General features: G+C 38.2%; 52 protein-coding genes, 1 tRNA gene, 1 rRNA gene and 2 pseudogenes (1 of these 56 running past the window's edge). 19 read left to right on the top strand and 37 right to left on the bottom strand.

What is annotated here, in order from left to right:
• Positions 1–95 (bottom strand): 16S ribosomal RNA (locus AR328_RS06290); the annotation flags it as partial.
• A 508-nt stretch (positions 96–603) separates the two neighbouring features.
• Between AR328_RS06290 and AR328_RS06285 the strand changes: the two genes are divergently transcribed.
• A complete protein-coding gene (locus tag AR328_RS06285) occupies positions 604–972 on the top strand; it encodes a DUF488 domain-containing protein (RefSeq protein WP_066291875.1) in 369 nt (122 codons plus the stop codon).
• Positions 973–1,446: 474 nt separating this feature from the next.
• Here AR328_RS06285 and AR328_RS06280 read toward each other — a convergent pair whose 3' ends face one another.
• Together AR328_RS06280 and AR328_RS06275 are read right to left on the bottom strand one after the other, a co-directional pair.
• Positions 1,447–2,004 (bottom strand): GNAT family N-acetyltransferase, encoded by a 558-nt coding sequence (locus tag AR328_RS06280; protein ID WP_066291872.1) that lies wholly within the window; start codon positions 2,002–2,004, stop codon positions 1,447–1,449.
• Positions 2,005–2,014: 10 nt separating this feature from the next.
• Positions 2,015–2,953 (bottom strand): DMT family transporter, encoded by a 939-nt coding sequence (locus tag AR328_RS06275; protein WP_066291869.1) that lies wholly within the window; start codon positions 2,951–2,953, stop codon positions 2,015–2,017.
• 239 nt (positions 2,954–3,192) lie between these two features.
• Between AR328_RS06275 and AR328_RS06270 the strand changes: the two genes are divergently transcribed.
• Both AR328_RS06270 and AR328_RS06265 read left to right on the top strand, forming a co-directional pair.
• Positions 3,193–3,879, top strand: coding sequence for an MgtC/SapB family protein (locus AR328_RS06270; protein WP_066291984.1), 687 nt, complete (start codon positions 3,193–3,195; stop codon positions 3,877–3,879).
• 62 nt (positions 3,880–3,941) lie between these two features.
• Positions 3,942–4,014, top strand: a tRNA-Ala gene (locus AR328_RS06265).
• Between the two features lie 139 nt (positions 4,015–4,153).
• On the opposite strand, the gene AR328_RS06260 is transcribed toward AR328_RS06265, so the two are convergent.
• From AR328_RS06260 to AR328_RS06235, 6 genes are all read right to left on the bottom strand, one after another.
• On the bottom strand, positions 4,154–4,864 hold the full coding sequence (locus AR328_RS06260) for an ABC transporter ATP-binding protein (protein WP_066291866.1): 711 nt from the start codon (positions 4,862–4,864) through the stop codon (positions 4,154–4,156).
• A complete protein-coding gene (locus AR328_RS06255) occupies positions 4,836–6,647 on the bottom strand; it encodes a branched-chain amino acid ABC transporter ATP-binding protein/permease (protein WP_066291863.1) in 1,812 nt (603 codons plus the stop codon). The genes AR328_RS06260 and AR328_RS06255 overlap by 29 nt, the downstream gene beginning before the upstream one ends.
• 1 nt (position 6,648) lies before the next feature.
• Positions 6,649–7,548, bottom strand: coding sequence for a branched-chain amino acid ABC transporter permease (locus tag AR328_RS06250; RefSeq protein WP_231734766.1), 900 nt, complete (start codon positions 7,546–7,548; stop codon positions 6,649–6,651).
• 106 nt (positions 7,549–7,654) lie between these two features.
• Positions 7,655–8,881: an ABC transporter substrate-binding protein gene (locus AR328_RS06245; RefSeq protein WP_066291854.1), complete on the bottom strand. Its 1,227-nt coding sequence runs from the start codon at positions 8,879–8,881 to the stop codon at positions 7,655–7,657.
• Positions 8,882–8,971: 90 nt separating this feature from the next.
• On the bottom strand, positions 8,972–9,769 hold the full coding sequence (locus tag AR328_RS06240) for a 3-hydroxybutyrate dehydrogenase (protein WP_066291850.1): 798 nt from the start codon (positions 9,767–9,769) through the stop codon (positions 8,972–8,974).
• A gap of 443 nt (positions 9,770–10,212) precedes the next feature.
• A complete protein-coding gene (locus AR328_RS06235) occupies positions 10,213–11,946 on the bottom strand; it encodes a sigma 54-interacting transcriptional regulator (protein ID WP_231734765.1) in 1,734 nt (577 codons plus the stop codon).
• Positions 11,947–12,337: 391 nt separating this feature from the next.
• On the opposite strand from AR328_RS06235, the gene AR328_RS06230 reads away from it, so the two are divergent.
• Positions 12,338–13,336, top strand: coding sequence for a zinc-dependent alcohol dehydrogenase family protein (locus AR328_RS06230; protein ID WP_066291845.1), 999 nt, complete (start codon positions 12,338–12,340; stop codon positions 13,334–13,336).
• Positions 13,337–13,460: 124 nt separating this feature from the next.
• Here AR328_RS06230 and AR328_RS06225 read toward each other — a convergent pair whose 3' ends face one another.
• From AR328_RS06225 to AR328_RS23465, 3 genes are all read right to left on the bottom strand, one after another.
• Positions 13,461–13,859: a VOC family protein gene (locus AR328_RS06225; RefSeq protein WP_066291842.1), complete on the bottom strand. Its 399-nt coding sequence runs from the start codon at positions 13,857–13,859 to the stop codon at positions 13,461–13,463.
• A gap of 281 nt (positions 13,860–14,140) precedes the next feature.
• Entirely contained in the window at positions 14,141–14,485 is a 345-nt protein-coding gene (locus tag AR328_RS23470) for a catalase-related domain-containing protein (protein WP_066291839.1), read from the bottom strand.
• A complete protein-coding gene (locus tag AR328_RS23465) occupies positions 14,482–14,781 on the bottom strand; it encodes a catalase (protein WP_066291833.1) in 300 nt (99 codons plus the stop codon). Before AR328_RS23465 ends, AR328_RS23470 begins: the two co-directional genes overlap by 4 nt.
• Before the next feature lie 11 nt (positions 14,782–14,792).
• On the opposite strand from AR328_RS23465, the pseudogene AR328_RS23460 reads away from it, so the two are divergent.
• From AR328_RS23460 to AR328_RS06200, 4 genes and pseudogenes are all read left to right on the top strand, one after another.
• Positions 14,793–14,889, top strand: a pseudogene (locus AR328_RS23460) (hypothetical protein); the annotation flags it as partial.
• 304 nt (positions 14,890–15,193) lie between these two features.
• Positions 15,194–15,559 carry a DUF2089 domain-containing protein gene (locus tag AR328_RS06210; protein WP_066291830.1) on the top strand — a complete coding sequence of 122 codons (366 nt, stop codon included), beginning with the start codon at positions 15,194–15,196 and terminating at the stop codon, positions 15,557–15,559.
• Between the two features lie 13 nt (positions 15,560–15,572).
• Positions 15,573–15,962, top strand: a complete 390-nt coding sequence (locus tag AR328_RS06205; protein ID WP_066291828.1) for an SHOCT-like domain-containing protein — start codon at positions 15,573–15,575, stop codon at positions 15,960–15,962.
• A gap of 10 nt (positions 15,963–15,972) precedes the next feature.
• The gene (locus AR328_RS06200; protein WP_066291820.1) at positions 15,973–16,254 is read left to right on the top strand and encodes a hypothetical protein; all 282 of its coding nucleotides are present in this window, start codon (positions 15,973–15,975) and stop codon (positions 16,252–16,254) included.
• A gap of 110 nt (positions 16,255–16,364) precedes the next feature.
• Here the strand turns inward: AR328_RS06200 and dpaL are convergent, their stop codons facing one another.
• Both dpaL and AR328_RS06190 read right to left on the bottom strand, forming a co-directional pair.
• A complete protein-coding gene (gene dpaL, locus AR328_RS06195; protein WP_066291819.1) occupies positions 16,365–17,591 on the bottom strand; it encodes a diaminopropionate ammonia-lyase in 1,227 nt (408 codons plus the stop codon).
• 43 nt (positions 17,592–17,634) lie between these two features.
• A complete protein-coding gene (locus AR328_RS06190) occupies positions 17,635–18,882 on the bottom strand; it encodes a Zn-dependent hydrolase (RefSeq protein WP_066291817.1) in 1,248 nt (415 codons plus the stop codon).
• A 136-nt stretch (positions 18,883–19,018) separates the two neighbouring features.
• On the opposite strand from AR328_RS06190, the gene AR328_RS06185 reads away from it, so the two are divergent.
• On the top strand, positions 19,019–19,921 hold the full coding sequence (locus AR328_RS06185; protein WP_066291814.1) for an AraC family transcriptional regulator: 903 nt from the start codon (positions 19,019–19,021) through the stop codon (positions 19,919–19,921).
• Between the two features lie 31 nt (positions 19,922–19,952).
• Here AR328_RS06185 and AR328_RS06180 read toward each other — a convergent pair whose 3' ends face one another.
• The 15 genes from AR328_RS06180 to AR328_RS06110 form a co-directional block, all read right to left on the bottom strand.
• Complete coding sequence (locus tag AR328_RS06180) at positions 19,953–20,876, bottom strand: cation diffusion facilitator family transporter (protein ID WP_066291812.1); 924 nt, start codon at positions 20,874–20,876, stop codon at positions 19,953–19,955.
• 173 nt (positions 20,877–21,049) lie between these two features.
• Positions 21,050–21,364 (bottom strand): thioredoxin family protein, encoded by a 315-nt coding sequence (locus tag AR328_RS06175; protein ID WP_066291809.1) that lies wholly within the window; start codon positions 21,362–21,364, stop codon positions 21,050–21,052.
• Positions 21,365–21,440: 76 nt separating this feature from the next.
• Positions 21,441–22,046 (bottom strand): NADPH-dependent FMN reductase, encoded by a 606-nt coding sequence (locus AR328_RS06170; RefSeq protein WP_066291807.1) that lies wholly within the window; start codon positions 22,044–22,046, stop codon positions 21,441–21,443.
• Between the two features lie 592 nt (positions 22,047–22,638).
• Positions 22,639–23,643, bottom strand: coding sequence for a proline racemase family protein (locus AR328_RS06165; RefSeq protein ID WP_066291804.1), 1,005 nt, complete (start codon positions 23,641–23,643; stop codon positions 22,639–22,641).
• Between the two features lie 119 nt (positions 23,644–23,762).
• Positions 23,763–25,454: a peptide ABC transporter substrate-binding protein gene (locus AR328_RS06160; protein WP_066291972.1), complete on the bottom strand. Its 1,692-nt coding sequence runs from the start codon at positions 25,452–25,454 to the stop codon at positions 23,763–23,765.
• Between the two features lie 40 nt (positions 25,455–25,494).
• A complete protein-coding gene (locus tag AR328_RS06155) occupies positions 25,495–26,562 on the bottom strand; it encodes a M24 family metallopeptidase (protein ID WP_066291801.1) in 1,068 nt (355 codons plus the stop codon).
• 29 nt (positions 26,563–26,591) lie between these two features.
• Positions 26,592–26,945 (bottom strand): DUF3899 domain-containing protein, encoded by a 354-nt coding sequence (locus AR328_RS06150; protein WP_066291799.1) that lies wholly within the window; start codon positions 26,943–26,945, stop codon positions 26,592–26,594.
• A 30-nt stretch (positions 26,946–26,975) separates the two neighbouring features.
• Positions 26,976–28,976 (bottom strand): ABC transporter ATP-binding protein, encoded by a 2,001-nt coding sequence (locus AR328_RS23275; RefSeq protein ID WP_082677138.1) that lies wholly within the window; start codon positions 28,974–28,976, stop codon positions 26,976–26,978.
• A 12-nt stretch (positions 28,977–28,988) separates the two neighbouring features.
• Positions 28,989–30,005 (bottom strand): oligopeptide ABC transporter permease, encoded by a 1,017-nt coding sequence (gene opp3C, locus AR328_RS06140; protein ID WP_442854435.1) that lies wholly within the window; start codon positions 30,003–30,005, stop codon positions 28,989–28,991.
• A gap of 2 nt (positions 30,006–30,007) precedes the next feature.
• Entirely contained in the window at positions 30,008–30,934 is a 927-nt protein-coding gene (gene opp3b / locus AR328_RS06135; protein ID WP_066291790.1) for an oligopeptide ABC transporter permease, read from the bottom strand.
• A 323-nt stretch (positions 30,935–31,257) separates the two neighbouring features.
• A complete protein-coding gene (locus tag AR328_RS06130; protein WP_066291788.1) occupies positions 31,258–32,748 on the bottom strand; it encodes an aldehyde dehydrogenase family protein in 1,491 nt (496 codons plus the stop codon).
• A gap of 21 nt (positions 32,749–32,769) precedes the next feature.
• On the bottom strand, positions 32,770–33,663 hold the full coding sequence (gene dapA, locus AR328_RS06125; protein WP_066291785.1) for a 4-hydroxy-tetrahydrodipicolinate synthase: 894 nt from the start codon (positions 33,661–33,663) through the stop codon (positions 32,770–32,772).
• A 24-nt stretch (positions 33,664–33,687) separates the two neighbouring features.
• Complete coding sequence (locus AR328_RS06120) at positions 33,688–34,641, bottom strand: proline racemase family protein (RefSeq protein ID WP_066291780.1); 954 nt, start codon at positions 34,639–34,641, stop codon at positions 33,688–33,690.
• Positions 34,638–35,678 (bottom strand): proline racemase family protein, encoded by a 1,041-nt coding sequence (locus AR328_RS06115; RefSeq protein ID WP_066291777.1) that lies wholly within the window; start codon positions 35,676–35,678, stop codon positions 34,638–34,640. Before AR328_RS06115 ends, AR328_RS06120 begins: the two co-directional genes overlap by 4 nt.
• Positions 35,675–36,850, bottom strand: a complete 1,176-nt coding sequence (locus AR328_RS06110; protein ID WP_066291774.1) for an NAD(P)/FAD-dependent oxidoreductase — start codon at positions 36,848–36,850, stop codon at positions 35,675–35,677. Before AR328_RS06110 ends, AR328_RS06115 begins: the two co-directional genes overlap by 4 nt.
• Before the next feature lie 202 nt (positions 36,851–37,052).
• Here AR328_RS06110 and AR328_RS06105 point away from each other — a divergent pair, with 202 nt between their 5' ends.
• The 4 genes from AR328_RS06105 (at position 37,053) to AR328_RS06090 (ending at position 40,619) form a co-directional block, all read left to right on the top strand.
• Positions 37,053–38,705: a sigma-54 interaction domain-containing protein gene (locus tag AR328_RS06105; RefSeq protein WP_231734773.1), complete on the top strand. Its 1,653-nt coding sequence runs from the start codon at positions 37,053–37,055 to the stop codon at positions 38,703–38,705.
• 72 nt (positions 38,706–38,777) lie between these two features.
• The gene (locus AR328_RS06100; protein WP_066291766.1) at positions 38,778–39,053 is read left to right on the top strand and encodes a (2Fe-2S)-binding protein; all 276 of its coding nucleotides are present in this window, start codon (positions 38,778–38,780) and stop codon (positions 39,051–39,053) included.
• Entirely contained in the window at positions 39,046–39,378 is a 333-nt protein-coding gene (locus tag AR328_RS06095) for a (2Fe-2S)-binding protein (RefSeq protein WP_066291760.1), read from the top strand. The genes AR328_RS06100 and AR328_RS06095 overlap by 8 nt, the downstream gene beginning before the upstream one ends.
• Positions 39,375–40,619, top strand: a complete 1,245-nt coding sequence (locus tag AR328_RS06090) for an NAD(P)/FAD-dependent oxidoreductase (RefSeq protein WP_066291757.1) — start codon at positions 39,375–39,377, stop codon at positions 40,617–40,619. The genes AR328_RS06095 and AR328_RS06090 overlap by 4 nt, the downstream gene beginning before the upstream one ends.
• A gap of 102 nt (positions 40,620–40,721) precedes the next feature.
• Here AR328_RS06090 and AR328_RS06085 read toward each other — a convergent pair whose 3' ends face one another.
• Positions 40,722–41,921: a metal-dependent hydrolase family protein gene (locus tag AR328_RS06085; RefSeq protein ID WP_066291749.1), complete on the bottom strand. Its 1,200-nt coding sequence runs from the start codon at positions 41,919–41,921 to the stop codon at positions 40,722–40,724.
• 43 nt (positions 41,922–41,964) lie between these two features.
• Positions 41,965–43,788, bottom strand: coding sequence for a M3 family metallopeptidase (locus AR328_RS06080; RefSeq protein ID WP_066291743.1), 1,824 nt, complete (start codon positions 43,786–43,788; stop codon positions 41,965–41,967).
• A 687-nt stretch (positions 43,789–44,475) separates the two neighbouring features.
• Here AR328_RS06080 and AR328_RS06075 point away from each other — a divergent pair.
• From AR328_RS06075 to AR328_RS06055, 5 genes are all read left to right on the top strand, one after another.
• The gene (locus AR328_RS06075) at positions 44,476–45,624 is read left to right on the top strand and encodes a branched-chain amino acid ABC transporter substrate-binding protein (protein ID WP_066291740.1); all 1,149 of its coding nucleotides are present in this window, start codon (positions 44,476–44,478) and stop codon (positions 45,622–45,624) included.
• Between the two features lie 204 nt (positions 45,625–45,828).
• A complete protein-coding gene (locus tag AR328_RS06070; RefSeq protein WP_066291970.1) occupies positions 45,829–46,734 on the top strand; it encodes a branched-chain amino acid ABC transporter permease in 906 nt (301 codons plus the stop codon).
• Positions 46,734–47,714: a branched-chain amino acid ABC transporter permease gene (locus AR328_RS06065; RefSeq protein WP_082677137.1), complete on the top strand. Its 981-nt coding sequence runs from the start codon at positions 46,734–46,736 to the stop codon at positions 47,712–47,714. The genes AR328_RS06070 and AR328_RS06065 overlap by 1 nt, the downstream gene beginning before the upstream one ends.
• 27 nt (positions 47,715–47,741) lie before the next feature.
• Positions 47,742–48,512, top strand: coding sequence for an ABC transporter ATP-binding protein (locus AR328_RS06060; RefSeq protein ID WP_066291734.1), 771 nt, complete (start codon positions 47,742–47,744; stop codon positions 48,510–48,512).
• The gene (locus tag AR328_RS06055; protein WP_066291728.1) at positions 48,509–49,225 is read left to right on the top strand and encodes an ABC transporter ATP-binding protein; all 717 of its coding nucleotides are present in this window, start codon (positions 48,509–48,511) and stop codon (positions 49,223–49,225) included. Before AR328_RS06060 ends, AR328_RS06055 begins: the two co-directional genes overlap by 4 nt.
• Positions 49,226–49,278: 53 nt before the next feature.
• On the opposite strand, the gene AR328_RS06050 is transcribed toward AR328_RS06055, so the two are convergent.
• The gene (locus AR328_RS06050; RefSeq protein ID WP_066291722.1) at positions 49,279–50,385 is read right to left on the bottom strand and encodes a M24 family metallopeptidase; all 1,107 of its coding nucleotides are present in this window, start codon (positions 50,383–50,385) and stop codon (positions 49,279–49,281) included.
• 45 nt (positions 50,386–50,430) lie between these two features.
• Positions 50,431–51,510: a M24 family metallopeptidase gene (locus tag AR328_RS06045; protein WP_066291720.1), complete on the bottom strand. Its 1,080-nt coding sequence runs from the start codon at positions 51,508–51,510 to the stop codon at positions 50,431–50,433.
• Positions 51,511–51,790: 280 nt separating this feature from the next.
• Here AR328_RS06045 and AR328_RS06040 point away from each other — a divergent pair, with 280 nt between their 5' ends.
• Positions 51,791–53,488 (top strand): peptide ABC transporter substrate-binding protein, encoded by a 1,698-nt coding sequence (locus AR328_RS06040; RefSeq protein ID WP_066291717.1) that lies wholly within the window; start codon positions 51,791–51,793, stop codon positions 53,486–53,488.
• Positions 53,489–53,642: 154 nt separating this feature from the next.
• On the opposite strand, the pseudogene AR328_RS22110 reads toward AR328_RS06040, so the two are convergent.
• The 4 genes and pseudogenes from AR328_RS22110 to AR328_RS06025 all read right to left on the bottom strand — a co-directional run.
• Positions 53,643–53,864: pseudogene (locus tag AR328_RS22110) on the bottom strand (ABC transporter permease subunit); the annotation flags it as partial.
• 64 nt (positions 53,865–53,928) lie between these two features.
• Positions 53,929–54,678 (bottom strand): aspartate/glutamate racemase family protein, encoded by a 750-nt coding sequence (locus AR328_RS06035; protein WP_066291716.1) that lies wholly within the window; start codon positions 54,676–54,678, stop codon positions 53,929–53,931.
• Positions 54,679–54,776: 98 nt separating this feature from the next.
• Entirely contained in the window at positions 54,777–56,126 is a 1,350-nt protein-coding gene (locus AR328_RS06030; RefSeq protein WP_066291707.1) for an MFS transporter, read from the bottom strand.
• A 108-nt stretch (positions 56,127–56,234) separates the two neighbouring features.
• Positions 56,235–56,486, bottom strand: partial view of an aspartate/glutamate racemase family protein gene (locus AR328_RS06025; RefSeq protein ID WP_066291702.1) — the 3' end only. Its footprint extends 525 nt past the window's final position; the window shows 252 of its 777 coding nt (coding positions 526–777); the start codon falls outside the window, past its right edge — the gene reads right to left on this strand; its stop codon occupies positions 56,235–56,237.

The following is a 56,486-nucleotide window of genomic DNA, read 5'->3' as shown; positions in this document are numbered from 1 at the left end:
ACCTTTGGGAGCAAGCTCCCTCAGATTCGCTCGACTTGCATGTATTAGGCACGCCGCCAGCGTTCGTCCTGAGCCAGGATCAAACTCTCCAATAAATTGTGAGTTGATTAGCTCATACATGTCTTTTTGATAAAAAGACTAAAACGTTGACGTTTTTGTTCGTTCAGTTTTCAAAGAACTATCTTATCGCTCAGAAGCGACTTTATTAATTTAACACATTCACTCGTTGAAAGTCAATAACTTTTTTTAAAAAACTTTTTTGCTGTTAAAAGTTATTTTCCTGAGGACGAGTTCTAATATAACATGATTAAAAAGTGTTTGCAATATAATTTTATATTTTTTTATTTGTTCACTCCCTTTACTATTTCAAATTTGAAATTAATTATTTGTTCTATTAAATCCATCGTTTAAAACATTATCATCAAATGCTCTTCTTATAGAAACAACAGTTTCATATCATTCATTTATTTTGGATCATCTATTCCTGGTTAAGTACAATAAATGTTTCTGTAATTGGCAATTCATATTTTCTCTTATACACTTTGAAGCAAACAATCCTTTCATTAAAACAAAATTAAAACAAAAAGAAATTAGGTGTTAATAATGTCTAATATTTTTATCAAAAGGATTTATGATCCTTATGAAGAAAACGACGGCTACCGAATCCTCGTCGATCGCCTGTGGCCGCGCGGAATCTCCAAAGAGAAGGCGAAATTATATTGTTGGGCCAAAGATTTGGCGCCAAGCCATGAGCTGAGGAAAAAATTTGCTCATAATAAAGAGCACTTTGACGAATTTCGAGAAAGGTATCTAGAAGAACTGCGAACTAGCGATTTACTAAAAAAGGAAATAAAACAAATAAGCAAACTAAGCCTCGATCATAATATTACACTTTTATATGCTGCCAAAAATACTGTTTATAATAATGCCATTGTATTGAGAGATGAAATTCTCCTAAATAAAGATGATTGAATGAATAAAGATTAACATAAAGAAGCTGATAATTTGTTTAATCCTTCACATATCCACAGGGTTATCAACAAACAATATGAGCATTCTGTTTATAAATATTATGATTAATCCACAGCTTGTGGATTAATTCATCCGCTTTATCCACAAATTTAGTCGTTTTGGATAAAGTTATACACAACCACATTATAAAGTCTCAACTATTCATATAAAATAAATCCCTTTCATATAATCTTTTATCTCTATTATATCGAAAGGTGTGAATCACACTGGAAGACATCGCACTATACTTATCCTTTTTCATGGCAATCTACCTTTTCTCTTATTCATATATAGAGGGCATAAAAATTGCCAATTCAGAGGGTAAAATTTATGGAGGAACTTTTATTTTTTCAGTAACAAGCGGTTTTCTCTTTTCTGCATTGACTTATTTATTTGTTTAGACAAAAAAATCCCCCAAAAGTTTTGGGGGGTAGTCTACTCATCTTCTTTTAATATTGCCGCAATCGCTCCGTTTACAAACTGCCCTTTTTTAAAAAATCTCTTCTTTAAAATTCCTTCAAATTCAAAGCCGTTCTTCTCTAATACTTTCGCTGATGCTATATTTCTTGGATCATAAATGGCCTCTATCCGATTTAATCCGATTTCTATCATTCCGAATTGAACGACAGCATTAATTACCTCTGTCATAATCCCTTTTCGCCAGTAATCAGGATGGAGTTCATAGCCAACTTCAGCTTTCCAATGTTCCTCCTCAATTTCGTGGAACCCACATGTGCCGATTAACTGTCCTGTTTCTTTCAAAACAATTGCCCAGCGAATTTGCTCTCTATTTTCATATTTGAACAATAAACGATCTATTAAATCTTCCGCTTGTTTTTTAGACGTAAAAGTAGCGAGATCATAAAACTCAGTGACTTCATCCCTTGAAAAATAGCTAAACATTGCTGGAGCATCATTCATTTGAAGCTTTCGTAATATAACTCTTTCCGTTTCCAATTTCGGAAAGTTTGTAAAAGCTTTATTAAAACCCATTTTTTTCTCCTTAATTTCGTACATTTTCTTTCAGTGTACTATTAAGAGACGTTTTTTTCTTTAATTCCTTTAGATTTAGTCCGCGTTCATCTAATAAAAATAAAGAAACCCCGATAATAATAATGCAGCCTCCAATAATTTGAGACCAGGTAACCGATTCTTGCAATAGATAATACGCTAAAAGAGCCGCGCCAACTGGTTCGAATAAAATGGCCATCGAAATAGTAGAAGTGCTCAGCCATTTTAAAGACCAGTTAAATATCGTATGACCCATTAGTGTTGGAAAAACCGCGAGTAGGATAAAATAAACCCAATCACTTGTCGGGTATGGGATTAATGGTTCCTGTTTGATGATAACATAGAAAAACAATGTTATCGTACTAATGCTATATACAATAAAAGTATAGGTTACAAGCGAAAGTCTTTTTCTAACATCTTGACCAAACAATAGATTTGCTGTAATTAATGCACAAGCAATCAAGGCTAAAATATCGCCATATAAAGCAGATCCGCTAATTTTAAAATCTCCCCAGCTGATTACTACACTTCCTAATACAGCAATAATACTGCTAATTATTGCCTTCAGAGAAAACTTTTCCTTAAAGAAAAAATATGTTCCTACAAAAGCAAATAATGGCTGAAGTGTTACTAAGACAGTTGAGCTGGCAACTGACGTGTAATTTAATGATTCAAACCAAAGAATAAAATGAAACGCCAGGAATACCCCAGCGATTATAGAAAATAACCAATCTCGTCTTGTAATAAGACGAAGTTCTGGAACATACTTTATTAGAAAAATAGGCAACATAAATAAAACCGTAAATAGTAAGCGATAAAAAGCGATAACCCCAGAAGGAGCCGATGAAACTTTTACAAGAATAGCAGATGTGGAGACCGACAATACGCCAATGGCAAGAGCCACATAAGGATTTATTTTAATGTCTGACATAGATGCAACTCCCTAATTCAATAATATTAAGCACACCTTATCATACATCTAATGTAATACTTTATCTATTATTTTAATATATTATTCACAAGAAAGTTTTAGGAAGTTTTTTTAAGGGTATATCATTTTTAACACAAACTGATGTTAAAAGAACTCAGTACAAATCAGAATTGGAGCAGCACCAGCTCTTATCCCTTTTCATCAAAAATTAACTAGGAAGCGGGGATATTATGAGTGAAATGGAATTAGAAATATTAATGAAACTAGGAATATCTGCCGTTCTTGGGCTAGTTATCGGAATTGAACGCGAATTAAAAAGAAAACCAGTCGGCCTTAAAACAAGTCTCGTTATTTCCATTGTAAGCTGCTTACTAACAATCGTATCCATTGAATCCGCCTACATATTTCCCGGAAAGGAAGGCGTTAATATTCAAATGGATCCACTGCGACTGGCCGCCCAAATCGTATCTGGCATTGGGTTTCTAGGTGCGGGAGTTATTTTAAGAAGGGGAAACGATAGCATATCCGGTTTAACAACCGCGGCATTAATATGGGGGGCGGCCGGGATTGGAATTGCGGTAGGGGCAGGATTCTACCTTGAAGCAATGGCAGGAGTTGCGCTGCTCATCATCAGTGTTGAAGTCATTCCTTTTTTTATGGCTCTTTTGGGACCTAGGCAATTAAGAGAAAAAGAAATCACCCTCCAGCTTAAGGTGATTGATAAAGAAAACATTGCCGATATCCTTTCAGCCGTCAGAGAATTAAAAATTTCAATCAAACGCGTCCGTATTAAAGACTTAGATGACGGGAAACACCTTATTCAGCTGATCGTAACAGTTAATAAAAAGAAGAGTATTACAGATGTTTATTACAGTGTCTCTCAACTAAGTGGAGTACGGAGTGTGGAGATTGAAAGTTTGCAGTAGACAAAATTACCTCTTGCCAAAAAACCCGATTGCAGATATAATTTTTCTTGTACCAATCAATCGGGGAATTAGCTCAGCTGGGAGAGCGCTACGCTGGCAGCGTAGAGGTCAGGGGTTCGAGCCCCCTATTCTCCATCCGGAAAAAACGTTGAAATAAAACAACCACTTCTGATCAATTCAGAAGTGGTTGTTTTATTATATTAAAAAGATGTTATTTAACTTCTCCTATTAATAGAAATACATAACAATGTATTTTACACTTCCGTTAGTTCGCTTAAGCTGAACCTAAATACGTTTTTACCAGACTATCATCCCTTAATAAATCTCGTGATTCTCCATGTATCTTCACCTCACCTGCTTGTAAAACATAAGCACGGTCAGATATAGCTAAAGCAGCCATGGCTAATTGCTCGACAACCACTACCGTCTTCCCAGATTTCTTTAACTCTAACAGAGTGTCGAATATCTGTTTTACAAAAATAGGTGATAAACCCATAGATGGCTCATCAAGAATAACAAAATCAGGATCAGACATAAGCGCTCTGGATACAGCTAGCATCTGTTGCTCTCCACCACTCAATGTACCAGCATGCTGCCTTCTTCTCTCCTTTAATCTTGGAAATCTTTTGTATTCTCTTTCTAGAAGCTCTTGAATTTTTTGTTTCTCTTTTTTAATCGTAAAGGCACCAAGAATTAGATTATCCTCTACCGACTGATCACCAAAGACCTGACGACCTTGAGGGACATGGGATATACCATACCCTAAAATTTTATGAGCAGGAGTACCTGTAATCACATTATCCTTATATAGGACAGTACCCTCCTTCACCTTCAGCAACCCCGTAATCGCTTTTAATAGTGTAGTTTTCCCAGCCCCATTGGGACCAATAACAGCAACGATTTCACCTTTATTTACTTCCATTGACACATTGTGTAAAGCGGATGCATGCCCATAACTAACCGACAGATTTTGTACCTGCAACAAGCTGGTTCACCTCTTCTTCCCCAAGATAGGCATCAATTACCCTTGGATCGTTTTGAATAGTTTCAGGATTTCCCTCACAAATTTTCTTACCGAAATCTAACACTGTAATATAATCACAAATATTCATGACAATATCCATATGATGCTCAACCAAAATAATAGACAATCCTGCCTTCTTCAAACGTTGGATTACATCCATGATTTTTTCAATTTCTTTTGGACTAGCCCCTGCCGCCGGTTCATCTAGAATAAGTAATTCAGGTTTTAAAGCTAGCCCCCTAGCTATTTCAACTAATCGCTGTTCTCCATATGGTAAGTCAGATGCTTTTTCATGGGCTCTTTTTTCTAAGCCAACAATTCGTAGGAGATCAAAGGCTTTTTGTGCATAGTATTTCTCTTCATCAGATACCTGACCTAGATATAATAGGTTTTTCAGAAATCCTGTTTTGAAGTGACGATGAAAACCAACCATGACATTTTGTAAAACACTCATGTCTTCAAACAACTGTAGGTTTTGGAATGTTCTCGTAATTCCTTCTTGTGCTATGCTATGAGGAGCATATTTTGTAATGTTCTGTCCTTTCCAAAGCATGTTTCCACTAGTCGGCATATAGACTCCACTTAGGACGTTAACTGTGGTGCTTTTACCTGAACCGTTTGGACCAATAATTCCGTGAACAGTTCCACCTAGAACCTCTATTTCAACATCGTCAATAGCTTTTAATCCACCAAAATACATAGAAATATTTTTAAGTTCTAAAACCTTACCATTAATCCCATCAGGTAAATCTAATGTTGCCTCCCTATCATGTAAGATTCCTAATTCAGTAATGACTTTTTTACTAGAAAACTTTTTAAAGTAAGAAAGATTGGTGAAGGCACCCACGATCCCATCGGGTAATAGGATAAGTGCGAGTAATAATATTCCACCAAAGATCATTAAGTGATAATCTACAAAGTTATGAAGGAATTGCGGTAACCCAACGATAACCGCTGTACCTATAATAGGACCTATCTTTGTTCCTGACCCTCCGATAATAACCGCAATAAGGAACATAATGGATAGATTCAACTCAAAAGTTGTACTGCTTATAAACTGATTTTGGAAAGCGAATAGTCCCCCGCCTACACCTGCTAAAAAAGCAGAAACAGCAAAGGCTAATATCTTCCAATTCCGAACATTAATCCCTAGTACCTCTGAAGCAACTTCACTATTTCCAAAAGCAGTAAAGGTTCTTCCAAAACGACCTCTAAAGATATTCGTTGCGAATGCTGTAAATATGATAGCTAAAAGACCAATAAACCACATATATTGAATTGGATCAAGCTCAAGACCGAATAAGGATGGTACCGAAGTTTTGGTTCCTGCAGGACCGCCCGTGACATCTACCCAGCGGTTGGCAATAATACTAATCAATTCCCCAAATGCAATTGTTACCATTGCCAGATAAGGACCTTTCGCTCGTAAGGACAAAAGAGCTACAATCGCACCAAATACAGCAGCAATTAAGCCAGCGATCACAATACTTACAAAGAAATTTAATCCTACTTTCATCGTAAGTATTGCAGATAAATATGCTCCTATCGCATAAAATCCTACATGCCCTAAGGAAAGCTGATTGGAGAGTCCCACAAGTAGATTTAACCCTACGATGACAATGTAAGTAATTAAAAATGTCTGGGCTACATGAATAGTATGGGCATTGTTAAAAAACCAGGGAAATGCATACAAGAGGACGAGCGGGATCACAATTTGATAAATCCACCATTTTGCTTTTATCATATTAGAATTTCTCCTTTACTCGTTTTCCAAATAACCCCTGAGGAAGGACTGCTAAAATGACAAGAATTAAGAAGAACGCAGCAGCTTCTTTCATGGATGTACTATATAAAGTAAAGAGGTTTTCTAATACACCTAGTAAAAGTCCTCCGATAAAAATGCCTCGTGGATTCTCGATCCCACCAATAATTGCAACTGCAAATGCTTTTAATCCCAGGAAAAGACCAATAAATGCACCTGGATGTACCATAGGCCCGACTAAAACTCCACCTACTCCAGCTAGAATCCCTGCAATGATAAAAGCAATGGAAGCCATTAATCGTGGATTAATTCCCATTAATGAAGCAGCGTCTCTATTAAAGGCAACCGCTTCAAGCGCCTTTCCAAATAATGATTTCTTTAAGAAGACGTATAATAGAAACATAATAACTGCAGCACTAACGAGTACAAATATGTCATGATAGCGGATTTTCAATATACCAAAATCTAAAATAGCACGCCCAAATGGGGATGGGGCCATCAGAACGTCCCTTCCCCAGATAAGCATAGCTATGTTTCTCACAATCATAGCAACGGCCACAGTACTTAAAATCCAACCAATGGAATGCCAACTTTTTAACGGACGGATAGCGACTTGTTGCAATGCCCAACCCGATATACCTAGTATGACGATAACCAATAGTAATGATGCTATAAAGGCAATCCAAACACCCCCACCCGAAGCAGTTATTGTCATAAAGGTAGATAATCCTATAAGTGAACCAAGCATGACGAAGTCACCTTGACCAAAGTTCATAGTTTTAGTCGTAATAAAGGTAATATAGTAGCCTTGGGCAATAATCGCATACACACTTCCATACACTAACCCATTAATAATGGCTTTTAATATATCTGTTAATTCCAATGCAAACGCCCCCTTGTGATACTATGAATAACAGCAATGGTGAAAAGGGAAATCCACATATGGACTTACCCTTTACACCAGTTAAAAGATTTATCTGATGACTCTATTAATCTGCTGCGACAATTTGTAAATCGTCGTTATATTTGGCAATGAATACTTCGTCAATACCAAATGCTTCATGGTTATCCTTAGTGAAAGGTGCTGATTTAATTGCTGTTACACCTTCAAAGTCCGTGAAGGATTCAATTTGATCACGAATTTTTTCACTATCTAAACCAACCTTTTTTATAGCATCTAAGATAAGCTTTGCACTGTCATATCCTTGTGCCGTAGCAATAGGGAATACGTCTTCACCATACGTATCCATTACTCTTGCATGGAATTTTTTTGCTGCTTCATTTTGATCAATCGTATATGACTGTACAAAGAATAGATCACCCTTCACAAGATCTCCAACTAGATTTAAAACTGTCGGGTCGCCTGTAGCCCAAGTCGCGTAAATAGGAGCATTCAACCCTTCATTGAAACGAGCTTCAAGTAACTTTGCTGACTGTGGTGCAAGCCCGTAGAAGATAACTGCTTCCACCCCTGCATTATTCATTTCACGAATAGAAGGCTCTAGATTCAATTCCTTTGGATCAAAGGCTGAAATAACAGTTGGCTCCAAATTGTAGGTTTCCTTCATTTGCTTAACAATATCTTCTCTTCCACCTTGCCCATACCCTTCCGTATCATGGATGACACCAAGTTTCGTAAGGCCTTGTTTATCGATAAGCTCTTTTAAAATAGCGGACACTTGAACCCCATCAAGAGGAGACACCCGGAAAATATAGTTTTTATCAGCATCTTTATACTCTTGTGTGATTTTTGTCCCTGTAGCTACTGGTACAACTTCAGGAATTTTTGCCTCTTGAGTAAATTGAATGTGAGCCATGGCATTCCCAGAGTTAGCAGGTCCAACTAAGGCTACAATTTTATCTTGACTAATTAATTTTTGAACAATCTCGACAGACTTTTCTGGTTTAGCTTCATCATCATATAGGACTACATTTGCTTTTTTTCCTTCAAAGCCGCCAGCATCGTTAAAATCTTTAACAGCTAGGTCCACACCCCTTTTTACTCCTTCACCAAATAAAGCTGTTCCACCCGACATAGAAATAGCTAAACCTATGTTAAAGGTTTCCTCACCTGAAGAAGAATCCCCTGAATTACTATTACTATTACTATTAGTTGCGGAATTAGTATTTGTTTCTTTTACCTTCGGACTACATCCTGTCAAAATTGTAAATAATAACATAAAAGCCACTAGTAAGATTACACCTGATTTTTTCAAAATAATTCCCTCCCCTTTTAATAAACCTAAAGTTTTCTACTAATAAAACCAGCATTATGAAAGAAAAGCCCTGTTTACTAATACTATTTCTTATTGGACTGTATAGCCGCCATCAATAACAATCGCCTGTCCTGTAATACCTTTGGCTTTTTCACTTGCTAAGAAAACGACGTAATCAGAGATTTCTTTGACTTGTAATAAGCGCTTCTGTGGTACAAGCGGATAAATTACTTCTTCAAGTACATTTTCTAACTCTACATTTCTTGTCCTTGCTAAGTCAGTTAATTGATTTCGCACAAGCGGAGTGTCTACATAACCAGGACAAATGGCGTTAACGGTGATTCCATATTCCGCCCCTTCTAATGCTGCAACCTTCGTCAAACCATTCACTCCATGCTTCGCACTATTGTAAGCAGCCTTCCCTGCAAAACCAACTAAACCATTAATAGAGGACATATTTATCACTCGGCCAAATCCTTGTTTTTTCATGACAGGAAAAACATGCTTTGTAGCAATAAATGGACCTGTTAGCATCACCTTAAGAAGTAATTCAAAGCGCTCAGCAGGAAAATCCTCAATGGCAGATATGTGCTGTAACCCTGCATTGTTTATTAGAATATCAATACCTCCATATGTATTAATGGTATGATTTAATGCAGATATGATTTCTTGCTCTTTGGTTACATCACATCCAATCCCCATGACTTCTAATCCATCATTCTTCATGGACCCGGCAGTTTCTTTTGCTGCTTCTTCATTCAGATCACTGATTACTACTCTTGCACCTTCTTCAGCAAACGCTTGGGCTAAATCTAGACCTATTCCACTAGCCGCACCTGTTATAAAAACAACTTTATTTTCAAGTGTTTTTTCCTTATTTTGATTCAAAACAACAATCCCCCCATTGGAATGCTAAACAATAAATTTAATTAACCCCCTTTCGAGATAACCCTGAGATTCAGTTTTCAGGTATACCTACCAGTCCAGATCCCCCAACGAGTAACGTATCTCCGTCATTAATCAATGGAAGAATAACCTTCATATCACTTTTCTCCTTCCTTTTATTACTTTTTCAACCTATTTATTTTCAAAGCAAAATTCGTGCCAACTTTTCTGGAGGATCTCTGAACACCTTGAAATGTCCCATTTCTTTATTTTTTTTTATCATTTTGTTCTATAATTTTAATTAGATTTGGTGTACAATTCAGAAAATATAGAATACCAATAAAAATAACGTTGCTAAACTGCAACGTTATTTTTATTAATATGGTCATTATAGCGAGCTCCAACACTTCGTCTCTATAATGCGACACGTCTCTTTATTGCGACATTTAATGATGCTTTAACAAACTATATTTCTCCATTTTTCGATATAGGCTAGCTCTATGTATGCCAAGCATTTCTGCAGCTTCAGTTCGATTCCCTTCACTGGCCTTTAATGCCCGGATGATTGCCGCTTTTTCAGCCCTTTCCACTTCCTCTTCAAGGGAGAAGGATGAAACTGAAACCTTTGTATGCCTTTCAACTTGGTCTAATAAATAAGGGGGAAGGTGCTCTAAACAGATTTCAGGACCATTATCTGCGATATGAAGAGCACGCTCAATGATATTTTGCATTTCTCTCACGTTACCACTCCACTGATAATGACGAAATAAATCTTCTACATTAGGGTGAAAGCCACTTATGCTTTTACCAAGCTCATTATTTAATTGACCCAAAATAAGATGCGCCGTAGTAATGATATCTTTGCCACGCTCCCTCAAAGGTGGAATCATAATATGAATCACATTTAGGCGGTAATAAAGGTCTTCTCGGAACTCTCCATTTTTAACCATTTCCTCTAACGGACGATTTGTTGCTGAAATTAACCTGATATCAATCTGATTAGTCTGACTGCCGCCAATTCTTTCAATTTCTTTTTCCTGTAAGACTCGTAATAACTTTACTTGCATATTGAGAGGCATATCGCCGACTTCATCTAGAAATAACGTTCCACCCTGGGCTTGTTCAATCTTTCCAGGTTTTCCGCCCTTTTTCGCTCCCGAAAATGCCCCCTCCTCATAACCAAAGAGCTCAGATTCCAATAAATTATCTGGTATAGCGGCACAATTAAGGCTTATAAACGGTCCATCAGAACGGTTACTGGCTTCATGAATTGCATGAGCAAACAATTCCTTTCCTGTTCCACTTTCTCCTCGAATCAATACCGTTGAGCGACTAGCAGCCACTTTCAATGCTAAATCCTTTACTTCTTTCATTCGCTCATGCTCGCCTATAATCTGGTCAAACGAATACTTGGATCCTCGCACTTTTTTCAATTCCGGTTTATAAAAGTCCTGCATGCTTTCAGTTACGTTTAGGCGCTGAACCAATGTTTTTAACTCGTTAATATCCGTATATAAAACCTTACCTATAGCCCCAACAACCTCCCCCTCTTTCCAAATAGGGGTACGCATGACAATAATACTTTTATCCTTTACTATCATAAAGGAGCCGATTTCTGATTGCCCCGTTTTCACAACAACATGCATCCGTGTATTTTCAATTACTTTTTTGACGTGCTTGCCAATCACATCTTCAACTTTAACACCGAGGAACTCACCGTAAGTTTGATTCATCATTGTTATTAGCCCCTGTTTATCAATCATGATAACCCCGTCATATAACAGTTCTATAATTTCCTTTAATTGTTCTACCTCTTTTTCCTTTTGCTCAAGTAGATACTGGGTATTTTTTAATTCTGGTATTTCTTGAAAAATAGAAATGGCTCCAATAAGCCGACCATCCCTATATATAGGAGATTGATTAGCAGCAACAAATCGATCTTGGATTGGTTGCTGTACATTGACATGTGAAACTTCGTCCAACACAACTTGATGAAGGGTTGAATCTTCTATAATGCTGGTGATATGCTTATTTAGCATCTCACTCTCAGACATACCAATAAGATTACATCCTGATGTATTACACATGATAACCTTACCGTCTCGATCCACTATGATGACACCGTTATAAATCCCCTCAACAATCTCAGTCCATCCTTGTGAAATGTGACGATTAATCACGCCTAACCTCTCCTTTTATATCCACAATCAAAAATTTGTATGGTCCATACTTATTCGACAAAAATCAGAATATTCCTTCAATTATAATCTAAGCTCTGTCAAATCTAAAATTTGAATAACTCAACAAAAATGTGCGGACTTTAAATTTTATATTATATGAAGTATTATTAGTTTAACAAACAAAAAACCGAATATTCATTATATTACTACCACTGAGCATAAAAGTTGTTACGTAAACAAATCACCAAATAATCTTATACAAATGATGTTATCATTTGTATCATCATTTGAAAGGGAAAAAGAGAGTTTTGGGTGATCTCATTTATTAGAATTAGAAACTAATTAGACATTTCCTGTTTTTAGGTAATAAAAATCAAAAGGAGTGGCTAGAGTGAAATCACAAGTTATTCAATCTTTTGGTGATCCATCCATATTTCAATATAAAGAAATTCTAAAACCTGAACTGAAACCTGGACATGTACTTATTCAAGTAAAAGCTACAAGTATAAATCCTATTGATACGAAAGTTCGTGCTGGTGCAGTTCCTGCCGTTGCCCCCGAATTTCCGGCTGTATTACATGGAGATGTAGCAGGGATCGTATCTGCAGTGGGTGAAGGAGTAACCGAGTTTAATATTGGCGATGAAGTGTTTGGATGCGCGGGTGGATTTAGAGGGACGTCGGGCGGTGCTCTTGCAGAGTTTATGCTAGCAGATGCCGATTTACTTGCACATAAGCCGAAAAATCTGACGATGGAAGAAGCGGCTGCTTTACCACTTGTTTCTATTACTGCTTGGGAAGCGTTATTTAATCGTGCAAGGCTTATACCCGGACAAGAGATATTAATCCATGGAGCCACTGGAGGTGTAGGTCACATTGCCATTCAACTAGCCAAATGGGGAGGAGCGACAGTCTATACATCTGCCTCTTCGCATGAAAAGCTTGAGATTGGCAAACGACTTGGTGCCGATGTAACGATTAATTATCGAGAAGAAACCGTTCAAGAATACGTGCAAAAATATACAAACGGAAAAGGATTTGACATCGTGTTTGACACAGTTGGCGGTGAAAACCTTGATCGCTCTTTTGAGGCGGCAGCAGTACATGGAACGGTAGCAGCTATTGCTGCTCGTTCAACTCATGACCTCACCCCTGTGCATTCGAAAGGACTTTCTCTTCATGTTACTTTTATGTTGTTGAAGATATTAAACAAAGTCATGCATAAACATTATGGAGAAATATTAAAAAAGGTTGCTAAGGTGGTTGAGGAAGGGAAACTGCGTCCGCTATTGGATTCAAACATTTTTACGTTTGATGAAGTCTCAGAAGCCCATGAGTACATGGAGTCAGGCAAAGCGGTAGGAAAAATTGTTTTGAAAAATAGTTGGTAATAGCCTAATTCATTGAGAAGGGCGCATTTCTGGAATAACGAATTGCGCCCAATTGATGAATTTCAAGATAATGATTACTGTTTTTTGCTTGTTCACTAATTTTTATGAAATCACTTATGACTTTTCACGAAGGAAGATTTAGTTGCCACGATACCCCAAACCGGTCATTTATCCAACCGAACCTTTGACTAAACCCATAATTGCCAATTGGCATAAGTGCTTGTCCGCCCTCGATAAGTTTCTCATATAGGCTGTTAATTTCTTCTTCCGTATCACAAGTAATAAATATTGAGAAAGAAGGAGTAAAGGTAAACTGATGCTTCACATTACTGTCAATACACATAAATTCTTGCCCTTTTAAATAAAAGGTAGCTTGCATGACAGTTCCTTCGTCTCCACTTTCATTCGCTCCATAGCGAACAATACTTGTAATTTCCGAATCCTCAATGATTGATATGTAATAATTCATCGCTTCTTCTGCTTTGCCTTCTTGAAACATTAAGAATGGTGTAATCTTTTTCATTAACAATCAACTCCTATAGTCCTAATTAAAGCATACATAAATTAATATAATAGTGTACATAAGATGACTTAATTTTAATAATGACATTGTGTAAAAAATAATTCAATCTGATCCATACTTTTTCTTCAGCAAACATTCTCAGATCGTTGAATATTTGATTTCAAGATAGTTAGGAAGAATTAATCGTCCATGTAAAGGCAGAATTGAGCAAAATAAAAAAGGTTGCCAGTAAGTTAATTTTCACTTATCTGCTGGACAACCCTTTACATTCTTACTCATCCTTAATAAGGATCAGCTTCGTGGCTTTTCTTTACAGCATCCTCTATTGCTTCGTTCGCAGCTAAGGAACCTTGGCCAAATTTCGATTTACCTGCTTCGCGGCCCGGAATTTTAGTTTCTGTTTTTAATTCTTTCATTACTTTTTCAATCTCTTCTTTCACACGACGGCCATAGTCTTCATCGGCTTTTGTGAAATGCTCAATCATCGCATCTTGAATTCGTTTGTCACAGACGGCAAGTGCTTCTGATAGATTTTTGATCAATTCATCGCGCTCCCACTCTTCAAAGCTTCGGTACGTGTGGCCCGCTTGCCCGTAATTGTTAGGACGATCAATTGGTGCACTCATTGCTTCTGCACTATACATTGGACGGTGTGGCGGAAGAAATTTTTTTTCAGGTTGTTCCCAACCAAATCCCAGTTACCGTCTTCTGTATACATTTTTACCGCAAAGCCTCGTGGGTCTCGTGCTGTTTCGGGTGAATCCTTCGCCCCTGCCACAGTGGAGAAGCGAACCATTAATGGGGTTTTCTTCCCCGCACCGGAAAATACTTTCGCACAAGTAAACTTTTCTACAGGTACATCTCCAACTTTTCCGTAAGTTTCAAAATAACCAAATGCTCCCGTTCCTCGTGCTTGCACCACACGGGCTGTTATCTCAAAACATCCGTACAATTGGCAATCGTGGTCCAGCTACACTTGAGAATTACCATTTCATTGAAGATTTCCCATTTTGACCGTGAAGGTTATCCATTACAGGATGGCCCTGACGCGTTGTCAACGTCTCCCGTTCCGCATTATTCACATCTTTGTTCGCTCCCAATATAAAACCTCCCTAAAAATGGTCAACCCTATTTTTCCTAAAATTTTTTATTCCATCCATAATAAGGATGTTTAGTATATTTTCAATTTGAAGGAATAACAAAAACGAATAATCAATAATATTAAATAACAAATTAAAATTATTGATTATTTTAATAAAAAATTTTAATTTTATTATTTATATTTTTCACTTCTTGTTATATAATCGAATCAATCAAAAGGAAGGAACTTCATTATGGCTTATAAAGTAATCACAAATTGTCCTGTCTGCAGCAAAACATTGAAAATTACAAAGTTGCAGTGCACACATTGTCACACCACGATTGAAAATGAGTTTGAATTATCTAAGCTGGCATCCTTATCAAAGGATCAGCTAAATTTTGTGGAAGTATTTTTAACATGCAGAGGGAATATCAAGGAAGTTGAAAAGGAACTGGGGATTTCGTATCCAACGGTTCGAGGCAAGCTAACAGACATCATTTCATCCCTTGGATATGAGCAGAAGAAGAAACATGAAGTAGACGAGAAAAAAATTGTCACTATGCTGGAAAATGGCGAAATTACACCAGAAGAAGCCATTAAGCTCTTAAAAGGAGAATAAGGAGGAGTTTATCGTGAAAGAGGAAATTACAAGAGTGTTAACAATGGTTCAAGAAGGGAAGATTGACGCTGATAAAGGATCAGAACTGATTCAAATATTAAAAGAGAAAGAAGAAACAGGTAATAAGCTTTTTGAAAAACCGACTAAATATTTGGATAAAACATTAAAAATTCGGGTTGTATCATCTGAGAATGATAACGTTACGGTCAATTTGCCTATAAAACTTGTCAAGGCAGTATTAATGGCTGGACACAGCATCGCAGCGAGTATTCCTCAATCAGAAAAGTACGTTAAAGATATAGACATAAGCCTTATAATTGAAGCAATCGAAAACGAATTAGATGGCCAAATTGTTGATATTAAATCGGCAAACGGGGATACCGTTTCAGTCATCATTGATTAGTGATTTGTTTATGATGCATGTAAAAGTGAAAGCAAAAGACGTCCGGTTCACAATCCCAATTCCATATGCTATTTTAAACATCGCTATTTCAATTTTGACTTCAAAATTTCTCCAGCAAAATGTAAACAAATGGACAAAAGAGCAATTCGAAAGAAAAAACCTGGACTTTTCCTTTCCACTAATAGATAAGCAAACGCTGAAGCCTATCGTCAAGGAACTGAAAAATTATAAGGGGATCGTGCTAGTAGATGTTAAAGCTAAGGACGGCACAGAGTTAAAGGTAAGACTTTAATTTATTATAGAAAACACTGATCACTGATTGGCATTTTGAGGAAAAAGCCTAATTTCCGATTACAAGAAAATTAGGCTTTGATTATTTTATTTTATCTTGACTTTGTCAACTTAATTCGGACAAAGACCTTCCCATACAACCTGTTGATATTTTGCTAGATCTGTATCTCCTTCTGTGCTTATGAGCAATACCCGGGAGTTAGAGTCTAGTGAAATCTCTTCGCAAGCTTTAGGGTCTTCCGATAGTTTTCGTAGATAGTAAAGGACACCCAATGTTACTGCACCTGACTCTCCCGAGATCACACGAGGATCGCCCTTCATTGGATTCCCGTAAACCCGCATTCCTAGGGCAGCGATACTATCATGACAAGAATAGGCACCAACAGCATAATGACGCAATAACTCAAAAGCTCTTGTATTCGGTTCTCCACAAGCTAATCCCGCCATGATGGTATTCATTTCTCCAGTGACGATTTCTCTGCTTCCTTCTTCGGTAGAGTACGAGCGATAATAACAATCAGCTTGGTCTGGTTCAACCACGACAATGATTGGAGGATTATCTCGATAATAGCGAACCATGTATCCAGCAATGGCGGCAGCAAATGAACCCACTCCGGCTTGTAGGAATATATGCGTTGGTCGTTCTGCATCGTCTTTTTTCAATTGTTCTATAATTTCCGTTGCCATCGAGGCATAGCCCTGCATAATCCAAAGCGGGATTTCCTCATACCCATCCCAAGCAGTATCTTGCACCATAATCCAGCCATTTGTATCAGCTAAATTTGCACATAATCTAACCGTGTCGTCATAATTGATTTCTGTAATATCTGCAGTAGCTCCTTCATCGCGGATAGCTGTCAAGCGCTGTATGGACGAACCTTTTGGTAAATAAATGATACATTTATGTCCAAGCTCCCTTGCTGCCCAAGCGACACCCCGCCCATGATTTCCATCTGTAGCTGAAATAAAAGTTAATTCACCTAGCTTCTCTTTGATTTTAGGAGATTGTAATTTTTCGAAAGAAAGATCCTCAATACTCTCACCTAGTTGTTCAGCTAGATATCTCGCGATCGCGTATATTCCGCCCATTACTTTGAACGCATTCAGACCAAATCGTTGGGATTCATCCTTTACTCTTATATCAGCAATGTTTAAGTGCTTAGCCAATTGCTTTAATTGATACAAAGGAGTTTCATTGTAGGATTTATGTGTTTTTTGAAATTCAAGAACTCCATTTATATCTTTTTCCGCATATACCGATAGTTCCTCTTCGTTATATTCAGGTGAATAAAAGTTGTTTTTCGCAAACCTCATGACGGAATTGACTGTTTTCTGCATTTTTAGAACCTCCCATTATAGTATTGCAAACAAAGCCTCTATCTCAATTTCGTGCAAGATTGCTAATGACGTCAAGTAATACATTCGCTCCAGCTACTAAATCAGTATCTTTTGTATACTCTTTAGGATTATGACTAATTCCATCGATACTTGGAACGAAAATCATCGCAGTTGGGCAAACGCGAGCCATCATTTGAGCATCATGTCCCGCGCCAGATTTCATTCTTTTTGATTGGAGGCCGCGCTCGCTAGCAGCTTGCTCTACCAGTTTAACGATTGTTTCGTCAAAAGAAACTGGCTGAAAACGAACTAGTTGTTCAGAAGTAATGGTTACTTCTTCGAATGCCGCTAGTTGTTTAAGGTAGTTCGCAAGTGCTTGCTCCTCATCTTGCAATCTTTGTTCGTTCGGATCGCGCAAATCAACTGTGAATGTTGCCAATGATGGAATGACATTAACAGCATTTGGCTTAAATTCAATCGCTCCAACTGTTGCAACAGTTTGTCCATTAGAATTGTCCGCACGATCACGTAAATATGTAATCACCCGTGCTGCCGCAAGTCCCGCATCGCGTCGCATATCAGTTGGAGTAGTCCCGGCGTGATTGGCAACACCTTCTATCGTAATCCGCTGCCATGAAATGCCTTGAAGATTTTCAACAGCACCAATTGGAATTCTTGTTTTCTCAAGAATTGGACCTTGTTCGATATGAAGCTCGATATAAGCGTGTGGCTTAATAAATCCAGGGTCCTTCGTGCCAGCATATCCAATACGTTCAAGTTCCTCACCCAAAATTGTTCCATCCGTTCCCACCGTTGCAAGTGCCTCTTCAACTGACAGTCCGCCAGCATACACAAGGGAACCCATCATATCAGGGGTAAATCGTACCCCCTCTTCGTTCGTAAATGCAGCAACTGCAATTGGACGAGTAGGTTTAATACCTGTCTCCTGCAAAGTGTTTATGATCTCAAGCCCAGAAAGGACTCCATAGCATCCATCAAAAATACCAGCATTAATGACTGTATCAATGTGAGAACCAATCATAATTGGTTCTTCATTTCTATTTTCAGGACTATACCAAATGCCGAAGATATTACCGATTCTGTCAATCATAACCTCCAGTCCAGATTCCTTCATCCAAGTAACAAATAGGTCCCGTCCTGCTTTGTCTGCATCTGAAGCGGCTAATCTCGTTAGTTTGTTGTCATTTTCCCGGCCAATTTGGCCAAGTTCTTGAAGACGGTTGAGAAGGCGGTCCGATTTAATTGATAGATTTAAACTAGTAAATGCCATGTTCAGTTCCCCCTTTTAGAAATGTAAAAAATTAATTAGCATCTTAAATGTAACAATTGTGTTAATATTAAGTTAATATTGGTTAGAATAATACTATTATTGAATAGAAAAATATAAATATATTGAGGTTTTAGTGATGCAAATGAAAAACTTTGTGATAGATGAAAGCTTAAAAGAGCTCACCAAACATCATACAGTCGTCATGCCGATAGCATGTTATGAGACAAATATTAAACAAAATATACATGGCTATATTCCACTTCATTGGCATGACGAAATTCAATTTGTGTTAATTGTAAAAGGGGAAGCTATTTTTCAAGTTAATGAAGACCAGATAGTAGTTCGAGAGGGCAATGGACTGTTTATCAATAGTGGATGCTTACACAAGGCACTGGAAAAAGAGCAGTCGGGTTGTGTTTATATTTGCTTAAATATTTCACCTCACTTTGTTTTATCGCAAGAACTCTATACTCCCTATGTAAAACCCTATATTCAAGCTACTAATTTACCTTATCTATATGTAGATGCAAATCAGCTTTGGGGGAAAAAGATTATAAATGCAATTTTGGAAATCCACAAATATATTGAGCAAAAGCCACCGTACTATGAAATTGATATCTCGATGCAGCTAACATCCATTTGGAAAAATTTAATCGTGAATGGGATTCAACTAGAATATGTTCAGACTGAAATAGTAAAGGGCCATAGAATGAAGCAAATGTTAAGCTATATACATCAGCATTATCCAGAAAAAATGATGCTGGAGGATATTGCAAGGGCTGGCCAGCTAAGCCGTTCAGAATGCTGCCGATATTTCAAGCGGTATTTAAATAGTACGCCTTTAAATTATGTTAAGGATTATCGAATCCAAAAAAGCTTATATTTACTGCAGCAAGGTGATCTCAATGTTACTGAAGTTGCTTATCAAGTTGGTTTTAATAGTACAAGCTATTATATTGATTTATTCAGAAATGCCATGAACATGACTCCATATGCGTATAAAAAAATTAAGATAAATAATCAGGGCATTCTTTACTAAAAAAAGTCTAACGGGTTCAGCTTTCTAATTGCTAATCCGTTAGACTATTTTTATCATTTAATGTTTTTTGAGTTGGTCCTGTAACAGAGTTGGGTTCAACATGGACATGTACTGCATAGACACCATGTTCCTGTATGAGTACGTTCTCTACAATGGTTGAAATATCGTGCGCTTCCTGTAAGTGTAATTTTGAATTAACGAGGATCACGATGTCGACAACTGTATTATTTCCGTAATTTCTTGCTCGTATTTCTTTTATTCCCTTTACTCCAAAGGTATTTAGAATCGTTGATTTATAGTCCTCTAATAATTTTTCATCAAAGCCATCTGTTAAATGATGTGAGGCTTCCCGAAAAATCTCCCATGCTGTTTTACAAATAAGAATGCCCACTATCATGGCTGCAAGCGGATCCAGCCATGGAAGATGAAATTGAGACCCGATTATCCCAACTGCCGCTCCGATACTCACCCACGCATCGGATAAATTGTCCTTAGCAGCAGCCGTAACGGATTGGCTATTAATTCGATTAGCAAGCTTAAGATTATATCGATAAACACCAAACATGACGACAGCGCAAAAAATCCCTGTCCACGCTGCAATTAAATCTGGAGCTTTCTTTTCCATGTCAAAAAAAGAGTGAGCAGCCCCATATAACACTTGAATTCCAACTGACATCATAATAAAAGAAGCTACTAATGTTGCCACACTTTCTGCCTTCCAATGCCCATATGGATGATCATCGTCAGGAGGTTTTCGGGAAAGCTTCAATCCAATAAGGACTGCCGTTGAAGCAATAATATCTGTCACATTATTCAATCCATCTGCCTTGAGAGCTTCAGAGTTAGTCGCAGCTGCAATAACCAGCTTCAGCAAAGATAAAATAATATAAGCAGTGATGCTAACGATAACCCCGCGTTCACCCATTTTCAGTTGTTCATATCTTTGTTGATCCATGGCAACTCCCCCCTCCAACCCCTCCCATATCTTATCAGCAGTTCTGTATGTGGGTCTAGAGCAACGATTTTTCATTATTATATAAAAATAACGAATGGGCAAAAAAGTTGAACAAGGGAAAGATTTCACACAAAAAAAAGCTAATCACTTGGTCTGATTAGCTGTTTCATCTTTTATAAATTGTTTAAGAATTCTTTTACTTGCTCCGGTGTTTTTGCATTGGCACTATGTAAATGAGCAAGCTTTTCGCCATTTTTAAAAACTAATAAAGATGGAATTCCCATTACTTGTTGTTCCTCAGAAATTTCCGGGAACTCATCTCGATCAATGGTAAACCATTGCTTTTCGGAATTTTCCTCGATGATATCGTTAATAAACATATCTAATCTTTTGCAATCAGGGCACCAAGTAGTGGTAAAAACACCCACAGAAAGCTCATCCTTTTTAATTTGATCACGATATTCTTGCTCTGATTTTAATTGTTTCATTTTATTCCCTCCTAGATTTCTCATAAAACCAAAAAGGGAAGGGATTGATGAAAATCCCCTCCCATTTATATGATTCTTATCGAATCGTTTTTAATGCACCGCTCCAAGCGTTTACTTGGTCAAGCATGTCATTAACATTATTGAGGTGTAACTCAGCTGGTTTGAATTCTGACATATTTTCGAAATCAGTAAATAATGACAATGTTGGATGTGTGCGAACATCCGCAATCAATAATTCTCCCATGATGCCTCGTAAATGTTCTGCAGCACGAGCTCCACCAGTTGAACCATAGCTTACAATACCTGCAGCTTTATTGTTCCATGCTTCACGTGCAAAATCAAGTGCATTTTTTAATGCTCCAGTAATACTGTGATTGTATTCTTGAACGATGAAAACGAATCCATCTAAGTTAGCAAGCTTTTCATTCCATGCTGCAATTCCAGGTTCTGTACCATCTGTTGTTCCCAAAAACGGCAGATTAAAGTCTGCAATATCAACGATTTCATAATTTGCATCCCCACGTTTGTCAGCAATTCCTTTTACCCATTCTCCAACTTGCGGGCTTACACGTCCTTGACGTGTGCTTCCTAGAATAATTCCAATATTTAATTTAGTCACTGTATTTTCCTCCTTTTGATCCTTTTCGTCTGTTCCGCCAAATAGTCTGTTTAGAAAACCCATTTTCCTGCACCACCTATAATATTATGTCTTTTTCTTATGAAGATTATTAAAGCATCAACCCCTTTAAATAGGCATTGTGCTCTGCCTTTTTGTTCCTTATTTCCAATCACGGTTTACTGTGAAGTTCTCGCCGTAGTTCAAAAAAAGATTATTGCTATTGCCGCACTTTTATTAGTTTTTCAAATATAATTACACCTTATTCCTCTGCCTTTCAAGAATCTCAAACCTGAGATATTCAGGCGAAAAAATAGTTACTTCGTGTGAAATTATAATTTAATCAATTTCGAATAGTTGCGGCATAATAAATTTCATTTCTTTATTATCAATCGATAAATCCTTAAATCATTTATCTTGAATACGAGACAATAATAATATATTTATTTTTGATTGTCAACAGCTTTAAATTATTTTTTACTTCACCCTCCACTTATAATAAATTAGTTACTTTATGTAAGTAATTATATTTTTATATGTTAATTATGTCAAGTAATTAGATTAACTGCTTTTATGATAAATTATGCAGATAAACACACAAAAGCCGAATGTATCAAAATACAATCGGCTTCTGTCCATTCAAATTTAAGAACACCTATTAGGCTAATAAAAATCCTTGCTTCAACGGATCCCTTGGATCTACGACAAATTGATGGAATCCGGTAATATAAGCCTGCCCGGATACTTTTGAAATAACTGCGTCATAATCTGCAACTTTAGTGAGTGATAAAATTTCGCCAATAAATTGGCCATCAGTAATGCACTCATGGACAAAGCTTTCTCCCTCTTTTAGACGGCCTTGCTCAACGAGCGTTGCAGCTCTGGCAGTGGTTCCACTTCCACATGGGGAACGGTCAACTTGTTCATCAGCGAAAATCGTCACATTCCGTAGATCTGCACCATCTTTATTCGGCTCGTCTGAAAAAATAACTCCATAGATTCCTTTTAATCCAGGCTCAAGCGGATGTTTGACTTCCATTTGGCTTTCGATGTAATGTTTGATTTTCCCGCCCCATGTTTGAAGAGCCGCTACATCTTTAAAGTTTACTTTCAAATCCATTTCCTTACTATCAACAACAGCGTAAAAAGCGCCTCCATAAGCAATATCAACAGTAAATTCATAGCCGTCAATTTTTACTGGAACTTCCTTTTTATAAACAAAAGAAGGGACATTTTCAAATGAAACGGATTCTACTTGATTTCCATTATATTTTGCATAAGCAACTACTTCGCCAGCTGGGCTATCGATAATAAATTTTTCTTTTCCGCCTGATAGATCAAACATTCCTGTTTCAATGCCGAGCGTCATCACAGCGATAATCCCATGACCGCACATCGTACTCCATCCTTCATTATGCATAAACAGCACCCCGAAATCAGCATGCGGACTTGCCGGAGGAGTAATGATGCAGCCATACATTCCATGATGGCCACGCGGTTCGTACATTAAAGTTTCACGCAAATGATCTAAATGCTCCATACAATAGGCGCGTCTTTCCAGCTGTGTCTCCCCTTTTATTTCTGGAAATCCGCCTGTAATCACACGCAGCGGTTCTCCTGCAACATGCAAATCAACCGTTGTAAACATTTTGCTGAAGTTCATGAGACTCCCTCCAATTTAAATAATTTTATTCGATCCAGTTGGAACTTCATTTATATAAAATCCTTTTCATGTTCTTAGTCCGCGCCATTAGAATAGACACAGACTAAGAACATACAACATTATTTCCCTTCAATATAAGTCCACTTATACGAAGCAAATACTCCGAATGGATGAGCTACATATCCTTTAACATATGGCTTTTTCAACTGGGCAAGACCAGATTGGTACATCGGAGAAATAGCTGCGTCCTCTTCGATAAGGATTCTTTCAGCTTCCTGCATATTTTCCCATCTTTTTTGAACATCAGTTGGATTTGTTTTTGCCTCTGTTATAAGAGCATCGAATTTCTCGTTCCCGTAATTTGACCAGTTATATGGGCCATCAGACAGATAAAGATCCATAAATGTAATTGGGTCCTGGAAATCCGGGCCCCATCCAGAATAAGTTAGATCATATTGCAGGCTTGATTCTAGGGCTAGTTTTTGCTTATTAGGCTGCTGATTGATTTTAATCGTTAGACCTGGCAAATTGGTCTCTAACTGATTTTTGAAATATTCACTGACGCGTTTTCTTTCCTCGCTGTCGTAGCTTAGGAATTCTAACTCAACGCTATCAATACCCAGCTCTTCTAACCCTTTTTCCCAATATTCCTTTGCTTTCTCGATTCCTTCATTATTAAAGCCTGCGTATTTTGCACGGAAGTCGTTCCCGCTTTCATCAAACGCAAATTCTTTAGGTACTAAATAATAAGCAGGCACAGATCCGTTATTTAACAGGCTTTCTGCAGCAGCCTTCTTATCCCATCCCATATCGATTGCCTTACGGATATTCACATTAGCCAGGTATTTATTCTGTTGATTCATGCGGATAAAGAATACTTCTGGCTTCAGCAATGTATGGAATTCTGGTGTATTTGCATATTGGCCAATAAATTCAGAAGCGATCTCAGTTAAATCAAGTTTTCCTGTGTCATACAGGTTAACCCTTGTTGCTGCTTCTTTAACAACTTTGACATTGATGGTATCTAACTTAACTGTTGCAGCATCCCAATAGCTTGGATTTTTCTTATATGTCCAGCCAACCTCATGCTCCCAAGAATCTAATACGAAAGGACCGTTATATATTAGAGTTGCTGCTTCTAGGGCATATTGATCCCCTTGAGATTCCACAAATTCCTTATTTTGCGGAAAAAATACTGGATAAGTAACAAGACTTAAAAAGTAAGGTACTGGATGATCTAGTTCAATTTGCAATGTTTGCTCATCTATTACTTTAACGCCTAATTCATCTACCTTTCCAAATAAGCTATTTTCGGAATCTTGGATTGCTGCAGCATTTTTAATGTCATTGAAAAGGTAAGAATAGGTTGAAAGAGTGTCAGGATTGATTGCCTTCTTCCATGCAAATTCGAAATCCTTTGCCGTTACAGCTGTTCCATTGCTCCATTTTGCATCTGAACGGATTTTGAATGTATAAACTTTTCCATCCTCACTTAGCTCATAGCTTTCTGCCATACCTGGTACAGGTGCATGAGATTCGTCAAGTCTGTAAAGTCCCTCAAAAATATTATTCATCGTTCTGCTTGATAGTGCATCGAATAGTCCTAGCGTATCAAGGGTTGGCAGTTCCCCGCCTTCAACGAGGTTAAGGACTTGCTCACTTGCTGTTTCAACTTCTTCTTTGCCGCTATCTCCTTCAGAAGTTGTAGTTGTAGTTGTAGTTGTTTGCTTACTTTCTCCTCCATAACAGCCTGTTAAAAAGGAACTTAATAAAAGCATGAAAGCAAGAATGATAGTGCATTTGATTTTCATTGGAATTGCCCCTTTTTTATATGTTTTTTTTGCATTGCTGCTATAAAACAATTAATTCCTTTGGAGATTTCGTGATAATTTCAATTCCGGACTGGGTGATAAGAATATCATCTTCAATACGGACTCCTCCAAGTTCTGGAATATAGATGCCTGGTTCAACAGTGAGGACCATATTAGGCTCAATCACAATCTCACACTTTGTATTTTTGAACGGCTCTTCATGAATATCCAATCCAATACCATGACCTGAGCCGTGGCCATATTGCTTGCCATAGCCTTTTTCTGTAATAAAATCTCTTGATAAAGCATCTGCTGCTTTTCCAGTCATTCCGGGTTTTATACCGGCTAAGGCTGTTGAAAGCGACTCTAGAACGATATGATAAATGTCTATTAATTCTTCCTTCGGTTCCCCAACTGCAATCGTTCTCGTTATATCGGAACGGTAGCCCTTATAGTAAGCACCAAAATCCAGCGTTACCATATCGCCTTTTTCAATTTCCTTTGAGCTCGCCACACCATGAGGAAAAGCACCGCGGTGTCCTGACGCAACGATTGTATCAAAAGCGGAGGAAGTGGCCCCAAGCTTTCTCATATATGCCTCTAATTCATTGGAAACTTCTATTTCCTTGATTCCGGGTTTAATAAACTCAAGAATATGTGTAAATGCGGCATCCGCTATTTCTGCCGCTTCTCTAATAATGCTTATCTCCTCTTCATCCTTAATCATTCGAAGCATTTCAATTGCTCCTGTAAGAGGGACCATTTCTGCTTTTAATTGGACTTGATACTCGGAATAAGAATAAAAACTCATGTGAGTTTGTTCGAAGCCAAGCTTTGAAATATTTAGCTGCGCTGTTTGTCGAACAACTTCAGCGAGCAATTCCGCTTTTGTGCTTACTTGAACGATGGAAAAATCTTTTGCCTGATCATTTGCTTGTTTTACATAGCGAAAATCTACTAATAACAATGCTTCTTCCTTCGTTATCAATACTAATCCGGCCGTTCCCGTAAAACCTGTTAGATATCTGCGGTTTTGATCATTCGTAATCAGCAATGCATCAATTCCAAACCCATCAAACATTTCTCTCAATTTTTCTAGTCTTTTCATTTGTAATTCCTCCCGTTGAAATTTTCTCATCATAAATACGCAGCAAAAAGTGAAAATAAAAATAAGGCAGTACCAGAAATAAGAATGGGATGAACTGATAAACCACTTAAACTATTCTTAGGGGTGTTTTGTAATTCTCCAGTTTGCTCTGTGATATAATTCTCAAGCTTAGATGTTCGTCTATAAAAACGCCGAAAGCTATAAATGATTCCATCAAACATCCCGCCCTTAAGTACGACTAGAATCCCACCTAACATTAGCAGTATGATAGAGATAAAAAACAGAGAGTTGATAAAGTCAATCCATTTATCCCCATTAGTAAAGGAGGTTGCAATGAATGAAATACCTAATGATATCAAAATGATGTAGATTGATTTTTTCATTGCTTTCCCCCCGATACTTCCAATTTCCGCTTAGATGACATCAGTGTTTTGATTCTTGTATTCCTCATATTCCTGTTCCGTACATGCCAGCCAATGACCAGCCTTTACTTCTCTGAGTATTGGCTCCTCTCCTTCACCATTCCAAACAAAGCTAGAATCAAATTTCATTCTTGTACGTGTTTTCTCTGTTGCCGGATCAGGTAAAGGGATAGCTGATAGAAGTGATTTCGTATATGGATGTAAAGGATTATCGTATAGCTCATCACTTTCCGCTAATTCTACTAGTCTTCCTTTATACATAACTCCAATTCGGTCGCTAATATATTTCACCATGGAAAGATCATGGGCAATAAATAGATAAGTCAGCCCTTTTTCTTTTTGAAGCTTTTTCAATAAATTCACGACTTGAGCCTGAATGGAAACATCAAGGGCAGATATAGGCTCATCGGCAATAATAAATTCTGGCTCTACTGCCAGCGCCCTTGCTATCCCAATTCTTTGACGCTGTCCTCCGCTGAATTCATGCGGATACCGGTTCGCATGCTCCCGGTTTAGACCCACCGTTTCAAGTAATTCATAAACTTTTTCCATCCTTGTTTTTTTACTAGAAGAAAGGCCATGAATATCTAGACCTTCAGCAATAATATCTGCAACTGTCTGTCTTGGATTCAATGATGAATATGGGTCTTGAAAGATCATTTGAATTTTTTGATTTAGTTTCTGCGCCTCACTAAAGGACTTTTTCTTATTAATATTTTCATTGTTGTAGAGAATCTTTCCGTCTGATGCTTCATATAGTCCAATAATCGTGCGGCCTGTTGTAGATTTTCCACAGCCAGATTCTCCTACAAGTCCGAATGTTTCTCCTTTAAAAATATCAAAACTAATCCCATCCACTGCCTTCACTACATTGGAGCCTGATGAAAAATATTGCTTTAAGTTCTGGATTTCAAGAAGTTTTTCCTTTTTTTCTTTCTGCTTCGCTAATCGTTCCTTTTGTTTTTCTTTCGGACCTTCTTCTCTATGCTTTTTAAGAACATCAGGCGGCATGATCTTTGGCGATTTTTCATGAAGAAGCCATGTGGCTGCATAATGAGTATCTGATACCTTAAACATTGGAGGCTCGAACTGAAAATCAATATTCATCGCATATTTATTCCGATTGGCAAATGCATCGCCTACAGGCAGATGAATAAGATTCGGCGGTGTACCAGGAATGGTCGTAAGCTCCTCTGCTCTTTCATTCAAATTCGGCATTGCTCCTAAGAGACCCCAAGTATAAGGATGCTGGGGACTATAAAAAATCTCCTCCACTGTTCCGATTTCAATGATTTTTCCAGCATACATAACTGCCACACGGTCGGCAATATTGGCAACAACCCCTAAATCATGGGTAATAAAAATAATGGACATATCTAATTTTTTCTGTAAATCCTTTAATAGCTCAAGAATCTGCGCCTGAATGGTTACATCAAGAGCTGTTGTTGGTTCATCCGCAATTAATACTTTTGGATTGCAGGAAATAGCCATTGCAATGACAACCCTTTGTCTCATCCCGCCAGAGAATTGATGCGGGTATGATGTCAATCGTTTTTCCGGCTTTGGGATTCCGACCATACTTAACAGCTCAATCGCTTTTTCCTTCGCATCTTTCTTAGAAAGCTTTTGATGCTTCACAATACTCTCCATGATTTGTTTGCCAACTGTCATTGTCGGGTTAAGTGATGTCATCGGATCTTGGAAAATCATCGCTATTTCTGAACCGCGAATATTCTGCATTTGCTTTTCTGAGTATTTAACCAAGTCATTTCCTTCAAAAATAATTTCTCCTCCTGAAATTCTTCCCGGAGGATTCGGAATTAACTTCATTAGGCTTTTAGAGGTTACTGATTTTCCAGAGCCTGACTCCCCAACAATAGCAAGCGTCTCTCCCTTATTCAGATGAAAGGAGACTCCACGCACAGCCTTTACTTCCCCAGCATACGTATCAAAGGATACTTGCAAGTTTTTAACATCGAGTATTTTTTCCACATTCATATCCTCCTATTTGCGCATTTTAGGGTCTAAGGCATCTCGAAGTCCATCCCCGATCAAATTGAAGCTAATCATGATCATGCTGATAATAATCGAAGAAAAAGCGAGCATATGCGGATAAATTCGCATCAATTTATATCCATCATTTATCAGTGTTCCAAGTGAAGCCGTTGGGGGCTGCAGCCCTAATCCGATAAAGCTTAAAAAAGCCTCAGTAAAAATAGCCGTTGGAATCGTGAACATTGTTGTAATAATAATCGGACCCATCGAATTTGGAATTAAATGCTTCCAAATTAAGCGTCTATCTCGTGCACCAAGCGTCCTAGAAGCTAAAACATACTCTTGCTCCTTTAGCTTTAAAATTTGCCCGCGTACAATTCTCGCCATGCCAACCCATCCTGTAATAACCATCGCTAACGTAATGGAAACGATTCCTGGCTGTAAAACGAGAATCAGTAATATAACTACGATTAAGCTCGGAATCCCAACTAAAATTTCCACAATTCTTTGCATAATATTATCAATTCGTCCGCCGTAATAAGCGGAAATTCCTCCATAGGCAACACCGAAAATTAAATCAATAGTAGCTGCTAAAAAGGCAATGTATAAGGAGATCCGTGTTCCTTCCCAAACTCTTGTCCATAAATCTCTTCCTAAATTATCTGTGCCAAACCAGAAATATTCCGTTATACCGCCTGCTTCATAGCGGTCCACTCCTTGAATATCGACCCCATTAAAACCTAACCATGAGACATGCTCTAACCCAGGAACTTTTGGAGGCAAGTTGGCCCTAGTCAGATCTTGTTCATCATAACCATGCCCATTCGCATACGGACCAAAAATAGCTAAACCAAGAATAATAGTAATGAGAATTAATCCTGTAAAAGCCGCTTTATTTTTTCGAAAGCGCCTCCAAACCTCATTCCAATATGTCATGGCTGGACGTGTAATGGCCTCTGGACTTTGCTCGGAAACAGCCGGCTGGAACATCTCGTCTGTGATTATGACTTCCTTATTATTAAGCATCATCATTTCGTCCCCCCAGATAACCGGATCCTCGGGTCAATCAACCCGTATAAAATATCAACGATTAGCACGACAGCAATAAACAGGACACTATAGAACAAAGTCACACCCATTATGACCGAAAAGTCATTCGTCATAATAGATTTAACAAACTGTTCACCAAGGCCAGGGACACTAAATATTTTTTCAATAACTAATGTTCCTGTCATGAGATTGACAGTCAGTGGTCCTAGTATGGTAACAATGGGAATTGCAGCATTTCTAAGTCCATGCTTTAGGATAATGGAAAAATGATTTAGCCCTTTTGCTTTAGCGGTCATGATAAAGTCTTGTCCTAATACTTCAAGCATTTCTGTTCTCATGAACCTTGCAATGGTGGCAATAACAAAGACGGATAATGAAATGGTTGGCAGGATGGAATACTCAAAGCCTTCCCAAAAAGCAACTGGGAGCCATTGTAAACGAACTCCTACCCAATATTGCAATAGACCTGCAAAAACAAAGTTAGGAACAGATAATCCGATTACGGCGATCACCATTGCCATATAATCAATTGCGGTATTATGTTTAACCGCAGCAATGATCCCAAGGAGTAGGCCAATGATACATCCAACGAGTATTGATTGTGCTCCTAAAACGGCAGAAGCCCCAATTCTCTCCCCGATAATATCAGTAACTGCACGACCGTCATATTGGAATGAAACACCAAAATCCCCTTTAACAATATTTGACATGTACTTTACATATTGAATAGGGACTGGTTCATCCAATCCATACCGCTCATAAAGTTTTTCCTTTTGTGACTCGGATAGTCTTTCATCATTAAATGGCGAGCCAGGTAAAGTCTGCATGAGAAAAAAGGTAAAGGTTGAAATAACAAAAAAGGTAATGATCATATAGCCGATTCTTCCGAGAACGTATTTCCCCATTTTAAACACCTCCATTTTTAGTGTAGAGTCTTTAGCAAGTGATTTGGATTTATCTTTATTAATGCAATTTTTATACCAACTTCGACAAAAATAGTTAAAATTCAAAATATAATTACTGTACTCACTCTTTCGAATTATACTTTTATTTTGTTGTATATTTTTTTTTACACAAGATTGTATAATTTTTTTTAATGGTGTAAAAATTTATTTTAATGAGGTTGTAATTCAAAATTATGGGGACAGTTCTCGAAAACATTATGTAAATAAAAAAACGGGCAGCTTTTTCAAAAAAGCTGCCCGTTCTTTTTAACATTATTTATAAGTTACTGCTTGATATTAACAAAGACACTTTTCACTTCAGTATAGTTTTGCAAGCCGTACTCTCCACCCATTTCACGGCCGATTCCTGATTGTTTGTACCCGCCGAAAGGCATTGTTTCCCATTCAAGGCCAAAATCATTAATCCAGACTGTGCCTGATTGCAGCTTGCCTGCAATGTAGTGAGCTTTCTTAATATTTTCTGTCCAAACACTTGCAGCTAAGCCGTAATCACTATCGTTCGCACGTTTAATGACTTCGTCAATCGTGTCGAAAACGAAGATGGACATAACAGGACCGAAAATTTCTTCACGGGCAATGACCATATGATCTTCTACATCAGCAAAAATAGTTGGCTGTACAAAATAGCCTTTATCAAAGGCTTTTTCTCCGCCTGCTACAAGGCGTGCTCCTTCTTTCCTTCCTTGTTCGATATAATTAAGAACGGTTTGTTGCTGTTTTGCTGAAACTAGTGGTCCCATATCTGTTTCAGGATCCATGCCAGGACCAACTTTTAGTGCGTTCGCTCGCTCTGCTAAAGCTTCTACGACATGATCATATTGACTTCGATGTACAAATACACGTGTGCAAGCACTACAGTTTTGTCCATGATTGTACATCGTTCCATTAAATGCGCCTTCTATTGCTTCATCGAAATTAGCATCCTCTAAAATAATGGCTGGTGATTTACCGCCAAGTTCTAGTGTAACGCCCTTTATTTGCTCAGCAGCTTTTTTCATCACTTCTTTTCCAACAGCTGTTGAACCAGTGAATGCGACTTTATCGACATCCTTATGCGTGATAATCGCTTCGCCAGCAATTCTACCCGACCCTGGCACGATATTCACAACACCATCTGGAAAACCAGCATCTTTAAATAGTTTTCCAATATAAAGAAGGGATAGCGGTGTTTCGCTTGCTGGCTTAATGACGACCGTACAGCCAACAGCAAGTGCCGACCCAAGCTTCCACGCAGCCATGGCAAGAGGGAAGTTCCATGGAATAATTTGGCCCACAACGCCAACTGGCTCATGAAGTGTGTAGGTGACATAATCTTTCGAAATATTAGTTGTCTTCCCAAAAACCTTCGTAGCCCAGCCAGCGTAATATCGGAAGTGCTGAACAGTTCCGTCTACATCATCCGAAAGCGCGACTTTGTATGGTTTTCCATTATCTAATGATTCTAGCTGTGCAAGCTCTTCACGGTTCTCTGCTAATAGATCCGCAAATTTATAGATTAGATGTGAACGCTCGGCCGCATCCATTTTTCTCCATTCGCCTTCATCAAATGCCTTTCTTGCAGCCGCTACCGCAACAGCAATATCATCTTCTTGTGCTTCACTTACTTCCGCGATGACCTCTTCGTTAGCTGGATTGACGACAGTAAATGTTTTACCACTGGCAGCTTGCACATATTCACCGTTGATATAAAGACCTTTTACACCATCTAAAAATTCCTGTACTTTCGGTTTCAACGTAAAATTTGTCGCTTGCATGTTCTCTCTCCTCCATTAAACTTAGTTTTTGATAGTTTCTAAACTAGCAAGAAGTTCTTTTAGCTTTTGCTCTTCCTCTTGTGATAAGCCTAAACGCGGATAACGTGCAGGCCCGCCAGCCAATCCTTGGAGGTCCATAGCTCTCTTAACGATTTGTACATATTTACCTGAGCCTTCTAAGAATGAGCAAAGCGGAAGAATACGATCATTAATTTCCCATGCTTTTTCAATTTCTCCATTTTGGAAATGGCTGAACATATCTGTTACAAGCTTAGGAACGATATTACCAGCAACTGAAATCCAGCCTGTTGCGCCAACGAAATAAGATTCCATAACAAGTTCCTCTGCTCCGCAGAACACTTCGAAATCGCCTTTTCCTTGTCTTGCAAGATCTCTTACTTTACCAATCTCTCCACTTGATTCTTTAATATGTGTAACGTTTTCGCATTCTCTTCCGATTTGCAGCATTAATTCTGTGCTCATATTCACACCAGAAGTGAATGGATTGTTATAAAGCATGATAGGAATATTAACAGCATCTGAGACTTCTTTGAAATGGTAGTAGATTTCATTTTCCTTAGGCTTCATATAATAAGGATTAATAATTAAGGCACTTGCAGCACCATGTGCTTCTGCCTGCTTCGTATATTCGATCGTTTCTTTTGTTGTTTCTGCTGCAGTTCCTACGATAACCGGGATACGCCCGTTAACCTCTTTTAATACTGTTTCTACCATTTGAAACTTCTCTTCTTTTGACAAGCTTACAAATTCTCCAGTACTTCCGTTAATAACAAGACCTGAAACACCTTGGTCAACGAAGTAATTAACATTATTTTTTACTCCGCCCCAGTCAATTTCCTGTGCCTCTGTCATTGGTGTAATTAATACTGGATAAGCTCCTCTAATTGTTGTCATGTTCAATTTCCTCCTATTAATTAGTTATTTTAATAAAAACCCTGCAGCTAAAGGATCTGTTGGATCTAATACATATGTCTGCATGCCAGTAATAAAACCGCGGCTTGTAAATGTAAACGCAAATCCGCTGTCATTTTGATCTGCTAATTGGGCAGTTAGTAAGCTATTAAAAATACTTTCATTTTCAATTGGCTGTTCCTTTGAAACTCCGCCACTAGAAAGCAGACTTGCATAGCAGGCTGAAGTCGTCCCAAAGCCTGGTGAACGGACGATAAAGTTATCTCTGCGGAAGGTAACCGTCTTGATTCTTCCTGTTTCTATTTCAGAATCATCCACTAATACGATCCTCTGAATCGATTCGTTAGATGCAATTGCTTCATTTACTGCCTGTCCCCAGCTTTGTACATCAGCAAGATCATCCAAATGAAGCTGGAACTTGACATCCTTATTATTAAAAATGGCATATAATTGATCTGCCTGTACAAGGGCGTACTCTGTTTGTAATTCGTTATGGTTCAATGAAACATTCGTTTGAACAACTTGACTAGGGTTCGTTTCTAACTTAACGGAAACCACCTCGTCATCCTTCATTATTGCGTTAACCTTTATAGCACCACTAACAGTTTCTAAAGTGTACTCATTCGATTCTTTTGGTGATAAATGACCACATTCTAATAATGCAGTGATCACTGCCACTGCCCCAGCATGATTCAATGGCACTGTTTGTTCGTGGTTAAAAAAGACAACTGCTGCATCCGCTTCCCTGTTAAATGGCGGAAGCACAAGACAGCCATTTAAGCCAGCAAATCCGCGGGGCTCGTTTAATAAAAGCTTGATTTCATCGGCATATGCATGAAAAAACTGTTCATCTAATTGCTCCAAGCTTTCATAATGAATAAATGGCACATCTTTGATCATGCGAAAAGCTTCACCGGCTACGTGAACATCTGTTGCTGTATAAGCCTTTTGAATTTTCATTTCACGTCCTCCATTTCATGTTCCTCCATTGGGGGAATGAGGAGAAATCCTTCTTTAAGCGGATCATCTTCGTTATAAAAGAATTTATGCATGCCCATGAGCCAAGCTGATCCAGCAATTCTCGTCACTACTGCTTGCACTCCATTGACGTTTGTTTCCTCAAGAACATGGCCCCGGAATAATGAGCCAACAATGCTTTCGTGAACAAATTCTTCACCAATGCCAATTTCTTGTTTTGAATAGAGCGTTGCCAGTTTGGCAGATGTACCGGTTCCACATGGTGAGCGGTCGATTCCTCCCGGGGGAACAATGACTGTATTTTTCACATCTGCCTCTTCATGGGTAGGCTCTGTAAAAAACTCAACATGCGTTAATCCCCTAATAAATGAATGTTCTGGATGAACAATTTCAGTTTCTTCGTTAATCGTATTTCTAATTTTGATTGCCTTTTCAATGATTTTTGATGCATGTTCCGGTACTAGCTCTAATCCAACTGATTTTGCATCAATAATGGCATAGAAGTTGCCCCCGTAAGCGATATCGGCATCCACTTGCCCGATGCCCTCAACATCAACGGAAACACTTTTTAATAGAAAAGCGGGGATATTGCAAAAAGAAACCTCTTTTGCTTTTCCGTTTTCAACTGTAATCTCCACTTCTACTAGCCCAGCAGGAGTATCTAAATTAATTGAAGTAACAGGCTCTTGAACAGGAATTAATCCCGACTCAATTAATGCTGTACAAACACCGATTGTGTCATGTCCGCACATTGGCAAATAACCGCCTGTTTCTATATAAATCACACCAATATCTGCATCAGGATGACATGGATCCGTTAATAATGCTCCAGACATGACATCATGGCCCCTTGGCTCATTCATTAGTAATTTACGAATCCAATCATACTCTCTTTTCATGTGGAGCATTTTTTCAGACATTGTTTCTCCCTTTAGTTCTGGAAGACCGCTAATCAATGTCCTCGTTGGATTCCCGCCTGTATGTGTATCGATCGTTGTAAAGACTCTATTTGCCTTCAAATGGTCAACACCCTTTCTTTAAACCGGTTATAACTTAGCGGCTCAACAGGAATACAAGTTTCCTTATTATTAATGAGCTCTTCAATGACTTTTCCTGTAACAGCTGAAAGGCTAATTCCATCTCCCTCATGACCAGCCGCTATGTAATAGTTTGGAATATGGTCCACTTTAGAAACGATTGGCAAATGGTCCTCTGTCCATGGCCGCAAGCCTGCATAGGAACGGATAACCATCATATCCGCCATTTTCGGATAAAAGCGGATCGCACGATTGGCAATGCATTTAAGGATTTCATTATTTACTTTTAAATTGAATCCGACGAACTCCCTGCTGCTGCCAATAAGGAAGTTTTGGCTCTCAGTTGGTTCAAAGACAAGTGCCACCCCATATTTCTCTGTTAAAGGGTCAACCCGGCGCTGTCCGCCAAATTTAGAAATTAAGTAGCCGAACTCCATGACCTTCCGCGAACCTACGTGCTCCTGCCTTGATGCAACAATAATATGACCTTTTCTCGGCTCAATTGGAATTCGCAGATCCAGCATTTCTCCCAACTTTGGAGCCCAAATCCCTGCTGCGTTGACAACATGATTAGCAGTAAAAGTGCCATTTGTTGTTTCCACAGTGAAAGTTCCGTTTTCTTCTTTTTTCATTGATTTCACTTCTGTTTGCTTATACGCTTTTGCCCCAAGTTTCTTTGCTGCGTCTAGCAGAGAAAAAGCAAGCATATAAGGGTTAACGGTGGAATCAGTCGCACATTCTAAACCGCCTAATAAATCATCTGCAAAAAACTTGGAGTCCTGGCGAATATCCTGACGGTCAAGCATCCGGAATGGCAGACCAGCCTCTTTTTGACGGTTAACCCATTTCTGTGCTGCCTCCATTTCCTCCTCTGACTCGCATACAAGAATGCTTCCTGGTGCACGGTATTCAAATTTATGCTCTAATTCTCTGCTTAACTCATCTACTAATTTCTGGCTGACTAACGACATTTGACTGTCAAAACCCGGATCTTTATCAATGGCAAGGATGTTCCCGTCACATCTTGATGATGTTCCACTGACAAATTCTCCTTTTTCAAGGATCGTTACGTCTTTTCCAGATTTAGAAGTATAATAGGCGATGGAGCAGCCCATAATTCCGCCGCCAATGACTAACACATCACAATGTTTCACATACTCAATCTCCCTTCGCTTAGTTGCCTTTACTTTTCTATTGCAAGTAACGTGCCAAAAAGCTTATATTAACAAAATCGACAATCTCTACCTGTTTTTTAAAAATTCCGGATCAACCTATTTTGAATTTCAAAAAAATTTGATAAACTTATGTATAATATTTTTTACAGTGTGTATATTTTTTTACACGTTTGGAGGGGAAATTATGTTTTCATTACCACCGATAAAAAAAATGATCGAAAATAATTTAATTCAATTAATAGCTTGCGAAAATATTTTTGAAAGAGCTGGTGAGTATTCCGTTGATGAAGCCCGCAGTACGGCAGTCAGTATCAATGATTCATTTGAAGCTTTAGTACCAGCGGATTCTCAAGTATCAACAGTCGTTGTTTTAGATTGTGATAAACAGCCAATTGGCTATATAACCGCGGCCGAAATTATTTATTTCCTCAATAATTCTTACAATCAACTAAAAGCTTTCTATGAAACTGTTACGAGAACAATGGATGCCTCTGTCACGGTAGTCGATGCACAAGAGCGTGTATGTACATGGACTGAAGGGGCCGAAAAAATCTTTTCAGTGAAAGAAAGGGAGATTTTAGGACAGCCCATTACTAATTTCTTCGAGCATAAGGACCTTGAAATTCTGCAGTCATTACATATGGGAAAAAGAATTTCCCGTCAGCATCATCAGCCCCGATCGGATTTATTCGTTCTAATTAATTCAAATCCGGTATATTTTAATGACCAAATCATTGGCGCAGTTGTGTCGGAGACAGATGTAACAAATCAGGTCGTCCTTAACGAAAAATTATTCAATATGTCAACAGAAGTTCATCGTTTGGAACAGGAGGTTGCAAAATATAAACATTCCGTTGACCCGTTTAGTTTAATTAAAGGAAGCAGTACTGCGCTTAAGCGAACAGTCCAAATGGCAAAAAAGGTGTGCTCCGTTAAATCAACTGTTTTGATACTGGGAGAAAGCGGTGTCGGCAAGGAAGTGTTCGCCAAAGCCATTCATGAATCGAGCGAAGGAGCTGATTCACCATTTATTTCGATAAACTGTGGTGCTATTCCTGCATCATTATTTGAAAGTGAATTTTTTGGATATGAACGCGGAGCTTTCTCTGGCGCTGATCAAAAAGGTAAGAAAGGCAAAATTGAATTAGCAAAAGGCGGCACACTGTTCCTGGATGAAATTGGCGAATTGCCGCTTGAAATGCAGGTTAAACTGCTTCGAGTCCTGCAGGAGAGGAAATTTTATCGAGTTGGCGGGGAAAAAGAAATTGAAACAGATTTTCGTGTAATTGCCGCTACAAATAGAAATTTAATAGATTTAATGAACGAAGGGCAATTTCGCGAAGATCTGTATTACCGGTTAAATGTCGTTAGTTTGCAGATCCCCCCTTTAAGAGAAAGACGGGAAGATATTATTGAACTCACTCATTATTTTTTAAACGATTTTTCGATTCTATATCAGAGACCGATTCATCAGTTCTCACAAGAGGTTTTGCAGGAAATGCTGCGTTATGATTGGCCGGGAAATATTCGTGAGCTTCGGAATGTTGTTGAACGCCTCGTTGTCTTTGCGACAGATGGATCAATTAAAAAGGAATATTTGCCTTTTCATTCTCATCCAATAGATAACCATATAGATACAATGACTGAACAAAGTGATTCCTTTGAAATGGACAATACCATCCTTCCTCTGCAAGAAGAAATGGATCAGCATGAGAAAAGAGTGCTAGAAAAAGCACTTCAAATTGCTAATGGAAATAAACTTGAATGTGCCAAAAGACTCGGTATTACGAGAGCTACCTTATATAATAGACTAAAGCGTCTCGGTCTTAGTTAATGCCCTCCCTCTAAATTTGGTACGATTTTTGCATAGTATTTTTTATAGTTAGAAAATAGAGGAGGTTTCCAAATGAACAACAAAGAGGCCATTGTAATCTGCCGCTGTGAAGAAGTTACCTATGGCGATCTGCGTTCCACGGCAGAGGAACATCAATGCACAGCTAGGGAATTAAAATTGCGAACAAGAGCAGGTATGGGTTTTTGCGGCGGTCGCACATGCAGAATTCCTTTAGATAGAATTATTGAAGATGTCATTCCTAATATTTCTCAAGGTGATATCCCATTAAAATACCAGCCGCCGATTCGTCCGGTAACATTTGGAACAGTAGGTGAAAATAATGACTAGAATCATAAATCACCCTATTTTAGGGAAATTAGAAGATAGAAAAGCCATCCCCTTTACATTTGATGGGAAAACGATTGAAGCATTTGAAAATGAAACGATTGCTGCTGCGCTTTTAGCAAATGGAATTCGAAAACTGCGGGTTCATGAGGACTGCGGGACACCTCGGGGATTTTACTGCAATATTGGCCACTGTATGGAATGCCGAGTCACAGTTAATCATCAGGCAAACGTAAGAGCTTGTCTAACTGTTGTTGAAAAAGACATGGTCGTTGAAAGCGGAAAGCATCTTCCTAATATTGTTAGAAAGATGGTGGAGCAGCAATGATGGACGTTATTATTATTGGAGCGGGGCCTGCTGGATTAGCTGGAGCCATTGCAAGTGCTTCTTCAGGTCTGAAGGTAACCGTCATTGATGAATTTGTGAAACCCGGGGGCAGATTACTAGGCCAGCTTCACCAAGAACCGTCTGGCGAATGGTGGAACGGCATAAAGGAATCAGAGAGACTTCATCAAGAAGCGAAAAAATTAGCAGTCGACATTCGATGCGGAGTATCAGTCTACAACTTGGAAAAGAACGATGAATTATGGAATGTACATACGAGCATTGGTACTTTGACAGCTCCTCATGTACTAGTAGCGACTGGGGCTGCAGAGTACCCAATTCCTCTTCCAGGCTGGACTCTTCCTGGCGTTATGTCCATTGGCGCAGCTCAAGTCATGACAAACGTTCACCGTGTCCAAGTAGGTAAGAAAGGGATCATTATAGGAGCTAATATTTTGGCCTTTGCCATTTTAAATGAATTACAATTAGCCGGTATTCATGTAGATCGAATTATACTTCCAGAAAAAGGCCCATTGAGCGGGAAAGCAGGAGAACCAGAAGAAGTTATGAAATCACTGCTAAATGCAGCACATCTTGCTCCATCCCCTCTACTGCGAATGGGAAGTCGTTTCATGAAAAATGATTGGTTCCGTAAAATGGGGATGAAATTTTTCCCTAAAAATGGGGTAAAAGTAAATGGGACACCTCTGCTACTTAAAAAAGCTGCTTTAGAAATTATCGGAACCGAACAAGTAGAAGGGGTTCGAGCAGCTGATACTGATGAGTATGGAAACATCATTCCTGGCACGGAAACTATATATGATGCCGATTTCGTCTGTATTGCAGGCGGTTTATATCCACTTGCAGAGCTTACTGCTGTTGCCGGCTGCCCATTCCAATACATTCCTGAGCTTGGAGGCCATGTTCCCCATCATTCAGAAACGATGGAAACCCCGCTTGAAGGTCTTTATGTTGCTGGGAATATTACTGGAATTGAAAGCGGAAAAATCGCCATGGCCCAAGGCACAATCGCTGGTTTTTCTATTGCTAAACATGCTGGTAAAGGCGGTACAGCCATTGAAGAAAAACTGGAGCAAGCCGTGCAAAATGTCCATATTGTCCGCGAACAGGCGGCTATTCAATTTAACCCAGAAATTGATAAAGGCAGAAAAGAAATGTATGAAATTTGGGAAAGACTTTATGCAAACAATGTTATTCAAAGTTCAAATATAAAAATAAGCTAATCAAAAAAAGGGGATAGTGAGCATACTATCCCCAAAATTATTTCACCTTTTTTATACGTATGAATCATTCCAAAGATGTTAACTATTTTATATATGAAATTATTAAAGAGCAGCAACGAACTGTTCACTTTCTATATGGAGTATATTTCCTTTGTAAACTACACTTATTATGTCTTCAAGGTATTTTAAATCTATTAATGGGTTATTTTTAAGAATGATTAAATCGGCTTTATAACCCTCTTGTATCTGCCCAACCTTTCGATCTAATATTTTTCCAGCATTTATTGTGGCTGTTTTAAGTATTTGCTTTGTGTCTGGTACAAGCTCATACATCGTATATAATTCATTTAATAGTGCTTTATGGGATGTACAAGGTGAACCTGCATCTGAACCCGCCCCAATTAAAATATTTCTATTAAAATATGACCGAAAGGCATTAGCATGAATATTGACAATTTCAATAGCCTTTGCCCTGGCATACTCGGGTATACCCTCTGCTGTAGCTATCTGTTTATAAACAAAAAGTGTTGGGATCCAAGCAACATTACGTTCTTCCATAAGATGAATTAATTCGTCATCTAAATAATGGCCATGTTCAATAGTATCAACTCCAGCTAGGATTGAGTTGTAAATACCTTCCCTGCCAATTGCATGAGAAGCAACTTTCAAACCAAACTTGTGTGCTTCATGACAAATAACCTGTTGTTCCTCCATACTAAGTTCCGCATTTCCTACTTCTTCACCATCAGTTCTGCCATATACTCCGCCCGTTGCACTTACTTTAATAACCTCAGCACCTTTAAATATTTGTTCACGAACACCTTTTAGTGCTTCTTCTTTTCCGTCAACAAATCTTGCCCAAAATGGATCGTGGCCTCCAGTCATCGTTAAAGTCTTGCCGCTGGCTATTAAATTCGGCCCCTGAATAAGCCCTCGTTTAATTGCTTTTGCTACATGAATAGCGATGTCATCAATTGAACCAATGTCTCTTACAGTCGTAATTCCATTTTGAATATATTGTTGGCAATTCGAAACCGCCCTGATTAACATTTGTTCATATCCTTCAGTTTCTGTTGTACGAACTGGGTTGATAGATCCGTCCCACATTATATGGACGTGCAAGTCAATCAATCCTGGAATTAGGTAGTTTCCCTTCCCATCTATTTTGGGTATATCAGTTGGAATTTCGGAATTTGGCATTATTTGTCCAATGGTTCCATCCTTAATTAAAAGCGCATGATCTTCTAACATTTTTAATTCTTCTCCATACAGCATTTTTACATTTGTTATAATGAATTCCATATTGTCCTCCTATTGTATGATATTGAAAGATTGCTAGGATCCCTTAAAAGCTTTGTTCCAACTCATCAACTATCCTTCCTATATTTGCAATGGCAAGCTTCAGGTTCTCGGTAGTTGACATATCTAGTCCCGCCATTCTATATAGATCAAGTCCATTCATACTTCCGCCTTTTTTGACAACCTCTGTCCATTGTTCACCAACACTTTGCCCTTCTGCCTTTATTCGCTGAGCAACAAGCGTTGACGCCGATATTCCAACAGAATATGTGAATGGATAAAGTCCCATATAATAATGAGGCTGCCTCATCCAAGTCAATTTTGCTCCCTCATCAATTTCCACCGTATCTCCCCAAAATTCAGACAGTATCTTTCCTTTCGTTTCACTAATGATTGAAGTTGTTAACGGCACACTGCTTTCCGCAATTTTATAAAGTCTGCGCAGCAGCTCAGCTTCAAGAACATGTGTGACACAATTATGATGGTAGCTCATCATTAAATACATATTTAACCACCGATGTAATCTCGGATCGTCTCTATTTTCCCGCAAATAGTCAACAACAAGATGTTCATGCATGGTTGAAGGTGCTTCAGCAAATAATAATGATTGGGCATTGTTAATAAAGTGTTGATTTTCTGCAGATAGCGAATAATGCATCGTATGCCCTAGCTCATGGCTTAGAAGCATCAGATCGAATAGATTTCCTCCCCAAGGATAGAAGGAATACCCATGAACACCATGGACTCCGCCTCCAAACGCAATCATTCTTCGGCCAACATTGTCACCCCTGTATACCCATCTTTCTGTGAATACACGCTGCATATGCTCCTGATATTCTGGTCCTAGTACACCAACTGCTGCAGTAATGATCTCTCCGGCCTCCTGATAACTAATTGGCGGGTCAAAATCAGGATCTAACGGTGCCTTCACATCGGAAAACATTAATTGATCTAATCCGAGTTGACGTTTTCTCAATTTAGCATATCTTTGCATATGCGGTGAAAGTTCAGTGCGAAAAGTATCTAATATACTTTCAAAAAATTCGGATGAAATTCCATCGGCTGAGTAAATTTGTGTTCCAGGCGATGAATATTGAAGCAGCATATCTATCGCCGACCGGAACCCTCTTAACTTAGCCAGTGCTACATTTTTATTTATTTCGGCGGCTAATGTTTTTGCCAGACCATGCTGGTATTTCTTTAATCCATCTGATAACGATTGATAGGCATTTCTTCGTAAAATAGTGTCTGGAGATGTTTCTATTTGAGTAAAGTACATATGAATGGAAACAGGAACCTCTTTCCCATTTCTGTCAGTGGCTGGGGCAAATTTTATATCTGAAGATGTTACAGTAAGAAATAGGGATTCTGGTGTTTTAAATGTTTGAGATAGGGAAGCTAATGCTTCTTCCATTTCTGGTGTCAAAGAATGTTTCCGCTTTTCCTCGATCCTTTCTAAAAATCTCTTAAATGAAAGCAGTTCTACTTCTTCAATAATATATTGATCAAGCTTCTCTTTCGGAATATGTAATAAAGCATTCACAACTTTCATTGTGACATTATTGCCTTTCCCAACAAGGATTTGCGAACGCCCCATCATATTTTGATTTAAAGAATCTGATTCATCTTCAGAGTATTTATACATTGCATAACATGAGGTACGATCTAATGCACCTAGTAATTGCTCATACCTTTTTATTAATTCAACTGTTTCTTTTGCATCATTTAAAGAAATCGATTCTTTTAGTATTTCATCAAAGTCTTTGTCAAGTACTGAGTAGGAACGCTCCCATTCCTCATCAGAACTGAAAATATCAGCAAGATTCCAAGACTTTTCTTCTGGAACATCCTTACGAGTTATTTGACTCATGTTAATACTCTCCTTTTAAATTATTAGGATATGTTTTTCACATCTATTATTTTTAATATGCCTCCCTTTCTTTTTGAATTTTAGAGCTTTGTACTTCGACTAATACTAATGCAAAATGTATGCCAATATCTAATTTCAATTGTTTATTAATAAGGATCGGCAGCATACGTGGCAAATTAAAAACTTCAGAATATTAAACAATCAATATCACTTTTTAAAATAAAATTTTTGTAAAATTTGATTGTAAATTTTTTTTTACACATTCCGCCAATGAATGTCTGAATTATTTGACAACAGAGTATAAAAAGTAAAATTTTATCACTAATTACCTATAAAGTGTCCATAATCTTTGACAAACCCAATGGCATAAAACGATTCAGAAGTAATAAGAAAGTCACACTTCAACAAAATTTATACTAGTAATTATTTTCCGAATATTATACACTTTCAGACATACACTATTTTTCTATCATTCACAATTCCTCACACACATCATCGCGATAGTGAAAAAAGGGCTAAATCATTTAACATCTTAGCACTCCTCACACAAACGAGCAGTAAGCTTTCCCTTTTCTTTGAAGTAAAGAAACTATTTTTAAGGAGGTGAAAGTACGATCCTATCCTTTTTTATAAAATCATTAGCCAAAAATTAGTAGGAAAAGCAAAAAAATAAAAGGGGTGTTTCATTTGAAAAAGTATTCCATTATAACAATCGGTCTATTGCTCATCTTCTCTATTTTCCTAAGTGCCTGTTCAAGTGAGGGCAGTTCTGGCGGTGGAAAAAGCGATTCCGAAGAAATTTTGGTTGGGGTTCTCCTGCCGGTAACAGGAAATAATGCCACTGACGGGAAAGACATGTTAAACGCTATGCAAATGGCTGCCGAGAAAATAAATAATGACGGCGGAGTGAATGGAAAAAAATTAAAGCTTGAAGTGGCTGACGATGCTTGTGATCCTCAAATGGCTACAACAGCTGCTAATAAGCTTGTTTCCATGAAAGTAACTGCAGTTGTTGGAGGCTATTGTTCTGGATCTACATTGCCAGCATCAGGTGTTTTCCATAACGCTAAAATCCCTATGATTGTTGCTGCAGCTAATTCATCAGAATTACCAGCACAAGGCTATGAGGGACTATTTCTAATTAATGGTTTAGTTCCTGACCAAGCTCAAACAGGAGCTGACTATTTCAAGGACAAAGGCGCTAATAACGTTGTCATCATTCATGATAACTCAGCTTACGCAAAAAACTTAGCTGATTTTGCTCAGAAATCTGTTGAAGGAAATGGCGGTAAAGTCGTTGGCTTCGAAGCAATTAATCCTGAAGAAAAAGACTTCGGCTCATTAATGACTAAACTAAAATCACTAAACCCTGATGGTACTTTTTTTACCGGCTATTATGCAGCTGGCGGCCTAATGCTCAAGCAATTTAAGGAAAAAGGCGTTTCCGGATTTTTCATGGTTGGAGATGGCAGTTATTCACCAGATATTATCGATATCGCCGGAGCTGATAATGCAGACGGTTTATTAGTAACAGCTACTCCTACGGCGAACTTTATTCCTGGTGCCGATGAGTTTGTTAAAGAATATAAGAGTAAGTACAACGACTTATCACCTGGTCCATTCTCTGCTTTATCTTATAACGGGATGAATCTATTAGCTGATGCATTAAAGAGAGCAGACTCAACAAATAGTGAAGACGTAAGAAAAGCACTAAAAGAAACGAAAGGCTTTGAAGGCATTGGCCAAGTGATTGAATTCAATGACCAAAACTCTCTAAATCAATCGAACTACCATGTTATGAAAGTAGAAAATGGAGACTTCACTTTAGAAAAATAAGTAAAAGTCACTGGAACGAATAACCCTTAGGTAAAGCGTTTCACATTCCTCTTATCTGCATTGGGCTGTCCTATACAGGGGGCCGACAATTAAATGTGTATCGTTAATACGTTAGGCATTGTAAAGGTCGCCCCTTGTGGGACAGCACCAAATTCACTTCAGGCATCCGCCAAATTTTACGCACAGAGGAGAGTCGGAATAATAATGGATATATTTTTACAAATACTAATTGATGGATTGGTCATAGGTGCCTTTTATAGCTTAGTTGCTTTAGGATATACGATGGTATATGGAATTATTAAGCTACTAAACTTTGCCCATGGCGATCTTTATATGATAGGTGCCTTTATCGGATTTACCCTCCTCTCTTTCATTACGGGTGATGGCGGGTTTAATACCGGAGTATTAGGTATTGGCATTGTTTTCATTGCTACGATGGCAATTGTCGGACTTCTAGGGATGGGTATTGAGAGAATTGCCTATCGGCCGCTGTTGCTTGCCCCTAGGCTGTCAATCTTAATCACAGCAATTGGTGTGTCCTTATCACTGGAATATACATCTATGATCGGGTGGGGTGCTTCTTACAAGGTATACCCTATTAAACTGCCAAATGATGGACTTCAGTTTTTAGGAGCGCAAATCTCATTTGCTCAGATAGGTATGATTATACTTTCTGCACTATTGATGATTGGTCTTCGCTTATTTATTGATAAAACCATTTACGGTAAGGCGATGCGTGCCATTGCTTTAGATCAAACGGCTTGCAGCTTAATGGGCGTTAACGTACACCGAATCATTGCCCTTACATTTTTTATTGGTGCATTCTTGGCTGCCGGAGCCGGAATCATGTCAGGCGTCTACTACGGAACGATTAATTTTATGATGGGATTTATCATTGGGTTGAAGGCTTTTACTGCTGCTGTATTAGGCGGTATTGGAAATATAACAGGCGCTATGCTTGGAGGTCTAGTACTTGGGATTATCGAAGCTTTCGGCACCTTTTATCTTGGCGGATCGTGGAAAGACGTACTTGCCTTTGGAATTCTCATCCTATTCTTAGTATTTAAGCCTACAGGCATACTGGGAGCAAAAGAAATGGAGAGGATGTAATGATGAAAAAGTATAGGAAACAATCCCTTCTGCTAGCCATCATCGCCTTATTCATTCTTCCATTTTTTCTGAATAGTTATTGGTTAGATGTCTTAACCCTTGTACTTTTTTATGTTGTTCTGACGCAAGGATTGAATATAGTAGTCGGATATACCGGTCTGTTGGATTTAGGCTATGCCGCGTTTTTCGCTGTTGGAGCCTATACAACTGCCATACTGATGACCACTTATCATTGGTCTTTCTGGCTCACGCTTCCTGTCGCGTTCATTTGCGCAGTTATCGCGGGTGTCGTTGTTGGAACCCCAACTCTCCGCTTAAGAAGTGATTATTTAGCCATTGTTACCCTTGGATTCGGGGAAATTGTAAAAATATTAGCCACCAATTTGGAAATTACCGGGTCTGCTTCAGGAATTTATGGTATTCCAAGACCAGCTATTGGCAGCTATATTTTATCATCACAAAAGGACTTTTATTATTTAATATTAATTGTCGCCATCCTTTCCATTATTGCCGTTTACAGATTAGGGCGTTCAAGAATCGGACGAGCATGGATTTATATTCGTGAGGATGAGGATGCCGCAGAAGCTATGGGTATTAATCGAATCCGGCTGAAATTGCTTTCGTATGCTTCCGGAGCCGTTATCGGAAGTTTTGCCGGTTCTATCTTCGCTGTCAAAATGAGTGCAATCGCTCCTTTAAGCTTTAGCTTTTTACAATCAGTTATGATTCTTCTTGCCGTTGTATTAGGAGGACTTGGAAGTATTCCAGGTGTTGTGATTGGTGCTGTATTAGTCATCGTTCTTCCAGAGATTCTGCGTGGTGCAGATGATTGGCGCTATTTAATATTCGGGGTTTCCTTAGTGGCTATGATGATCTTCCGTCCGCAAGGAATATGGCCATCTAAAAACGGAACTGAGGATGTGGCCGATATAGACGATGATGAAAAAACGAATGACCCAAAACACACTATATCTATTTAGTTCTACTTCGAAAGAGAGGGGATTCAGATGTCACTATTAACTGTTAAAGATTTAAAGCTTCAGTTCGGAGGATTACTTGCTGTAAATGATTTGTCCTTTACTGTTGAAAAGAACTCTATATCCAGTATTATTGGACCGAATGGAGCTGGAAAAACTTCAGTATTTAATATGATTACTGGCTTTTACCGTCCGACTAGCGGAGAAATTAATTTGGACGGGACTAGCTTAATCAATAAAAAACCTAGTCAAATAACGGTATTAGGAATGGCCCGGACATTTCAGAACCTTCGTTTGTTTCCAAATTTATCTGTGTTGGATAATGTAAAGTCTGGAATGCATTGCCGTACGAAACAGGCCGTTTGGGGTGCCTTGTTTCAAACAAAAAGTCAAAAAGAAGAAGAAAGATTAATCGAACAGGTTGCTATGGATTGCATTGAATTTGTAGGGATCACTAAGTATTTGAAAAGATCGGCAAAGAATCTCCCATATGGTGCCCAACGCTATTTAGAGATTGCCAGAGCACTGGCCACCCAGCCGAAATTATTGCTATTAGACGAGCCGGCTGCAGGGCTAAATTTTGAAGAAAAGCAATATTTAATTGGGCTGATTAGAAGAGTCCGTGACGAATTTAATATTACCGTTTTAATGATTGAGCATGATATGGCATTAATTAAACAAATCTCCGAGCATATTACGGTTATTGATTATGGCTGTAAAATTGCAGAAGGCACCCCTGAAGAAGTGCTGAAAAACGAAAAGGTCATCGAAGCATACCTTGGCAAGGAGGAAGTCGTTTGAAGCCTCTACTAAAACTGACGGACGTAAACTCTTACTATGGGAAAATTCATGCACTAAATAATATAAATTTGGAAATTAATGAAGGGGAAATTGTTGCTTTGCTTGGAAGCAATGGAGCTGGCAAAAGTACGACCCTCAAAACGATATCCGGATTGATTAAGCCAAAATCAGGTAATATTGAATGGAATAATCAGAGCCTTGTCGGAGTTCCGCCGCATAAAATTGTTGAAACAGGAATTATTCATGTCCCTGAGGGAAGACGAATTTTTGGCGGCCTCACTGTTACGGAAAATTTAGAGTTAGGTGCCTTTACATATAGAAAGGACAAGAAATGGATAAAGGAAGGAATTGAACGATCTTTTGACCTGTTTCCACGGCTAAAGGAACGATCGAAGCAGTTAGCTGGCACACTCAGCGGGGGGGAGCAGCAGATGGTTGCTATCAGCCGCGGTTTAATGGGAAATCCAAAGCTATTGATGCTTGATGAGCCATCGATGGGACTTGCTCCGATTATCGTTCAAGAGATTATGAAAATTATCCAGGAAATTAACAAGCAAGGGACGACCATTCTATTAATTGAGCAAAATGCTAAGGCCGCCCTCCGTCTTGCCAATAGAGGCTATTTAATTGAAATTGGTAATATTGTTATGCATGATACTGCTGAAGTTCTCCGGGAAGATGATAAAATTATTAAAGCGTATTTGGGAGCGTAAGGTGGATCTTCAAAGAAAAAAACCAGCACTATGCTGGTTTTTTTCTTTGAAACTTATCCAATTCGAATCAATTCTGTTGGAAATGAAGTTAGCTTCTTTCCTTTGCCATTTTCATCAATATAAACATTTTCCTCAATCCGTACCCCACCATATCCCGGAATATAAATGCCTGGCTCAATTGTAAACAGGAGCCCGCTTTCTACGATTAAATCATTATTTTCATGAACTGAAGGCTCTTCATGCACATCGATTCCCAAACCATGCCCGACACGGTTATTAAAATATTCCCCATAGCCAGCTTCTTTTATTACGTTGCGGGCCGCAATATCAATTTCCCCGATACGAATACCAGCTTTACAAGCATTTACGCCAGCATCTGTGGATTTTCGAACAATATCATATATTTCTCTTTGCTTCGCAGTTTCCTCACCAATGACGAAAGTTCGGGTAATGTCAGAACAATAGCCATCTACAATAACACCCATATCAATCAGTAAAAAGTCGCCTTGATTGATCGTTTTATGATCTGGGCTTCCATGGGGCAATGAAGCTTTCTCGCCTGAAAGAACAATCGTTGAAAATGATGGTCCAGCTGCCCCAAACTTTCTCATTAAAAATTCTAACTCTGCTGTAAAGTCTCGCTCTGTCATTCCCGCTTTTACCTTTTTAATTCCTTCGGCCATTACTTTTTCAATGACATGAATGGCAGTCTGAATCTTGCTGCATTCCTCTTGAGACTTTTTCATTCTTTGCTGGGAAATAAAATCCCCAATATTTTTATAGTTTAAATCAGAGAAGAAGTGATTAAGCTGTTCATGCTGATATAAAGAAATTACTTTTGTTTCTAGACCGATTTCATGAACACCTTCACCAATCGTGTCTTTTAAAACTTTATATGGATTTACTTCATCTGAAATCGTTACAATTTTTTTTACGAAAGAATCATTTTCTGCAATTTCCTGATCTAACGCAGGAACAAATAAATATTGATTTCCCTTATTAAGATCCATGACTAAAGCCATAAATCTTTCATGAGGATCAGAATTAAAACCTGTATAATAGAAAACATTTTTTGGATCCTTAATGATCGCTATATCGACATTTTGATTTTCTAAGTATTTCTTTAACTCATTTAATCTACTTTGATATTGTTCTTGCATAAGATGTCATCCCTTACATTTAATAGTATTTAACAAAACTTAGCGCTATAAAATGACTAGCTCCTTTGTTGATGGAGTTAAAACTTCTCGGCCATTTTCGGTAATTAGGATAACATCCTCTACCCTCGCTCCGCCTAATCCTTTTAAATAAACGCCAGGCTCCACGGTTATCACCATGTTTTCCTCTAAAACTTTGTCTTTTAAAACAGAGAATAACGGGGCTTCATGCACTTCTAGCCCAATTCCATGACCTGTACCAGTTCCTGATTGTTCATTAAACCCGTGCTTAATAATATTTTCACGCATTAAATAGTCGACCTCTTGGTCAGTCAGTCCCGGACGCAATTGGGCAACGCAATTTTCGAATGAAGTCAGCACAATATCATGAAGGTTTCTTAATTCAGGTGCTGGCTCTCCGATTGAAACAACTCTGGAAATATCAGCCCAATAGCCTTCGTAATTGGCCCCAAAATCAATTGTAATCATATCGCCCTTTTCAATAATTTTACCACTAGCACGGCCATGTGGCAATGAGGCGCGATATCCGGATGCTACGATTGGAGAAAAGGATGTAGTTGTCCCTCCATGTTTTTTAATAAATGCTCCAAGTTCTTCTGCTACATCGAGTTCAGACATACCAGCCCGGATAATATTTAGAATATGTAAATACGCTTTGTCAGTAATATCCGCGGCAACCCGCAATTTCTTAATTTCGTCATCCGTTTTAATCATACGAATCTTCTCGACAACTTCAAAAGTTGGCACTAGTTCAGCGGAGAATAGTGTTTCATTTCTGCTAAATAGCCCATAGGATAAATGCTCTTGCTCAAAACCAAGCTTACTAATCTTCATTTCATTTGCTTGGACAACAACCTCTTCAAAGATTTTCCCTTTATGGCCTGTATGCCCTGCGTGCAAAACAATTTCAAAGTTCTTTGCCTGATTTTGAGCCTGTTCAAAATAGCGATAATCGGTAATAAGCTTTGCTTCTGTTTCAGTAATGAGAAGTACCCCATTGCTTCCAGTAAAACCAGACATGTACAACCTGTTCACTGGATGAACGATCATCATTCCATTTACACCTAATTCATGAAACTTCTCTCGGAGTCTATTAATTTTTTCCATCCGTATTCCCCCTCAAGTTTGAGATTCAATTAATATTAATGCAATTATTGTGCCACATAAAAACGAGATAAATTTTAAAAATAATAGGTTTGTTTTTCAGTTTAAGTTTTATTATTTTTTACACATTCAAAATTTTTTGACAACTCGTGTATAATTTTTTAAACACAGGGAATTTGATTAATTAAAATTTTCAAAATCCACTAATCAATTAAAGGACTTATGTACTGGCACAATTCTTGCAAAAGTATATTTTGAATATTCTAAAAAGGGGGATAATAATTTGTTAAAACTAAAATCTGCAATAACTGTCATTCTTTCTCTACTTATCGCTTTGGCCCTAACAGGCTGCTATGGAAAAAGCAATGAAACTAGCAAGCCTTCATCAACACCAGAAACAAAAGGATCTGAAAATAATCAGCCCTCTACTTCTGTTGTAGAAGATCAAACGTTAAATTTGTATGCAGCGAATGAAATTCCTACATTAAAAACAAATGGAGTAATTGACGGTCTTTCAGGCACAATTATGTTAAATCTTTATGAAGGTCTATACAGAGTGGACCCAGACCAAAAAATCGTACCTGGAGTAGCAAAAGATCATGAAGTTAGCGCCGACGGCAAAACATACACTTTTCATTTACGGGATGATACAAAATGGAGCAATGGGACACCTGTAACAGCTCATGATTTTGTATTCGCCTGGCAGAGAGCACTCCATCCAGACACCCTGTCACCACACTCCTATGAAATGGATAGTATCCTGAACGCAGCAGAAATTCAAAATAAAGACCATGAACTTTATGGTAAAGTAGAATCACTCGGTGTTAAAGCGATTGATGACTTCACACTAGAAGTTCAATTAAAACATGCGATTCCTTATTTTCTAGATACAGTAACCAATAATACTCTCTTCTACCCGCAAAATGAAGAATTTTTAAGTTCCCAAGGCGACAAGTATGCATTAGAACCTGAAAACTTAATTTATAATGGCCCTTTTATTCTAGATTCATGGAAACATGAAGAAGGCTGGGTGCTTAAGAAAAACCCTACCTACTGGGATGCAGGAAATGTAAAGATTGAAACGATCAATTTCAAAGTCGTAAAAGACGTTTCAACAGGTGTAAATCTGTATGATTCTGGTTCTGTCGACATGACAAACGTATCATCAGAATTTGTTGATCTTTACCAAGGCAGTCCAGATCTTCATTCTTTAATAAAAAGGGAAATGTATTTTATCCGCTTTAACCTTCAAAACAAATATTTAAGCAATGTGAATATCCGAAAAGCTATCGATATGGGCTGGAATAAGAAAGAAGCGGCAGAATTAATTCTTAAAAACGGTTCCATCCCTGCTTACTATTTAATTCCTGAAAAAATGGTAACCGTTACTGATGGAAGTGATTTCAGAGGCAAACACGGTAACTTTAACGATGAAGGAATAGAAAAAGCGCAAGAATATTGGCAAAAAGGTCTAGAAGAGCTCGGTACAGACAAAGTTGAATTAGAATTTTTAAGTTATGATGACGGTCAGCGCAAATCCGTAGCAGAATATATTAAGAACCAACTCGAGAAGAACCTGCCAGGATTAACTCTCAATATCAACCAACAGCCGAATAAACAAAAACTTGCATTAGAAGGTCAACAGGAATATGATATGAGCCATTCCGGCTGGCGCAGCGGGATTGCCGATCCAACAGATTTTATGTCTATTCACCTTTCAGACGGTCCATACAACTGGCAAAGCTATGTAAGTGCCGATTATGACAATCTAGTGAAAAAAGCACAGGTCGATTTTACCAATATTGAAGAGCGATTTAACAATCTTCAGGATGCTGAACAAATCCTAATTGAAAAAGACGTAGTCATTTCACCGATGTATCAAGCAAGTGACGCATATCTTTTAAAACCATATGTAAAAGGGTTTGTTGCCCTGCCAAATTCAACTTTCAGCTATAAGTGGACGTATATTGAAGGGAAATAATATGAACGAAACAAAACGCTTGAATCCAGGCGTTTTGTTTTTTTGTGCATAAAAAACAGGCATACAACTTGGTATGCCTTTCAAAAGAAAAGATAGGGGGTAATATATCAATATTAAAGAGATAATCAATTGTTAAGGTTTCTTCCATTGGATGTTATTTGATTTTTGGATCAAATGCATCCCTTAGCCCGTCTCCAACAAAGTTAAAGGCGAGAACCGTAAGTAATATGGCCACACCAGGGAACAGCGGATACCACCATGAATTAAGCATGATCGGCAGAGTCTGTGCGCTTTGGAGAATATTTCCCCAGCTTGGAGTAGGAGGCTGAATCCCGAGCCCTAAATAACTTAATGCAGATTCTGCAAAAATAACCGACTACCCCTTCTTAAAGGATTGTAGTCGGTTATTTTTATACTTTTCTAAAGCAAGGTACTTTTCTTTAAGAGAATACTAGCCACTTATTCATTTCTTGTGCAGGTGGAGATTGATATCCAATTAGTTTACTATGTGCCCAGTTAAACTTTTTCCTTAATTCTACAAGATACTCTGCATACTTAAATGATGCTAAACCTGGATCAATAACCGGAACCCTTAATTCCTCTTGTAATTCTTCATAAAAACCAAACTCTGCAGTACAACCCAGTACAATTACATCCGATCCCTTATTTTGGATGGCATTAAGTGCAGCGGCACGAATTCTTCTTTTAGTTTCTTCATGATTTTTCTGGAAATCGTGTACCTTTATTTCTACTGACTCAAACGATGCAAGTTTTTCTATAAACCCGTATTTATGGACATTTTCCTTCATTTCGGGAATACATTTTCTTTCGCTCACAATTATTGAAATGTTTTCCCCTAGGGTAGAAGCAAGATGAAGGGAAGCTTCAGATGGCCCAATAATGGCCATCTTATCTGCAACCTCTCTGCATGCCCTAAGGCCCGGATCATAAAAACATCCAATAACGGCTGCATCGTACCCGCTAGCTTCCGCTTTTTGCACCTGTTTAATTAATTCTGGCATAATCATAGCATTATAGGCATTGTATTGAAGGTGTGTTGGCCCAACACCTTTGAAGGAAATAACATCAACAACAGTACTCGGCTCTTTTGCTGAATTAAGCAAATCCTGATATGGTATATCAAATACATCTGTATGCAGCGGATTTATATACAAAATTTTCTTTTCCATACTAGTCTCCCCTCGTCTCTTAAAGTTATCTCGTGAGGCCTACTAACCACCTTATACATCACGATTGAATATTCAGTAAATTCCATGTAATTGTGTCGCTAATTTAAAATTTTCCCTTCCGTCTCCGGCAAGAAAAGTAATGTTACCATAGTAACAACCACAAAAGCTTCTATAAAAGAAACGGTTGCCCCAAATGTCCAGCCTAAACCAATTACAAGACCTATAAGTGAAGGGGCAAAAGTATTAGCCCAACGTTGTGAGGCTGCACCGAAGCTATATCCAGTTCCCCGAACATTTGTCGGATAGATTTCTCCGAACCAGGTATTCCATACCGCCCAAGCCCCTTGATTAAAGAATGATAGAAGGAAGTTGAAAAGGTATAGTTCAACCATGCTAGAAGAAAAGGCGAATAGGAAGCCACTTATAGCTGCACCAGTTACAAAAATAAATAGTATTTTTTTTCTTCCAAATTTAGCTGTCATATGTGAAGCTACTATATAACCGGGAATCTGCATAATGGAAGTTAAAGCTATAAATCCTAAGCTTTGTGACATTGATAGGCCCTTTTCCATTAATAATGTAGGAATCCATGTATACAAACCCCAATAGCCAAAAGCAAGAGTAAAGTTAATAATTGTTTGCAACGTTGTAAGTTTTAAGAGCTTACCTTTAAAAATCTCAGGGTAACTTGCCTGTCGAACTTTTGAGATTTCTAGCTGTATGTTTTCATCTACTTTAACCTTACCATCGCTTAGGTAATTAATAATCTCTTTGGCTTCTTTTTGTCTTCCTTTTCCTACTAACCAATATGGAGATTCAGGTAGTTTCATTAGCACAAGAGCCCATAGCCCAGCCATTGAACTTATAAAGAGAACAGATCTCCAGCTCGCTAATAATCCACCTATTTCAGTTGAAAGTGCAGTAATCCCTACTGCAATTAGAACACCAAAAGGCCAGCCTGAAGATAAGTAACCACTTGCTTTTCCACGCTGTTTTACTGGTAATACTTCACCAAAATACGGAAAAATACAAACGAGCAATCCTGAAATTGCTACACCAGCTAACAGCCTTGTAGTATAAAGCATGCTAAAATTAATGGAAAATACACTAATCATTGAAAAGACAGAAAAACCTATTAAACTATAAACCATTGTTTTTTTCCGTCCTATTTTATCGGCGATGATCCCGAACATATAAGCTCCCGGTATCATCCCTAAAAAAACAGAACCAATTAGTGAGCCCACTTGTACAGTCGATAAGTTAAACTCGGAAGCGATTGAACCACTAACAAAAATGATGATCATTAATTCCCAAGCCTCAATGATAAAAGCGAAGAATATCGCAAGTCCTATAAAAGCATGTTTCTTTGTAAATGGCATGTCGCTAAAATAAGAACCAACCTGAACTTTTTCCCCTGAATTATTAATTTCCATCGGTTGCCCCGCCATAATTTCCCTCCCTCGGGAAGTATAACTCCCCCATTTTTTATTATTTCATAATGGTGCGAAAAATCAGAATTTTATTCCGATAAAATAATTTACATCAAATTTAATATGTTAATTGTTTTTCAAACTAGCTCTTTGTTTAAAAAGGCCCCATTCATGTATCTCCTTATCAGGAGGAGACTGATATCCGATTCTTTTACTATGGCCCCAATTGAATTTTTGCTTCATTTCTACAAGATATTCTGCATATTTAAATGGGGCTAAACTTGCGTCAATAATAGGAATACCCAGTTCTCTTTGAATTACATCATAGAAACCAAACTCCATTGTGCATCCCAAGATGATAACATCCGCCCCATCAAT

It is taken from the genome of Bacillus sp. FJAT-29937, from assembly GCF_001509555.1.
Taxonomy (GTDB): Bacteria; Bacillota; Bacilli; order Bacillales; family Cytobacillaceae; genus Cytobacillus.
Note: the sequence above shows the minus strand (reverse complement) of the source record. Positions and strands in the feature narration are given on the sequence as shown.

Excerpts from the sequence above, each read along its gene's own strand:
- AR328_RS06165 (WP_066291804.1), bottom strand. The coding sequence starts at position 23,643 with ATGAACTTCAGCAAAATGTTTACAACGGTTGATTTGCATGTTGCAGGA.
- AR328_RS06085 (WP_066291749.1), bottom strand. The coding sequence starts at position 41,921 with ATGGAATTCATTATAACAAATGTAAAAATGCTGTATGGAGAAGAATTA.
- AR328_RS06280 (WP_066291872.1), bottom strand. The coding sequence starts at position 2,004 with ATGGGTTTTAATAAAGCTTTTACAAACTTTCCGAAATTGGAAACGGAA.
- AR328_RS06180 (WP_066291812.1), bottom strand. The coding sequence starts at position 20,876 with ATGGATCAACAAAGATATGAACAACTGAAAATGGGTGAACGCGGGGTT.
- AR328_RS23470 (WP_066291839.1), bottom strand. The coding sequence starts at position 14,485 with ATGAGTGCACCAATTGATCGTCCTAACAATTACGGGCAAGCGGGCCAC.
- AR328_RS06200 (WP_066291820.1), top strand. The coding sequence starts at position 15,973 with ATGATGCATGTAAAAGTGAAAGCAAAAGACGTCCGGTTCACAATCCCA.
- AR328_RS06190 (WP_066291817.1), bottom strand. The coding sequence starts at position 18,882 with ATGGCATTTACTAGTTTAAATCTATCAATTAAATCGGACCGCCTTCTC.
- AR328_RS06285 (WP_066291875.1), top strand. The coding sequence starts at position 604 with ATGTCTAATATTTTTATCAAAAGGATTTATGATCCTTATGAAGAAAAC.
- AR328_RS06255 (WP_066291863.1), bottom strand. The coding sequence starts at position 6,647 with ATGATAAAAGCAAAATGGTGGATTTATCAAATTGTGATCCCGCTCGTC.
- AR328_RS06275 (WP_066291869.1), bottom strand. The coding sequence starts at position 2,953 with ATGTCAGACATTAAAATAAATCCTTATGTGGCTCTTGCCATTGGCGTA.
- AR328_RS06100 (WP_066291766.1), top strand. The coding sequence starts at position 38,778 with ATGAACAACAAAGAGGCCATTGTAATCTGCCGCTGTGAAGAAGTTACC.
- AR328_RS06080 (WP_066291743.1), bottom strand. The coding sequence starts at position 43,788 with ATGAGTCAAATAACTCGTAAGGATGTTCCAGAAGAAAAGTCTTGGAAT.
- dpaL (WP_066291819.1), bottom strand. The coding sequence starts at position 17,591 with ATGCAGAAAACAGTCAATTCCGTCATGAGGTTTGCGAAAAACAACTTT.
- AR328_RS06095 (WP_066291760.1), top strand. The coding sequence starts at position 39,046 with ATGACTAGAATCATAAATCACCCTATTTTAGGGAAATTAGAAGATAGA.
- AR328_RS06270 (WP_066291984.1), top strand. The coding sequence starts at position 3,193 with ATGGAATTAGAAATATTAATGAAACTAGGAATATCTGCCGTTCTTGGG.
- opp3C (WP_442854435.1), bottom strand. The coding sequence starts at position 30,005 with ATGCTTAATAATAAGGAAGTCATAATCACAGACGAGATGTTCCAGCCG.
- AR328_RS06175 (WP_066291809.1), bottom strand. The coding sequence starts at position 21,364 with ATGAAACAATTAAAATCAGAGCAAGAATATCGTGATCAAATTAAAAAG.
- AR328_RS06120 (WP_066291780.1), bottom strand. The coding sequence starts at position 34,641 with ATGAAAATTCAAAAGGCTTATACAGCAACAGATGTTCACGTAGCCGGT.
- AR328_RS06160 (WP_066291972.1), bottom strand. The coding sequence starts at position 25,454 with ATGAAAATCAAATGCACTATCATTCTTGCTTTCATGCTTTTATTAAGT.
- AR328_RS06150 (WP_066291799.1), bottom strand. The coding sequence starts at position 26,945 with ATGAAAAAATCAATCTACATCATTTTGATATCATTAGGTATTTCATTC.
- opp3b (WP_066291790.1), bottom strand. The coding sequence starts at position 30,934 with ATGGGGAAATACGTTCTCGGAAGAATCGGCTATATGATCATTACCTTT.
- AR328_RS06035 (WP_066291716.1), bottom strand. The coding sequence starts at position 54,678 with ATGGAAAAGAAAATTTTGTATATAAATCCGCTGCATACAGATGTATTT.
- AR328_RS06045 (WP_066291720.1), bottom strand. The coding sequence starts at position 51,510 with ATGGAAAAAATTAATAGACTCCGAGAGAAGTTTCATGAATTAGGTGTA.
- AR328_RS06210 (WP_066291830.1), top strand. The coding sequence starts at position 15,194 with ATGGCTTATAAAGTAATCACAAATTGTCCTGTCTGCAGCAAAACATTG.
- AR328_RS06170 (WP_066291807.1), bottom strand. The coding sequence starts at position 22,046 with ATGGGTTTTCTAAACAGACTATTTGGCGGAACAGACGAAAAGGATCAA.
- AR328_RS06050 (WP_066291722.1), bottom strand. The coding sequence starts at position 50,385 with ATGCAAGAACAATATCAAAGTAGATTAAATGAGTTAAAGAAATACTTA.
- AR328_RS06030 (WP_066291707.1), bottom strand. The coding sequence starts at position 56,126 with ATGGCGGGGCAACCGATGGAAATTAATAATTCAGGGGAAAAAGTTCAG.
- AR328_RS06130 (WP_066291788.1), bottom strand. The coding sequence starts at position 32,748 with ATGCAAGCGACAAATTTTACGTTGAAACCGAAAGTACAGGAATTTTTA.
- AR328_RS06065 (WP_082677137.1), top strand. The coding sequence starts at position 46,734 with ATGATGAAAAAGTATAGGAAACAATCCCTTCTGCTAGCCATCATCGCC.
- AR328_RS06225 (WP_066291842.1), bottom strand. The coding sequence starts at position 13,859 with ATGAAAAAGATTACACCATTCTTAATGTTTCAAGAAGGCAAAGCAGAA.
- AR328_RS06090 (WP_066291757.1), top strand. The coding sequence starts at position 39,375 with ATGATGGACGTTATTATTATTGGAGCGGGGCCTGCTGGATTAGCTGGA.
- dapA (WP_066291785.1), bottom strand. The coding sequence starts at position 33,663 with ATGACAACAATTAGAGGAGCTTATCCAGTATTAATTACACCAATGACA.
- AR328_RS06185 (WP_066291814.1), top strand. The coding sequence starts at position 19,019 with ATGCAAATGAAAAACTTTGTGATAGATGAAAGCTTAAAAGAGCTCACC.
- AR328_RS06155 (WP_066291801.1), bottom strand. The coding sequence starts at position 26,562 with ATGAAAAGACTAGAAAAATTGAGAGAAATGTTTGATGGGTTTGGAATT.
- AR328_RS06060 (WP_066291734.1), top strand. The coding sequence starts at position 47,742 with ATGTCACTATTAACTGTTAAAGATTTAAAGCTTCAGTTCGGAGGATTA.
- AR328_RS06070 (WP_066291970.1), top strand. The coding sequence starts at position 45,829 with ATGGATATATTTTTACAAATACTAATTGATGGATTGGTCATAGGTGCC.